The sequence below is a fragment of the Mammaliicoccus sp. H-M34 genome (genome assembly GCF_022386495.1).
Classification (GTDB): domain Bacteria; phylum Bacillota; class Bacilli; order Staphylococcales; family Staphylococcaceae; genus Mammaliicoccus; species Mammaliicoccus fleurettii.
The window spans coordinates 287,586-345,256 of sequence record NZ_JAJNIK010000001.1 but is presented as its reverse complement, the minus strand read 5'-3'; the positions used below and the strand labels follow the sequence as shown (position 1 = coordinate 345,256).

Sequence of the window (57,671 nt, the reverse complement as noted above, 5' to 3'; positions counted from 1 at the left end):
TAATTGATGAAGAAGAGTAATCGCTATAAAAATTATTACAAAATGAGCTTAAACGCCTCTAAATTGGGTATATTGTAGATATAGAGAACGTTGGAGGTTGATTTTATGGCAGAAAAAGAAAATAATGTGAGTGACTTAATCCTTTTAGATGATATACAAAAAAATATTAATATAATATTTTATAAAATTGAAGAAAAGTTTGAAATTGAAAAAGAAGAATTTCTTACACTTATCATGTTATGGAATAATGGTTCTATGAGTCTTAAAGAATTAGATGATTATATTGACATAAAGCCTTATAAGAGAACAAGACTTTATAATAATTTAGTTAAAAAAGGTTGGATTAAAAAAGTTCGTCCTGAAAATGACGAAAGAACTGTAATTGTTGAAGTAAATGAAGATTTTGCTGAGAAAAAAGCAGCGATTGTAGACTTTGCTTGTGAAGAAATAAAGAAAAGAAAAGATCATTTTGAAAAGCAATTTGAATCAATAGTGAATACATGCAACATATAAAAAAGCAAACCTGAAAATTCAGGTTTGCTTTTTTAGTTTCAATACTTATCTTTTTTCAATAGCAACTATATAAGGTGGGTTATTTTTTTGATTAATAAATTGATAATGAAGTACGTGAGCTGTTTTTTGATCTATATTACTTACATATGCTAACACTTCATTTGATTCAATTTGACCTTCTGGGTGACCTGGATATACAACTAATACAATAATGCCATTTTTGTTAGTAATTTCAAAAAGGCTTTCAATTGCTTGTATTGTAGTTGAAGGGTTTGTTGTAATATTTTTGTCTCCTTTAGGTAAATAGCCTAAATTGAAAATTGTTGCGTCTATATTTTTATTGAATTTATTTATAATAGAAGCGGCATTTTCATGTCCTGTTTGGTAATAATTAATATGATTAAAAGATTTTGTTTTTTCTTTTGTACTATTTATTGCATTTTCTTGTATATCGAATGCATAGACTTCACCATTCGTAACTTGATTTGCGAGGAATAACGTGTCGTTACCATTACCACAAGTAGCATCTACTACGATACTATTCTCTGTGATATGAGAAGATATTAATTTTCTAGCAAAAGGAAGGATACCATCAACTATCATGATTTAATATGCTCCGTCTTTACAAATTTAGATCCTTGCATAGTTCCACGATCTTTTAATTCTTTATCGATAGCATTTAATACTTCCCATTTATTAACACTCCACATAGGTCCAACCATTAAGTCAATAGGTCCATCTCCAGTTATACGATGAATAATCATTTCTTCCGGTAAAATTTCTAGTTGATCACAAACAAGTTGAGTATAGTTATCTTGAGTCATAAACTCAAGCATACCTTTTTCGTATTGCTTTACCATTGGTGTTCCTTTTAATAGATGTAGTAAATGGATTTTGATACCTTGAACATCCATCTGAGCAACTTCTTTAGCTGTTTCCATCATCATATTGTAATCTTCACCAGGTAAACCATTAATAATGTGCGTACAAATGTTAATATTGTGCTTTCTAAGTTTAGCTATACCTTCGTAGTAACACTTCATATCGTGAGCTCTATTAATTAAATCAGATGTTTCTTGATGTACGGTTTGTAAGCCTAGCTCAACCCATAAATAGGTTCTTTCATTTAGTTCTGCTAAATATTCAACAACATCGTCTGGTAAGCAATCTGGTCTTGTAGCGATAGAAAGACCAACTACATTTTCTTCTGCTAGGGCAGCTTCATATTTTTCTCTTAAAACTTCAACTGGTGCATGTGTATTGGTAAAAGCTTGAAAATAGGCTATGTATTTTCCTTCAGACCATTTTTCATGCATTTTGTCTTTTATTTCTTTGAATTGTACATGTATTGGTTCTGCTCTATTGCCAGCGAAATCACCACTACCAGCTGCTGAACAGAAAGTACAACCACCGTGCGCTACAGTGCCATCACGGTTTGGGCAATCAAATCCACCATCTATTGCAATTTTAAATATTTTTTCTCCAAATTTATTTCTTAAATGATAATTCCATGTATGATATCTCTTATTATCAAACGCAAAACGGAATTGTTCTGTCATTTTATTTCACATCCTGTTCTACAAACTTATCTAAAGCATTTTAACATATAATATTGAACTTTTGCAGAAAAAGGTTTAGACTATTCAAATTGACAAAATTAGAGAGGGAGGGTGAAATCTTTGAAAATGCCTAAAATTGTAAAAATGTTAATTATTGGTATGGCTATTAATATTACAGGATCCAGCTTTTTATGGCCGCTTAATACAATCTATATGAATGAAGAATTAGGGAAAAGTTTAAGTACTGCCGGCGTCGTATTAATGATTAATGCATTTGGTAGTGTTATCGGGAATTTATTAGGTGGTAGTTTATTTGATAAAATTGGGGGATTTCGCTCTATTATTTTTGCCTCTTTATTAAATATATTAAGTTTAGTAGGTTTGAATTTTTTAAATGATTGGCCATGGTATCCATTTTGGTTAGTAATATTAGGCTTCGGTGGTGGTATTATTGTTCCAGCCATTTATGCTATGGCAGCTGCAAGTTGGCCAAATGGTGGTCGTACAACATTTAATGCTATTTATCTAGCACAAAACTTAGGTGTTTCAATAGGGGCAGCTGCTGGTGGGTTTGTAGCTGATTTTAGCTTTAGTTATATATTTATGGCAAATTTATTATTATATGTTGTATTCATACTTATTGCGTTAAAATATTACAATATTGATTTAGAAGTTCATTTAAAAAATGATGAAGGTATTGGGAGTGTCGCGCAAGTAAAAGACAAAAGTAAATTCACAGCTCTTTTATTATTGTGTACAATGTTCAGCTTATGTTGGATTGGATACGTTCAATGGCAGACAACTATAGCAACATATACACAAACAGTAGGTATTTCTTTAAAACAGTATAGTTTGTTATGGACAATTAATGGCGTGTTAATCTTAGCTGGTCAACCTTTAATTGCACCATTTATAAATAGATTTAAAGAAAAAATAAAATTGCAAATGTTTATTGGGCTGACTATTTTTATTATAAGTTACTTAGTTACGAGTGTTGCAGAGCAATTTACAATGTTTATAGTAGGTATGGTTATACTAACGTTTGGTGAAATGTTTGTATGGCCTGCAGTTCCAGCTATAGCAAATCAATTAGCTCCAAAAGGTAGAATGGGTGCTTATCAAGGCATTGTTAACGCATCTTCAACAGTGGGTAAAGCATTTGGGCCAGTTGTTGGTGGTGTTTTAGTCGATGTATTTGATATGAAAGTGATGTTCTATAGTATGATAATGCTTATACTAATTGGTTATTACTTCTTATACATTTATGATAGAGGAATATCGAAACAAGATTCGACATAATTTTAAATAAAACTTGCAATATATAAAGAAATTGCATAATATTAGGGTGTATATAAGGCGTAGTAGCTTTAATGTGAATCTTTAGAGAGTCAGTGGTGCTGTGAACTGATGATATCCATTAAGTGAACTTATGAACTGTTAATTATTTATTAAAAGCAATCTTAAACCATATAAATGAAGTGCACTTTTTAGTGAATTCTGGGTGGTACCGCGGCATAATTATCCAAGTCGTCCCAACTGTTATTATGGTTGGGATGGCTTTTTTTTATTTTATAGGAGGAGCAAATAAATGAATTATAATCATCAAGAAATTGAAAAGAAATGGCAAAATTTTTGGGAAGAGAATAAAACTTTTAAAGCTGACGATAATGTTGGTCAGAAAAAATTCTATGCATTAGATATGTTTCCTTATCCATCTGGTGCTGGATTACATGTAGGTCATCCAGAAGGTTATACAGCTACTGATATAGTTTCAAGGTATAAAAGAATGCAAGGTTATAACGTGCTTCATCCTATGGGCTGGGATGCATTCGGATTACCAGCAGAACAATATGCTATTGATACAGGTAATGATCCTAAAGAATTTACAGCTAAAAATATTGCAACATTTAAACGTCAAATTCAAGAATTAGGATTCTCATACGATTGGGATAGAGAAGTAAACACGACTGATCCTGAATATTATAAATGGACACAGTGGATTTTCATTCAATTATATAACAAAGGTTTAGCTTATGTGGACGAAGTAGCAGTTAACTGGTGTCCAGCTTTAGGCACTGTACTTTCTAATGAAGAAATAGTTGATGGTGTTTCTGAGCGTGGAGGACACCCTGTAGTACGTAAACCTATGAGACAATGGGTATTAAAAATCACAGAATATGCTGATCGTCTGTTAGAAGATTTAGAAGATGTGGATTGGCCAGAATCAATTAAAGAAATGCAAAGAAATTGGATTGGTAGATCTGAAGGTGCAGAATTAACATTTAACATTGATAATACAGATTTATCATTTGATGTATTCACTACTAGACCTGATACAATTTATGGTGCAACATTTGCGGTACTATCTCCAGAACATCCATTAGTAGATCAAATTACCTCAGAAGACGAAAAAGAAGCAGTAGAAGCCTATAAACTAAGTGCATCTCGTAAATCTGATTTAGAGAGAACAGATTTAGCAAAAGATAAAAGTGGTGTATTTACAGGAGCATTTACTACTAATCCATTCACTGGTAAGAAAATGCCAATTTGGATTGCAGATTATGTATTAATTAGTTACGGTACTGGTGCTGTAATGGCTGTTCCTGCTCATGATGAGAGAGATAATGAGTTCGCTGAAAAATTCAATTTAGACATCATTACTGTTTATAACGAAGATGGTAAAATGATTGATTCTGATGTGTTAAATGGTTTAACACAAGAGGAAGCGGTTCCTAAAGCAATTGAAATGTTAGAAGAAAAAGGCATCGGTCAGAAAAAAGTAAGCTATAAATTGAGAGACTGGTTATTTAGTAGACAACGTTATTGGGGAGAGCCTATTCCTGTAATACATTGGGAAGATGGTACGATGACAACTGTTCCAGAAGAAGAGCTACCATTAATTCTACCTGAAACAAATCAAGTTAAGCCATCAGGTACAGGAGAGTCGCCACTTGCAAACATTGATGAATTTATTAATGTAGTAGATCCTAAAACGGGTATGAAAGGTCGCCGTGAAACAAACACTATGCCACAATGGGCTGGTAGTTGTTGGTATTATTTAAGATATATCGATCCTCATAATGGTTCACAACTTGCTGATCCAGAGAAATTGAAACATTGGCTGCCAGTAGATTTATATATTGGTGGGGTAGAACATGCAGTTCTTCATCTATTATATTCAAGATTCTGGCATAAAGTGCTTTATGATATAGGGGTAGTACCAACGAAAGAACCATTCCAAAAGTTATACAATCAAGGTATGATACTTGGTGAAGGTAATGAAAAAATGAGTAAATCAAAAGGGAACGTTGTAAATCCTGATGATATTGTTCTATCTCATGGTGCAGATACATTGCGTTTATATGAAATGTTTATGGGTCCACTTGATGCAGCAATTGCTTGGAGTGAAAATGGATTAGATGGTTCTCGTCGTTTCCTAGACAGAATTTGGCGTTTACTTGTTACTGAAGAAGGGAACATAACGAGTAAGGTCGTAGAAGAGCCTACATCAGCATTAGATAAGGTTTATAACCAAACTGTTAAGAAAGTCACAGAAGACTTTGACACATTAAACTTTAATACTGCTATTAGCCAAATGATGGTATTCATTAATGAATGTTATAAACAAGATCATATCAACAAATCATATATCGAAGGATTTGTAAAAATGTTATCACCAATCGCACCACATATATCTGAAGAATTATGGCAAAAACTAGGTCATACTGAAACAGTAACATATGAAGAATGGCCAACATTTGATGCTTCTTTATTAGTCGATAATGAAGTGGAAATTGTAGTACAAGTAAATGGTAAGTTAAAAGATAAAATGAAAATATCTAAAGATTTAACTAAGGAAGAAATGGAAACAGTAGCTTTAGAAAATGATAAAATAAAAGAAGCTATAGAAGGTAAAACAATACGTAAAGTGATTGCAGTACCTCAAAAATTAGTTAATATCGTTGCAAATTAAAACATATAGGAGTGTTCTAGTTATGAAAGAAATTACAGTAACAGAATTAGCAGAAAAAATTACATCAAGTAATCCAATAAACATTATTGATGTAAGAGAAGACGACGAAGTAGCATTAGGTATGATTCCAGGAGCTAAACATATTCCAATGGGTGATATATCAAATGAATTAAAACACTTCGATAAAGACCAAACATACTACATTGTATGTGCTGGTGGTGTCAGAAGCGCTAAAGTAGTAGAATACTTGAATGACCACGACATTGATGCAGTTAATATTGAAGGCGGCATGAATGAGTGGGGCGACGACGGTTTAGAAAATAAAAGAGTTTAAATATAATAAATGGAGTGGGACAGATTAATTGTCCCACTCCATTTTTATTATAATTAATTATTCATAAATTGATGCGTTATATCCAGCTACATAACCTGTAACTAATGCACTTGTAATATTATATCCACCTGTATAACCATGAATATCCAAAACTTCTCCTGAGAAAAATAAACCAGGACATAACTTAGATTGCATTGTATTAGGTTCAATTTCTTTAATGTTTATGCCACCACCAGTTACAAAGGCTTTGTCGATAGGCAATGTGCCATTAACTGTAAAAGTAAAGGATTTAAGGTTTTGAACAAAAGTTCTAATGGCTTGCTGTGATAAATGATGATAAGTTACATCAATATCAATACTTGACTGTTCTAAAATAAAGTGTAAATATCTTTCTTGGACGAGTCCTTTTAATGCATTTTTTATCGCTTTGTTTGGCTCATCTTTTAATTTTTTTACAATTTGTTGTTCTAATTCATGTGCTTTTATTTCCGGAAATGCATCGATAGACATTTTAACTTCATTTTTCTTTTGGGATTTTTGTTCTTTATAAACGAACTGGCTACATCTTAAAGCAGCTGGTCCTGAAACACCAAAGTGAGTAAATAACATATCCATTTGATGTGTTATTCTAGGTTTGTCATTTTTCTTTAAAACGGAAAGACCGACATTTTGTAAACTTAATCCTTGCAGTGTTTTATTTTTAATAAAAGGCTCGCTAGATTTAATAGGAACTTCTGTAGGGAAGAGTTCAGTTATTGAATGTCCAAGGTTTTCAGCAAATTTGTAACCATCACCAGTAGAACCAGTGTGTGGGACGCTACACCCTCCTGAGGCTATAATAACAGTACGTGAAGGGATGAAAGTGCCATCTTGTAATGTAACACCAGAAATTTGTTGATTTTCACTTTCTATTGATGATACTGTTGTCTCTTGACGTATTTCGACACCATTTTCTTTTATGGAATTTACAAGAGCTTCAACAACATCTTGGGCGCGATTAGAAACGGGGAACATTCGACCATGGTCTTCTTCTTTGAGATTTACTTCTCGAGATTCAAAGAAGTTAATGATAGATTCGTTATCAAAAGTAGAAAAAGGACTATATAAAAACTTTCCATTACCAGGAATATTTTTTATAATTTCTTCATAAGGTAAACGGTTAGTCACGTTACATCTACCGCCACCTGATATACGAAGTTTACGTCCTAATCCTTTTTTCTTTTCGATTAATAAAACGCTGTTGCCTTTAGCACTTGCACTATATGCAGCCATTAAACCACTAGGTCCAGCGCCAATTATTATTGTATGATACATAAGTAACCTCCATAAGTATATGTAATAATATTTTAACGAATAATGAGTCTTAAAAAAAGTAGTAGAATAGAAATAAACCTGTTATTATTAAATTTAAAAGTAAATTAGATAGGGATGAAATTATGTCAGAAAGTAAAGCGCTAGTAAGGGGAACCTTCCTTCTTACTGCTAGTATTTTAATAACGAAAGTCATAGGTATACTTTATTTAATACCTTTTTATGCTATTATTGGCGATGAAAAAAATCTTGCACCATTTACATATGCTTATCAACCATACACAATCATGATAACAATCGCAACTGCTGGTGTTCCACTTGCAGCAGCAAAATATGTATCCAAATATAATGCACTTGGTGCTTATAAAGTGAGTAGAAAACTATATCAATCTAGTTTTATAGTTATGTCCATTTCAGGAGTTATTGGTTTTCTACTTTTATACTTCTTATCACCGACAATTGCTCAATTAACACTAGCAAATAATGGTGATTTAGAAGGCGGATGGCAAATAGATGACATTACAACTGTTATTAGAACGATCAGTTTTGTAGTATTATTTATACCATTGTTGGCAACTTGGAGAGGTATTTTTCAAGGTTTTAATTCTATGGGACCAACTGCTGTTTCTGAAGTTACAGAACAAGTTGCACGTATCGCTTTTATTTTAGGAGGAAGTTACCTCGTATTAAATGTGATGAACGGATCTGTCTTAATGGCCAACCAAGTTGCTACGTTTGCAGCTGGAATAGGTGCTGTTACTGCATTGTTAACATTGCTTTATTATTGGGTGAAAAGAAGACATTTAATTAAAGCTGAAGTTGAACAAGATATAAGTGATATTGATGTTTCTTATTTCAAAATTTACAAAGAAATCATTAAATATAGTATACCGTTTGTAATTGTAAGTTTATGCTTCCCAATTATTAATTTAATTGATCAGTTCACACATAATACTGGTTTGGCAATGGCTGGTGTAAACAGTGAATTACATGATATTTATTTTACTATGTTAAGTATGACTACAAATAAAATTGTTATGATTCCAACTTCATTAGCTGCAGGATTTGCGGTAAGTTTAGTGCCTTTTATAACAAACACATATAATTCAGGTAGAATTGATGCAATGCATCATCAAATAAGAAAGTCATTAGGCGTATTACTTTATTTAACAGTACCTGCATCATTAGGGATTATGGTGCTTGCTCAACCATTATATAACGTGTTTTATAGCTATAGTCCAATGGGAACTGAAATATTATTCTGGTACGCGCCAGTTAGTATTTTAATCGCATTATTATCAGTTACAGCTTCAATGTTACAAGGAATCGATAAACAAGCTTTAACAGTATGGATAGTTATTGCTTCATTAATTATAAAAGCTATTATCAACTTGCCATTAATTATGGTATTCCATACATTAGGGGCAGTATTAGGTACTGCAATTGCTTTGCTTGTCGCAGTAATATTAAACTGTGTAGTCCTTTGGAAATATGCAGACTTTAAATTTAATATAACGATTTATCACACATTAAGAATTACGTTCTATACAATTGTAATGGTGTTATTAGTGGAATTAAGCTATTTCATTGTTTCACTCTTTATAGATCCAGCATCTAAATTAGGTGCATTAATCGTATTAATTGTAGGTGGCATTGTTGGTGTTATCGTATATGGTTATTTAACAATGCGCTCTCGTTTAGCAGACGAATTTTTAGGGGATATTACTTCTAAAATCAGACGTAAAATTAAGTGGGTGTAAATGATGAGATTAGATAAATTTTTAGCAAATGCAGGTATAGGAACTCGAAAAGAAGTGAAAAAATTTCTTAAGAAAAATTTAGTGAGTGTGAATGAAGAAATTGTTAAAAAGCCTGAAATGCATATCAATCCAGAAGAAGATGTTATAACTTTTGATGATATTCCTATTGAATATGAGCCAGTTGTTTATTTAATGATGAATAAACCAGCAGGGTATATATCAGCAACTGAGGATGATGAGCACGAAACGGTAATTGATATTGTTCCAGAATATATGCATTTAGATTTATTCCCTGTAGGCAGATTAGATAAAGATACTGAAGGATTGTTATTATTAACTAACGATGGCAAATTCTCACATCAATTAATGAGCCCAAAACACAAAGTTCCAAAAAAATATTATGTCGAAGTAGATGGACATATTAGTGAGAATGCAACAGAAATATTTAAAAAAGGTATTGATTTAGGAGACTTTACATCTTCACCAAGTGAATTAGAAATTATTGAGAATGATGAAAGCTCTAAAGCATTTGTTACTATATATGAAGGCAAATTCCATCAAGTTAAAAGAATGTTTCAATCAATAGGTTGTGAAGTTACTTATTTAAAACGAATACAAATTGCTGACTTAGAACTCGATGAATTATTAGAACTTGGTGAGTACAGACATTTGATGGAAGAAGATTTTAAACTTTTGAATTTATAGATTTAAATGTTTATAAACTTTAACTAAGGGTATTATAACTAGTATTAAATTAAATAGAGGTGGATACAAATGGCTAAAAAAGCAGGATTATTTAGAACATTAGTTGTATTAGGAGGAACTGCAGCAGCAGTTGTCTTATCTAAAAAAGAAAATAGAGATAAATTAAAAAACGAATATGGTAAATACAAAGAAGATCCAGATAATTACAAAGAAAATGCAAAACAGAAAGCAAATGACTTAAAAGGTAAAGCTCAAAATGAATATGGTAAATACAAAGAAGATCCAACAACTTACAAAGAATCAGCTAAAGTAAAAGCTAAAAATGAATTCCAAAAAGCAAAAGAAAATCCTAAAGGATATGCTTCTAATGCTAAAAATCGTCTTAAAAAAGATAATCAAGAACCAACAGATTTAAGTGAAGCTAAATTTGATGACGAGGGTGGAACAGCTAACGGTAATTTAAGAGTTGTTACAGAAGAAGACTTAAAAAATAATAAATAAGCATTTATAACTATTAGACCGTCAGTTTGACGGTCTAAAGAGGCTGGGACAAATTAATTGTCTCAGCCTTTTGTTATTCTATAGGCAATAGTTGTCTGGGTAACACCAAGCCCTTTTTATAATAACTGGTATATAAGCAAAGCACAGTAAACTTACTTATAAAGGACTACTGTATATCAGAATTTCACAACCGACACGCCTGAGGGAGCAGTACAAGTCGAAGACTACAGGCTGAGACTGTACCCTAGGCAAGGGAGGTTGTGAAATTATAATTGTATACATATTGATACCGACAGTTTTGTCGGTATCAGCATCTCTATTTATCATGTTAGCCTCGTCTTGCAATATTCAGCATCTCTATTTATCATGTTGGACCTGTCTTGATAAATTCAAGACAGTTTGTCGACAGTCTGAGACCGACAGTTTTGTCGAGATATTTTTAATTATTTATAAATGGCTGTCCTTTTTATATGGGAAATAATTTCTTTAAAAAAATTTAAAATATAAATGACCATAGTGGTACGTATAAGGAAATAACTTTTTAGCTAAAAAAATAGCAATTTATCAGTATTTCTATTTCATATTTACAAAAATATCATGTATTATATAGATAACTATTCAAGTTAAGAAAGAGATGATTTTCGATGTGGAAAAATAAAGTTAAAGAATATGAAGAAGATATTATTAATGATTTAAAGGGGCTCTTAAGCATCGAAAGCGTAAGAGATGATTCTGCCAGTTCATATGATGCACCGGTTGGACCTGGTCCTAAAAAAGCGTTGAATTATATGTATCAAATTGGTGAAAGAGATGGCTTCTCTTATGTAGATATTGAAAATATAGTCGGAAGAATCGAAGCTGGTAAAGGTGAGGACTTATTAGGTATTCTTTGCCATGTTGATGTTGTACCAGCTGGAGCTGGATGGGATTCTAATCCATTTGAACCTGTTGAAACTGAAAATGCTATTATAGCGCGTGGTACTTTAGATGATAAAGGTCCAACTATAGCAGCATATTATGCAGTCAAAATCTTAGAAGATATGAAAGTTGATTGGAAGAAAAGAATACATATTATTGTGGGCACAGACGAAGAGTCTGATTGGAAATGTACAGATAGATATTTTGAAACTGAAGAAATGCCTTCTGTAGGTTTTGCACCAGATGCCGAATTCCCACTCATTCATGGAGAAAAAGGTATTGTTACATTTAACATTCTACAATCAGGGTATGTTGAAGATAATGATGAACCAGAAGTAGAATTAAAAGCCTTCTTCTCAGGCGAAAGATTTAATATGGTTCCAGACACTGCTCAAGCAAAATTATTAATTAAAGAACAAATGACTAATGTTGTACAAATATTTGAATCATTTTTAAGTGAGCATGAAATTGAAGGTGAAGCTTCAATTGACGAAGGATTTTTAAATTTAATCGTTCATGGTAAAGCAGCACATGGTATGGATCCAACTTTAGGAGTAAATGCTGGGTTACTACTTATCCAATTTTTAAATAAATTGAATTTAGATAAGTATGCAAATTCATACGTTAAATTTGCTAATGACTATTTAGTCGACTCTCCAAAAGGTGAGAAAATGGGTATGAAATTTGCTACTGAAGAAATGGGAGAAGTTACAACTAATACGGGTATTATGAGTTATACAGATGTAGATGGTGGTCAATTCGGAATTAATTTAAGATATCCAGAAGGTTTCAATTTTGATCAATCCATTTCTCGTTTTACTGAAGAAGTAACTGAAAAAGGCTTTGAAATTGAAATGGATAAACATCAATTACCACATTATGTAGATAAGAACGATCCATTTATAGAGCAGCTATTATCAGCTTATAGAAATCAAACTGGTGATAAATCTGAGCCATACACAATTGGTGGTGGAACATACGCTAGAAACTTAGATAAAGGTGTAGCATTTGGTGCGATGTTTAAAGACTCAGAAGATTTAATGCATCAAAAAAATGAATACATTACAAAAAAACAATTATTTAATGCAACTGCAATTTATTTAGAAGCAATATACAATGTCTGTGTAAAGGATGATGAGTAATGACATATATTTTTATAAATGATGAATTTGTTGACGAATCTAAAGGGCAAGTAAGTTTTTCTGACAGAGGATACAATTTTGGAGATGGAATATATGAATACATACGTATTTATGACGGCGAAGTATTCACAGCACATGAACACTATGAGAGATTGTTTAGAAGTGCTAAAGAAATTGGTTTAAATTTAGAAGATTATACTGTTGAAGGACTAATTGATGTAACAAAAGAGTTAGCTGCAAAGAATAATGTAGTAAATGGTGGCATATATATTCAAGTTACTCGTGGTGTAGCACCTCGTAATCACCCATTTCCTGATGCCAGTACAAAACCAGTATTTACTGCTTTTTCAAAAAGCTATGACAGACCATATGAAGAATTAGAAAATGGTGTTAAAGCAATCACTGTTGATGATATTAGATGGTTAAGATGTGATATAAAAAGTTTGAATTTATTAGGTAACGTTCTAGCTAAAGAAAAAGCTACTCAAAATGATGCTGCAGAAGCAATCATGCACAGAGACCAAACTGTAACAGAAGGTAGCTCAAGTAACGTGTATGCTATTAAAAACGGTAAAATATATACACATCCAGCAAATAATTTAATATTAAACGGTATTACGAGACGTGTTATTAAAAAAATAGCTCAGGACTTAGAGATTCCATTTATAGAAGAAGCATTTAATTTAGATTTCTTAAACAATGCAGATGAAGTCATAGTTTCAAGTACGTCGGTTGAAGTTATGCCTGTTGTACAAGTGAATGATAGTAAAATTGGGGATGGTAAAGTTGGTCAAATTACGAAGCAACTACAAAAATCATTTGATAATTATATTGAGTCCAATTCTTAAAAATATTTTAGTGTAATTTTAATATCTAGACCAAACCATATGAATACTGAATTTATTAGACTTATTGTATATTAATAGGTTCAAAATACTCGAAAGTTTTCATTTATGAGGTTGAAATCTTAACCAAAAGATAATAAAATTTAAAAGAAGCGCACTAAAACTACAAAAATTAAACGAAATTTTTTAAGATTAAAATATGACTCTTGAAAAGGAACATTCTTGAGTCTTTTTCTTTTTCTGAAAGTGAGGTGGATAGGTTGGAACATTTTTATCAATTAGGATGGACGTTAGACTCAGCAGGTGGAGCATCTGGTGAAGCATATATGGCAGAACAAGATGGCCGCAAGCTCTTCCTAAAACGTAATTCAAGTCCTTTTTTAACAGCATTATCTGCTGAAGGTATTGTACCTAAATTAGTTTGGACTAAGAGAATTGAAACAGGAGAAGTTGTAACTGCACAGCATTGGAAAAATGGTAGAGAGTTAGTCCAAGATGAAATGAATTCTAACCGTGTTGCCAAACTTCTTAAAAAAATACATTCTTCTAAACAATTATTAAATATGCTTAAACGTATGGAAATGAAACCGATGCATCCAGAACTATTATTTAAGAAAATCAATAGTTCTTTATCTAGACATGTATTATCGAATAGGACTGTTAGAAAGGCATTGCTTTACTTAGAAGATAATATGCCTACATTAGATAGCAGATTTTATACTGTAATACATGGAGATGTTAATCATAACAATTGGTTATTATCTGACCAAGACGAACTATTTCTTGTAGATTGGGAAGGTGCGATGATTGCAGATCCTGCTATTGATATTGGCATGATATTATATACTTATGTTGATGAAAATGACTGGGTAGATTGGTTGAGTAAATATGGTATTAACGATACGCATGATTTAAAAAAACGTATGAAATGGTACACGTTAATACAAGCTATCGCTATGGTAGAATGGTATGAAGAGAAAAAGCGATATAATGATATGAATGATTGGTTAAACTTCTTGAATGAAGTAATGACAAGAAATGTATTTATATAAGGAGCTACTTTGAATGAGAATGCGAAATAAACCTTGGGCTGATGACTTTTTGAAAGATCATCCCAATTTAGTAGATGTAGATCTAAACCATCAATATAAAATGGCTGAGTGGTTTGATAAAGACCAACCAATACATATAGAGGTTGGTACTGGAATGGGTAGGTTTATTACTGAAACAGCTAAACAAAATCCTAACATCAATTATGTTGCAATTGAAAAGGACAAAAATGTTATGGTAAGGGTCTTAGAAAAAGTTAAAGAAATGGAATTAGACAATATCAAGTTAATAAATCAAGATGCAAAATTATTAACTGAGTATTTTGTAGAAAATGAAGTTTCTAGAGTATATCTTAATTTTTCTGATCCGTGGCCAAAAACACGTCATGCAAAACGTAGATTAACATTCTCATCCTTTCTAGATATATATCAACACATTTTGAAAAAAGATGGTCAAATCCATTTTAAAACTGATAATCAAGGATTATTTGAGTATAGTTTAGAAAGCATGTCACAATATGGTATGTCATTTGATTATATTAACTTGAATTTACATGAAGACGAACCAGAAGATAATATTCGTACAGAATACGAAGATAAATTCTCAAGCAGAGGATTTAGAATTTATCGAATGGAAGCTAGCTTTAAATAAAATGATTAAGCTGAGACAAATTAATTTGTCTCAGCTTTTTCTTTTATTCTTTTAGTAAGTTGAATATAATAATGGTAATAAATATGGAGGTACAACAATGGACAGTCATAAATATTTATTAGCATTACAGAATAGAATTATTTTAGAAAAAATTGATGATGAAACGAAAAATTATATTAGAGGTTTAGAAGGAGAAATATGCATTAAAGGATTATTAGATAAGTATAAACAGTCTAACTACATATATAATCTCAATTTAAATTATAAGAATCGAGTTCAAATAGACTTTTTAGTAATTTCTGATGATACAATATTTCATTTAGAAGTTAAACATTATTCAGGAGATTACAGTATTCATGAAGGACAATTGCTAAATGAATATGGAACTATGTTTTACACCCCTTTTCAACAAATCAAAAGAGCGAATCATGAATTAAACCACGTTATAACCCACTACAATATAAACAGAGAATTAAAATCTTTTCTAGTATTTTCAAATCCTAAATTCACACTAAAAACTCATATTCCAAATAACATCAATATTTTATTACCAACAGAATTACACAAACTTCAATATATGTTTAAAAATAATAATTCAATAGAAAACTTTCGAATATTAAAGATATTCAAAAGTAATCATAGTGACTTTTCTCATATTTATAATAATGTCAATAAAATTCCAATTGAACATTTACGTAAAGGACTAAAGTGTCCACATTGTAAAAGACTATACAAAATTACACTAGAAATTAATAAGAAATATTTAGTCTGTGAAGCATGTCTTTATAAGATTGCTCGACAAAACTTGTATTTATATAACTTGAAAGAACTTTATATATGTAAAAAAGAACCTTTTACATTGAATGAAGCTCAAAAGTGGTGTCAGTTAGAAAATAGTCTAACGATTAGAAGAGTGGTAGAAAAATATTTTAAGTCTACCGATAAAAAACCCAAAAAGTATTACTTAGATAACGAAGAATTGTAAGTATAGTGATACTTAGGTCACTTGAATTTATCAAGACAGGTCCAACATGATAAATAGAGTGATTGAATTTATCAAGACATGGCAAACATGATAAATAGAGCGGCTGAATATTGCAAGACGAGGCAAACATGATAAATAGAAGGCGTGAATTTATCAAGACATGGCAAACATGATAAATAGAGCGGTTGAATATTGCAAGACGTGTCCAACATGGTAAATAGAGCGGCTGAATATTGCAAGACGAGGCAAACATGATAAATAGAGCCCATGAATTTATCAAGACATGGCAAACATGATAAATAGAGCGGCTGAATATAACAAGACGAGGTCAACATGATAAATAGAATAATTTCCACTTATCAACTGAATTAATAAATACGCTTAATACCATAAACAACCTGCCAATCTTGAAAGATGTTCATTAAATCAATTAATGATAAAATAATGATAAATGATTGGAGGGGATAATCTTGTTAAATATAGGTGATTTTAAATTATGTCCATTACAAGGTGGTATTACTCAAATGGATGGTGGTGCAATGTTTGGTGTTGTGCCGAGAGCATTGTGGACAAAAAAATATCCAGTTAATGAACTCAATCAAATACCTCTTGTTACGCATCCAATATTTGTTCAGACTAAAGAACATAATATTATCATAGATGCAGGGATAGGTAACGGTAAATTAACTGATAAACAAAAGCGGAATTATGGAACGACTTACGAAAGTGATATAGAAAATTCTTTAAATCAATTTGGCATCACTATTAATGATATAGATATTGTTATTATGTCACATATGCATTTTGATCATGCGTGTGGACTAACAACACCAGATGGTCAATCAGTATTTAAAAATGCAACAATCTATACATCACAAATTGAATGGAATGAGCTAAGATCACCTAATATTAGAAGTAAATCAACATATTGGGAAGAAAATTATAAAGGTATTGAACATCAAGTAGTTACTTTCGTTAATAGCATGGAAATAATACCGGGAATTACTATGCATCATACTGGTGGCCATAGTGCTGGCCATAGTGTCATCGAAATAGAAAGTGAAGGTGAGAAAGCTGTACATATGGCAGATATAATGCCAACGATTGCTCATTTAAATCCATTATGGGTTACAGCTTATGATGATTATCCAATGGATTCAATTAATGCAAAAGAACGTTTATTACAAAAATATATTAAAAATGATTATTGGTTTGTGTTTTATCATGATGCAGATCATTTTGCTGTACGAATTGATGAAGAAACAAGGGGAATAAAAGAAAACATTAGAAGGGATGATTTAGTTGAAATATAATTTTGATGAAATTATTGATAGAAGAGGAACTGCCACGGTAGCTTATGAAGGGCAACGTAAAGTATACGATTACGAAAATCTTGAACCTTTCTGGATAGCTGATATGGATATTAAAACACCTGATTTTATAATTGATCATTTAAAAAACAAATTAGACCAAGCCCATTTTGGATATTTAGTTTGGAAACAAGATGAATACTTAAATGCAATTAAACATTGGTACAAAACTAGGTTTTCAGTAAATGTTCAAAAAAATGATATTTATTATGTGCCAAGTATATTATTTACTGTTACAGAAGTAATTCGTGAATTTACAAAAGAAGGTGAAGGCGTCTTAATACACACTCCTTCTTATAATGCGTTTATTAATTTAATTGAAGGAAATAATAGACGTTTAGTAGAATCACCTTTAATCGAGACAGAAAATGGATACGAATTAGATAAGGTGCAATTTGAGAAAATGGCGGCTCAAGATGATGTGAGGGTTCTAGTACTTTGTAACCCTCATAATCCTACTGGTAAAGTATGGACAAAAGAAGAATGTGAATTTATGAAAGAAGTTTGTGAAAAAAATGATGTATTTATCGTTTCTGATGAAATTCATATGGACTTTGTAAGAAGTGAAAAAGGATTTTATTCAATGACGAATCAAATGAAATTAGATTCTCCAATTTTAGTTGTAACTGGATTAGGAAAAACGTTTAATTTAGCGAGTTTAGCGAGTAGTTACATGATTACTAAACATAGATATTTCACATTACAATTTAATAGAAAGCTTGCCACTTATTACGGTTTAGCAGCAGCCAATACACTTGCAGTTGAAGCTGTAAAAGTAGCATATACACAGGCTGGAGATTGGGTTGATCAATTAAACCAACATATTGAAAGAAATATGGATATACTAGATGATTTTATTAAAAGTGAAATGCCAGAACAACTAACATTTATCAAGCCAGATTCTACTTATTTGGCGTGGATTGATTTTTCTAAAAGTGGATTTAATGAAAGTGAAGTACAAAAAGCGTTACAATCTGTAGGCAAAATTGCAACTGGAATTGGTAATTCATTTGAAGTAAGTGAAAGTCATCACTTTAGAATGAACTTAGCATGCAGTGAGGAAAAATTGGTAAGTGGCTTGGAAGCTATTAAAAAGTCATTTGCCGCATTATCAAATAATGAAATTTAACAAATTATAAAATATTTTTTAAATATTTAGTATTTTTTTGCGCTGACTCCTGCGGGAAGAGCATGATTCGAAGACTAAAGGCTGAGAACATGCCCGCGGAAAGCATGCGCAAAAAAATGCCGTCAAAGTCTAGGACATTGACGACAGTCTGACATGATGTACTTTTATGTACATCATGTTTCATTTAATAATATTATATTTCATAAATATCAATGACTTGGCCATTAAAAGCATCAGCAATAAATTCGTAGTGTATAAGTTTGCCATTTTTATTTATAGAAATGCCACCATGAACTACTTTTGTTTCAATGCCGAATTTTTGGTAGGTCTTTGGGATATGTAAGATATAAGATGCTTCCACATTATTAAATTCTTTTTTCACTTGATGAAGTATTTCTTCGCAATTGTAGAGCTTGAATTGCTTAAAGTATATGATAGTTGCAAGTACCCCTAATCCTGTAAAAATAGAAGAAATTAATATGACAAAGCGTAACTTATTATTTTGCATGACCATGCCTCCTTTTTCTTAAATTTAGTTTAACACAAAGAATGTATGATAGATAAATATTTAAATAGGGAGAATCATAATGACACAAATTAGACAAGAAACATTGACTAGAATGAAAGAACTTACTGAATTACATGGCGTTCCAGGATTTGAAAGTGAAGTACGTGAATATTTAAAAGAAAAAATGGAACCATTTGTTGATGAAATAATTGGCGATAATATGGGGAGTATTTATGGCGTCAAAAAATCTAAAAAAGAAAATGCTCCTAAAGTATTAATAGCAGCTCACATGGATGAAATCGGATTTATGGTTACTGAAATGACAAAAGAGGGTATGTTAAAGTTCACACCACTAGGAGGCGTTTCATCAGATGTTTGGTTATCACAAACACTACAATTAAAAACTCGTGATGGTCAATATTATAATGGTGTAGTTGGAAGTATACCTAAACATTTTAGAACGGGTAAAGAATCAGGCGTTGCTATTGAAGACATGTTATTAGATGTTGGAGCAGAAAGTTTAGATCAATTAAAAGAAATGGGTATTCGCATTGGTGATACGATTGTTCCTCGTACTGATTTTGAAAGATTGACAGAAAATAGAGTATTAGCAAAAGCTTGGGACAATAGATATGGATGTCTTGTTGGACTAGAACTATTAGAGTTACTAAAAGACAAAGAATTGGATGTTGATTTATACGTCGGAGCAAACGTTCAAGAAGAAGTTGGATTAAGAGGTGCTTCTGCAAGTGTAAATCTTATTCAACCTGATTTAGCTTTAGTTGTAGATTGTTCTCCAGCGAATGATATGAAAGGTCACATCGGTTTGTCAGGTGCATTAGGCAAGGGTGTATTAATTAGAATTCTTGATCGTACGATGATTCTTTCTGAAAGAATGCGAGATTATTTAATTGAGACTGTTGAAGATAAAGAAATTGATCATCAATATTTCCAATCACCAGGTGGTACAGATGGTGGCGAAATTCACAAATCTTTAACTGGCATACCTACTGCTGTAATTGGCGTTTGTGCAAGATACATCCACACGAGTAAAGCAATTTATGATGTTAGAGATTACTTAAGTGCAAAGACATTGCTTGAAACATTAGTATTAGATTTAAGTTCAGAAAAGATTGAATATTTAAAATTTAAATAAGTCAGATTTTAGTAATTGACAGTTCATGGATTTCAGTCTAAACTATGTTTATTCCGATTAGGATACTAAGAATAGAGGGATGTATAAATGAAAAAAGGTATATTTTTAATTATTGCATTAATAGTAGTGTTAGCTGCATGTGGGAATAGTAACGATTCGAAAGAAAGTAGCAGTAAGAAAGACGACAAAAAAATTGTTGTAGGTACTGAAGGTACTTACGCGCCATTTAGTTTTCATGATAAAAATGATAAATTATCTGGATATGATGTTGAAGTTACTAAAGCTGTAGCAAAAGAAATTGGTTATAAAGTTGAGTTTAAAGAAACTCAGTGGGATTCAATGTTTGCAGGACTTGATGCAGGACGTTTTGATATGATTGCAAACCAAGTAGGTATTAATGATGAAAGAAAAGCTAAATATAAATTCTCAGATCCATACACTTATTCTAAAGGTGTACTAGTAGTAAATGAGAAGAACAAAGATATTAAATCATTTGATGATGTTAAAGGTAAAAAATTAGCTCAAACATTAACATCAAATTATGGTAAACTTGCTCAATCTAAAGGAGCAGATATCACTAAAGTAGATGGTTTTAATCAAGCTATGGACTTATTACAATCTAACCGTGTTGAAGGTACATTTAATGATAATGTTTCATATTTAGATTATAAAAAACAAAAACCAAATGCTAAAATCAAAGCTATTGAAGGCGATGCAGAACAAAGTCAATCAGCATTTACATTTAGTAAAAAAGAAGATGACAAAAAAATCAAAGAATTCAATAAAGGTTTGAAAACATTAAAAGATAATGGTGAATTAGAAAAAATAAGTAAGAAATGGTTTGGCGATAATGTTTCAGAACCTAAATGATGAACAACTTCATGCTTTAAATGCTGCTAAACAAGCTTTTCTACCGATGTTAGAAGGTTTAGTTAAATATTCTATTCCTATAACTTTAGCTACTTTTGTTATAGGATTGATATTGGCTTTATTAACAGCTTTGATGCGTATTTCAAGCAGCAAAGTACTTAAAGGGATTGCCCGTTTTTATGTATCAATCATAAGAGGAACGCCTATGATTGTTCAATTATTCATTATCTTTTACGGTATTCCCGAAATTGGCAGATTAGCAACAGGAGAAGCGGATAATCAGCTTACATTATCACCGGTTATAGCTGCAATAATAGGTCTTTCACTTAATGTTGGTGCATATGCATCTGAAATATTAAGAGGTGGAATTATGTCAATTCCTAAAGGTCAGACAGAAGCAGCTTATTCAATCGGTATGAACTATAAACAAACAGTGCAACGCATTATTTTACCTCAAGCTATTAGAGTATCAGTACCAGCTTTAGGTAATACATTCTTAAGTTTAATAAAAGATACTTCATTACTAGGATTCATATTGGTTGCAGAAATGTTTAGAAAAGCACAAGAAGTAGCTTCTACTACTTATGAATTTTTAACGATTTATTTATTAGTAGCTATTTTATATTGGGTTGTATGTTTCATCATTTCCGTAATCCAATCTTATTATGAATCATATATTGAAAGAGGGTATCGCTCATGATAGAACTTCAAAATATAAAAAAATCTTTTAATGACAAAGAAGTGATCAAAGGGATTAATCTTTCAGTAGATAAAGGTGAGGTTATCACTTTAATTGGTAGATCTGGATCAGGTAAAACAACTTTACTACGAATGATGAATGCATTAGAAATCCCTTCAGAAGGTACAGTTGTTGTAAATGGTGAAACTTATACTGCTGACAATAAAAAATCTCAAATTAAAGTTAGAAAACAATCTGGAATGGTCTTCCAAAGTTATAACTTGTTCCCTCATAAGACTGCTATTGAAAATGTAATGGAAGGTTTAATAACAGTTAAAAAAATGAGTAAACAAAATGCACTTAGTGAAGCGCTACAGCTTTTGAAAAAAGTAGGATTAGAAAGTGTAAAAGATCAAAGACCACACGCATTATCTGGTGGACAACAACAACGTGTTGCAATTGCAAGAGCACTAGCAATGAACCCTAAAGTAATGCTTTTTGATGAGCCTACATCAGCATTAGATCCTGAACTTGTAAATGATGTGTTAAAAGTCATAAAGGATTTAGCTAATGAAGGTATGACGATGGTTATTGTTACTCATGAAATGCGTTTTGCAAGAGAAGTTTCAGATAGAATGGTATTTATTAATGATGGTTTAATTGGTGAAGAAGGTAACCCTGAAACGTTATTTACTCAGCCAAAAACAGAAGCATTAAAAAAATTCCTTAATGTAATAGAAGTATAATAAAAAAAGCACTTGTAATTATTTGATTTTAAATAATTACAAGTGCTTTTTTATAGTATAATCTCTTTAAGGAGTGTGAAAAATGGAGAGAGTTAAATCATTTTTTAATAGAACAATAATCGATGGCCTTAGTTACATGGCTTTAGGTCTCTTTAGTACTTTAATAGTTGGGCTAATTATAGAAACTTTAGGTCAAACCTTAAATACATATTTTGATACATCAATTATGATAGAAATAGGTAAATTGGCACAATCATTAACTGGTGCAGGGGTAGGGGTAGCAGTTAGTTATGGAATTGGTGCATCACCACTTATTATTTTCACAACAGCAGTCACAGGTATGTATGGATACGAACAAGGTGGAGCTGTAGGTAGTTATTTGGCATCTGTAGTAGCAAGTGAATTGGGTAGGTTTTATTCTGGTAAGACAAAAATTGATATTATTTTGTCACCTATATTAACTCTTTTTATTGGCACTTGTATTGCGAAATTTATCGCACCATTTATAGATGCATTTATGAAAGAGTTAGGTAGTTGGATTCAATTGAGCACAGAACAACAGCCGCTATTAATGGGTATGTTCGTAAGCTTTTTAGTCGGTATAACTTTAAGTAGTCCAATTTCTAGTGCTGCTTTAGCTTTGATGCTAGGGTTAAGTGGCACTGCTGCAGCTGCTGCAACAATCGGTGGTTGTTGTCATATGATTGGATTTGCAGTTACAAGTTATAAAGATAACGGTATTTCAGGGGTAATAGCACATGGAATAGGTACTAGTAAGTTACAAATTCCAAATTACTTGAAACAACCTTTTATATTGATACCACCCGTTATAGCAAGTTTAATAGTTGCTCCAATTATGACTGTATTTTGGCCAATGGAAAATAATGCTGCTGGTGCAGGTATGGGTTCAAGTGGGCTTGTAGGTCAAATAATGACAATAAAAACGATGGGTAGTTCAACTGAGGTTTGGCTACAAATTGCATTCTTCCATTTCTTATTACCAGCTGTAATCAGTTTATTTGTTTACCAAATATTAAGAAAGTATCATATAATTAAAGATGGCCAACAAACTTTAATGATAGGAAGTGTAAAAAAATGAAACAATTAACTTCAATTGAAGAATTCAAAACATTAATTAATGAACCAACAATATTTATGTTCACTGCATCTTGGTGTCCAGATTGCCATTTTATTGATCCGGATTTACCAGCCTTAGAAGAAAAGTATAAGCAATATCAATTCGTATCTGTTGATAGAGATGAATTTATTGATTTATGTCAAGAGGTTGATGTAATGGGAATTCCTAGTTTTATAGCTTATGACAAAGAACAAGAGTTGGGAAGATACGTCGGAAAAGAACGTAAAACAATTCCACAAATCAGTTCATTTATAGATGGATTGAGTTTATAGAATAAGAGAAAAAAAGCAGGTCGAAAAAAGTTTCTTTAATTTTCGAATTACCTGCTTTTTTATTTTATTTAAGTTGATTTATATATGTTTATCACTGTTACATAGTGCTAATTTGTTGTAAACTATATAGAGGTATAAAAATAGGAGTGTTTAGAATGAATGTCTTTCAAATGAGAGATTTATTAAAAGATCGCTTGAAATCATTAGATGCAAATTTCAAGTTTGATAGAGAAGATGAAAGTTTAAGAATAGAAAGAACTGATAACAAAAAAGGGCTCTCTGTTAAATTAGCGCCAATTATTGCTAAATATAAAGATAAAGGTGATAAAACAATTGATGAAATTGTTTATTACGTAACAGAGACAATAAATGCAATGCAAGATGAATCTACTAAAGAAATTAATAAAATAGAGATATTACCAGTTATTAGGTCTACAAGTTTCCATAAAGAAACGAAAGAAGGTATACCATTTTTAATTGATGAACATACTGCTGAGACAAATGTTTATTATGCTTTAGATTTAGGTAATACTTATCGTTTAATTGATGAATCTATGTTAGAAGAGCTTAAATTAACTAAAGAACAGATTAAAGAGCAAGCATTATTTAACATCAAAAAGAAAAAAACAACTTATAAATCAGATGAAGTTCAAGGTAATACATTCTATTTTGTAAATACTAACGACGGCTATGATGCTTCTAGAATATTAAATCAAACATTTTTAAAGGATGTTTATAAAAATATTGAAGGGGAAATGTTATTAGCTACGCCTCATCAAGACGTATTAGTTATTTGTGACATTAAGAATGAAATTGGTTATGATGTTGTTGCTCAAATGACAATGCAATTTTTCCAAAATGGCCTTGTTCCAATAACTTCATTATCTTTCTCTTATACACCAGAAAAGCCTTTAGAACCAATCTTTATTTTAGGTAAAAATCATTCACGTAAGAGAAATCAAGAAGTCATAGAAAGACTTGAAAAAAACAGAGAAAAATTTAAAAATATGAAAAATAATCAAAAAAGACTTTAAGGAGTTAAGAAAATGAATTTATTTTATAACAAGAATGGCGTTGGGGATGTTCTAATGGTCACAATAGATCCTGCAACTGAAAATTTAGAATATGAATATCAAAATGATATAACAATTATTAAAAGTGAAAGTAATATTGTAGGATTTAATATATTTAATGCTTCTAAATATGTTCAGTTAGAAGGTAATGGAAACATTAAAATTCAAGAAAAACATATCAGTAGCATACAAGATTTATTAGAAAAAAATAATATTAACTATAAACTAGAAGTTGATTTATCACCTAAATTTGTAGTTGGATATGTAACAGAAAAGACTAAACATCCAGATGCTGACAAACTATCAGTATGCCAAGTTGATGTTGGTAATGGCACATTGCAAATTGTATGTGGCGCACCAAATATTGACCAAGGACAAAAAGTAGTTGTAGCTAAAGTAGGGGCAGTTATGCCTAGTGGAATGCTTATTAAAGATGCAGAATTAAGAGGTGTACCTTCTACTGGTATGATATGTTCAATGAAAGAACTTGATTTGGAAGGTGCTCCAAAAGAAAAAGGTATAATGGTATTGGATGATAGTTATACTGTAGGAACACCATTTTTTGAAGACGAAAGGTAGTGAACCTATGAGTTGGTTTGATGATATATTCGGACAATCTAAAAGTAATCAAAATAACGAAAAAGAAAAAAAAGAACAAATATCTTCCGATTACCATCCAGAAGATGATTCAACTAACGAAGAAATATACAGAAGACCTAAAGGGAAATTTAGATTTCCTATTCAAATGGAATATGAAGAACCGTCTGACGATAACTTGGAGCAATATAATCAATCAGAAAATGAACATGATAATAAACCGAAAGAACATAATCATGACAATAGGTTTTATGATGAAAATGAAGCTTCATTCCCTACAAATAGAAGAAGACGCAGAAGAAATCAAAATAGTACGCAACAATCATTTAATAATGCATCTAGAACGCAGAACAAAGATGTAAATAACTATAAAAATGAAAAAAATAATAAAACATCAAATCAAAATAAAAAAGCTGAAAAGTATAATGAAGATACAAAATTTCAGGAAAGATTGAATTCTTTACACCAACCGAAATTTAAGGCATCTGAAGTTCCTTCAGCTATTTTTGGCATGCGCAAACAAAAAGATGTCCCTAATAGTGGGCTAAAAGATCATAGCACATCAGATTATTTAAATGATCTTAAAAATAATGATACTGACAACACTAAGAATGAAAACATTCAAAAAGACCAAAATGGTGAAATCATTCAAAAAGACCAAAATGGTGAAATCATTCAAGATGTACCTACTTATTCAAAGACAGATAACACAATTAATATTGAGAATATATATGCATCTCAAATTGTTTCTGAAATTAGAAAAGAACGTGAAAAGAAACTTCAAAAGAAAAAACAATTTGAAAAAGCATTAAGAGAAAAAAGAGAACAAGAGTTAAAAAATCTAGAATCTGAAGAAGAAAAATCGCAAGTTAAAAATCAAGATTATTTCTTTAAACAACAAGCTTCATATATTAAGAATAATCCAAACGATAACTCTAATAATGAAGATGTTGATAAAGATAATACGAGCGAACTCAATCAAAGTGAATCTACTGATGATGAAATCAAAATGTCATTACAACCAGATGTAAATGACCTTACTACATATGAATTTAAAGAAATTGATTTAGATTTTGATGAAGAATCGTACAACAGTGATGAACAAGACATTGGACAAGATATGTCAGAACCATATGAAGATGAACATGTTCATGATCAAGTATTTGAAAATGAAGAAAATGCTACTTTTGAGGAAGTAGTAGAAGTAGAAGAAAGTGATGTTTCTGAACAATCTCATCATGAGATGTCTGAACAAAGTTCTGAAGTTGAACAGTTTGAAGAACAAGTAGACCAGGAAAATGAAGTAATTAATCCAGTAGAAGAAAATGATACTGAAGCATTAAATAATCATATAGATGAAGCACATTCAGAAATCATAGAAGAATCAAATCATTTTGTAGAAGATGATATAAGCTTTGAAGACTTCGATGTAGTAGAAGATAGTGAACCTTCATCTGAAGAAGCGTTTGGATTAGTAGATGAGACCTTACTGGAATCACCTCAAGATGAAGAAGCGCAGAATACTCAAGATATTGAGAATCAACATGAAAGTAATGTTCAATTTGAGGAAGTTGAAAAGTCAGAAGAAAAACAAACTTATGAACCAGTACTTAAACCAAATCCAACAAGAAAATCGTCACCGTTTAATGTCTTGATGACGCCTTCAGATAAACGAAAACACCAAACATTCAAAAATGATATAAAGCGTAAAGAAAATAATGAATCAAATTCACAAGTTGTTCAAGAGAATAAAGAAAATAATGAATCTGAACAAGCTACAAAACGTAAAGGTCCTTTATTTGTACTACCACCAGTATCAATCTTAGACGATGTAGTAGAAAAAGAGGACAATAGCGAATGGCTAGAAGACAAGAAAAAAGAATTAGATGAAGCATTTTATCATTTTAATGTTCCAGCTCATGTCGTAAATATGATTCAAGGTCCAACAGTTACAAGATTTGAATTATCAGTTGAAAAAGGTGTGAAAGTTTCAAGAATTACAGCACTACAAGACGATATAAAAATGGCATTAGCAGCTAAAGATATTAGAATCGAAGCACCAATACCTGGTACAAGTTTAGTTGGAATAGAAGTGCCAAATCAAAGTCCGAAAAAAATACCTTTAGGACAGATGATTACCTCTAAAGCATTCCAACAAGCGGAAAGCAAGTTGACAGTTGCTATGGGATTTAAGATTAATAATGAACCGTTATTAATGGATATTTCTAAGACTCCACATGCACTTATTGCTGGTGCAACAGGTTCTGGTAAATCTGTATGTATTAATGCAATATTGACGAGTCTATTGTATAAGAATCATCCGGATGAATTAAAATTATTACTTATTGATCCTAAGATGGTTGAACTTGCACCTTATAACAATTTACCTCATCTCGTAGCACCAGTCATAACTGACGTGAAAGCTGCAACAGCTAGCTTAAAATGGGCTGTTGAAGAGATGGAAAGAAGATATAAACGTTTTGCAGAGTTACATGTGAGAAATATTACTGCTTTTAATAAAAAAGCAAATTACGAGCAAAGAATGGCGAAAATCATTATAGTTATAGATGAATTAGCTGATTTAATGATGATGTCTCCACAAGAAGTGGAGCAATCTATTGCCAGAATTGCACAGAAGGCTAGAGCTTGTGGCATACATATGATACTTGCTACTCAAAGACCTTCAGTTAACGTAATTACAGGTTTAATTAAAGCAAATGTTCCAACTAGAATCTCATTTATGGTATCTTCTTCGATTGACTCTAGAACTATTCTTGATGTTGGTGGAGCAGAAAAATTACTTGGTAATGGTGATATGTTGTATCTTGGTAATGGTATGAATAAACCAATAAGAGTTCAAGGTGCATTTGTATCAGATGATGAAATTGATGAAACAGTTTCAAATGTAAGTAATCAAATGAAACCTAACTATCTATTCAAAGAAGAAACATTGTTGAAAAAAGTTAATGAACAACCTAAAGATGCTTTGTTTAATGATGTTTGTGATTTTATGGTGAAAGAAGGTCATATTTCAACTTCACTGATACAAAGACATTTCCAAATTGGTTACAATAGAGCTGCTCGAATGATTGATAATTTAGAGGAAAGAGGATTTATATCTGGTCCTAATGGCTCCAAACCAAGAGATGTTTTAATTACTAAAGATATGCTAGAAGAAAAAGAAACTAACAATTAAGTACTAGAAGGAGTGACATGAAATGACATTATTTCATTTTGTTGGAATAAAAGGGGCGGGTATGAGTTCACTTGCACAAATTATGCATGATATGGGACATAACGTTCAAGGTTCTGATATAGAAAATACAGTGTTTACAGAAATAGCTTTGAAAAATAAAGGGATAAAAATACTACCTTTTGATGTTGAAAATATTAAAGAAGGTATGACAATAATTGCAGGTAATGCATTTCCGGATTCGCACCCTGAAATTGCAAGAGCATATGAATTAGGATTAGAAGTTAAACGTTATCATATCTTCCTTGGTGATTTTATGTCTCAATATACTTCTGTAGCTGTTACGGGTGCACATGGTAAGACATCAACGACAGGGTTATTATCACATGTTATGAATGGCGATCAAAAGACTTCATTTCTAATTGGTGATGGTACTGGAATGGGTATGCCTGATAGTTCTTACTTTGCATTTGAAGCATGTGAGTATAGAAGACATTTCTTAAGTTACTATCCTGACTATGCAATCATGACAAATATTGATTTCGATCACCCTGATTATTTTAAAGACTTACAAGATGTTACAAATGCTTTCCAAGAGATGGCTAAAAATGTAAAAAAAGGTATTGTAGCATGGGGTCATGATAGTGAGCTGAGAAAAATTGAAGCAGACGTTCCTATCTATTACTATGGATTTGAAGAAGATAATGATGTTTTTGCTAAAAATATTCATACATCATTTAAGGGCACAACATTTGATGTCTATTTCAAAACTAAAAATGAACTAATCGGTACTTTTACTACACCTATGTATGGAGACCATCATGTTCTTAATGCATTAGCAGTAATAGCAGTTTGTCATTTAGAAAAATTAGATATTGCAAATATTAAAGAAGCTCTGTTAACATTTGGTGGCGTAAAAAGAAGATTTAGTGAAAGCTTTTATGATAACCAAATTTTAATAGATGACTATGCACATCATCCTAGAGAAATTAATGCTACAATTGAATCAGCTAGAAAAAAATATCCAGAAAACGAAGTTGTAGCAGTATTTCAACCTCATACTTTTTCACGAACTGAAACATTTTTAAATGAATTTGCTGAAAGTTTAAACCAAGCAGATAAAGTATATTTATGTGATATTTTTGGATCAATTAGAGAACAACAAGGTGAGTTAACAATTCATGATTTAAAAGCTTTAATTCCAAACTCAGATTTAATTAATGAAGATACAGTTTCACAACTACAAAAACATACTAATGGTGTTATACTATTTATGGGCGCTGGAGACATTCAAAAAATTCAAAAAGCTTATGTTTCTACGTTAGAAGTTTAAAATTGATATGTTTATAATTTATTGAGTCAGGGTATTAAATATTAGTATATCAATTAAAGATTTAGTTTTATAATTATTAGGAGGCGTTCAGTATGGATTGGATATTACCAATAGCAGGAATTATTGCTGCTGTTGCATTTTTAGTAATATGTGTTGTTTTAGCACTATTCCTAATGCAACTATTAAAAACAGTTAAAGGTATTAACGAAACACTAGATGGCATTCAAGGCCAAATACAAGGTATTACACGTGAATCTACAGATTTACTTCATAAAGCAAATCGCTTAACAGAAGATATTCAAGATAAATCATTACGTTTGAATTCTGTTGTAGATGCTGTAAAAGGTGTTGGAGATTCAGTTCAAACACTTAACACTTCAGTTGATAGAGTGACTAATTCAATTACTCACAATATCTCACAAAATGAAGATAAAATTTCTCAAGTAATTCAATGGTCAAATGTTGCAATGGAAGTTGCAGATAAATGGCAATTAAGAAGAGATCGTAGAAGTAATGTATCATCATATAAAAGCGATATAAATTCTTCTAATGATTTTGAAACGCAAGTACCAAAAAACTACAATGAAAAAACAACACAAGGCGATAACTTGGATGAAGATAAAATTGGTGCAGGTTTAAAAAAATAAACTAAATGCACTTATAATCTAGATTATAAGTGCATTTCTTTAATTTAATTAGGAGGAAATAGAAATGGAAAATAAATATAATAGAGATTTATATACACATGGTTTAGAAACATATGAAGCAGAATATGAAAAAAATACAAACGGTAGAGACTTTGTATTTGGAGTAGTATTGGGTACAGTTGTAGGTGGAATTGTAGGTTTACTACTTGCACCTAAACCAGGTAAAGAGTTACAAGGTGACTTAAGTGAAAAGTCTAATAAAATTTTAGATGACGTAAAAACAAAAACTGATGGCTTGAAAGAACAAGCACAATCTAAAGCTGAAGAGATTCGTACACAAGCTGAAGATAAAAAAGTCGAAGTAAAAGAAAAAGTTGAAGAAAAGAAAGTACAAGCAAACCAAAAAGCTGAAGAAGTTAAAACTCAAGCTGAAGAAAAGAAAACTGAAGCTAAGAAAAAAGCTGACGAAGTTAAATCTAAACAAGCTGAGAAAAAAGCTAATAAAGGCGTTGTAACAGCTGATGATGTTGCTAACGAAGAATTAAAAGCACAAAAAGGTGCTATTAAATCAGAAGTAGAAGACGAAGATTTAAAAGGACCAAAAACAGTTGTAGAGAAAAAATCTTTCGATAAAAAATAATAGTTAGTAAATACTAACAGTTAGAAGGCTAGGACAAATTAATTGTCCTAGCCTTTAATCATTATTTTGGACTGTTCTGCTCCTTTTTATATAACTTAAAGTATAGTATAATAGTTTGAATAATAAGAAATTTATAAAAAATGAAATGTTAGGGTTGAATCGGCGCTTTTAAATTGTTATACTAACATCTAATTACTTATATATTTTATCGCTTTAAAGTATGTGAGTTAAATTGTTTACACGAGGTGAATAGGATGTCAAATGAATTAGAAAGTTTAAGAGAAAGAATTGAAGGTATTAATGATGAAATATTAGCTTTACTACAAGAGCGTGGTACGATAGCTAAAAAAATAGGTGAAGAAAAACGTAAACAAGGTACTCAAGTATATGATCCACAACGTGAAAAAGAAATGTTGAATCATTTAATTGATAACAATGAAGGACCATATAACGACAATACTATTAAGCAATTATTTAAAGAAATCTTTAAAGCATCAACAGACTTACAAAAATCAGAAAATGAAAAACATTTATATGTTTCTCGTAAGCTGAAACCAGAAGATACAATTGTACAATTCGATAATGGAGCTATTATCGGTAATAATAAAAAATCATTCGTATTTGGTCCTTGTTCAGTAGAATCACAAGAACAAGTTGACACAGTTGCTAAAGATTTAGCAGATAGAGGAGAGAAATTCATCAGAGGTGGCGCATTTAAACCTCGTACTTCTCCATATGATTTCCAAGGTTTAGGTGAAGAAGGATTAAAAATTCTTAAAAATACTAAAGATAAATACGGTTTAAATGTAGTAAGCGAAATCGTTAATCCATCTCACTTTGAAATGGCTGATGAATACTTAGACGTATTCCAAATCGGTGCAAGAAACATGCAAAACTTTGAATTATTAAAAGAAGCTGGTAAAACGAATAAGCCAATTTTATTAAAACGTGGACTATCAGCTACAATTGAAGAATTCATCTATGCAGCAGAGTACATTCATTCTCAAGGTAATAGTAATATTATTCTTTGTGAAAGAGGTATTAGAACATATGAAAAAGCTACAAGAAATACATTAGATATTTCAGCAGTTCCAATTTTAAAACAAGGCACACACTTACCTGTAATGGTAGATGTAACGCACAGTACAGGTCGTAAAGATATTATGTTACCTTGTGCTAAAGCAGCTTTAGCAGTTGGAGCAGATGGTGTTATGGCAGAAGTTCATCCTGATCCATCAGTAGCATTAAGTGATGCAGGTCAACAAATGGACTTAAATGAATTTGATTCATTCCATAAAGAAATCGTTCAAGCAGCAAAACTATACGAAAAATAAATGTGAGATAGTATTACTATTCTCAATAAACTCTTCCAATCCGAAAGATAACATTTTGGGTTGGGAGAGTTTTTGTATTTATGTCATATGTTCATTCGTTTTCTGAAAAAGAATGAACAATTTACACTTTGAAAGATTTTATTGGAGCAATTATATCGACAACACTCTTATAATCTTTTATAATTGGTAATTGTGAGTTCGCTTTCATATATTTTGAAAACATTATGAAAACGTGCTAGAATGTACTAGAAAACGTTTTCAAAGATAGGAGGATATTATGACTGTAACAATATATGATGTTGCGAGAGAAGCTAAAGTATCTATGGCAACAGTTTCACGAGTTGTAAATGGTAACCAAAATGTTAAACCATCAACACGTGACAAAGTAAATGAAGTAATTAAAAGATTAAATTATCGACCTAATGCAGTTGCTCGAGGATTAGCAAGTAAGAAAACGACAACGGTTGGCGTAATTATTCCAGACATTTCGAATGTATATTATTCTGAGCTAGCTCGAGGTTTAGAAGATATTGCTACTATGTATAAATATCATACAATTATTTCTAATTCTGATAATGATAGTGAAAAAGAACAAGAAATATTTAACAACTTATTGAGTAAACAAGTTGATGGTATTATTTTCCTTGGTGGTACGTTAACTGATGAAACTGTTGAACTTATTGATAAATCATCTGTTCCTGTAGTAGTATCAGGTACAAATGATAAAGATTCAAAGCTTGCTTCAGTTAATATCAACTATACAGAAGCTAGTAAACAAATTGCTGAAACACTTATCACTAAAGGTGCTAAGAAGTTCGCATTTGTAGGTGGAGGGTATTCTGAAAAAGCACAAGATGATGCTTTTAAAGGATTAGAATTAGCACTTCAAGATGCTAATCTTCAAATTGAAGATAATGCTAAATTTGTAGGCAATGAAACATATAAAGATGGAAGTCGTGCTTATGAAGCTATTTCAAAAGAAAATCCAGATGTAATTTTATGTATAAGTGATGAGCAAGCTATTGGTATTGTCCATGCCGCTCAAGATGCTGGCGTTAAAATTCCTGAGGATTTACAGGTTGTAAGCTTTAACAATACGAGATTAGTTCATATGGTAAGACCACAATTATCTAGCGTAACTCAACCGTTATATGATATTGGTGCAGTTGGTATGAGATTATTGACTAAATATATGAATGACGAACAAATTGATGAACCTAATGTTATTTTACCTTATAGAGTAGAATATAGAGGAACTACTAAATAAATTTATATAAGAGGCTGAGACAAATTACATTGTCTCAGCCTCTTATTCATAGGGTATCTATATTTACACAAGTCGGTAGAAGTGTAAGCAAGAGTATCTATATTCACACAAGTCGGTAGAAGTGTAAGCAAGAGTATCTATATTCACACAAGTCAGTAGAAGTGTAAGCAAGAGTACCTATATTCACACAAGTCGATAGAAGTGTAAGCAAGGTCATCCATATTCACACAAGTCAGTAGAAGTGTAACTAACCTTTATAAAAATAAGAGCAGAAATTCAATGTTACAATGAATTTCTGCTCTTTTTACATTTTAAACCAATCTAATATTCTCATTTTAGTATTGTTATTTTTTTCGGATATTTCTTTTTTTCTTGGTATTTCCATATAGCCTTCTTTTTCATCTCTCCAAGATGTTGCTAGTGGAAATGGAGCGTGTTCTTGATATTTTTCAATCCAAGTTTGAGGTATTGGTGTGTTTGGTGTTTGTAAATCATTCAATGCAAACCAAACATGTGACCAAGCTCTTGGTACGACTCGCCAAATATTATAGCCACCTCCACCAATCATGATTACTTTTCCTTCGCAATATTTATCAGCTAAATTCTTAACGATATAAGGTATTTTATATAAAGTATCTAAAGTACAACTCAAATGTGTGAGTGGATCTAAGTAATGAATATCTACGCCATTTACACTTAAAATAACATCTGGTTTATAAGATTCACAAACTGCTTCAATTGTATCCTTAAAAACATCTATATAAGAATCGTCTTCAGTATATGCATCCAGAGGTACGTTGACAGTAGTACCGAATCCTTTACCATCCCCACGCTCAGTTAATGCGCCTGTACCTGGAAATAAATATCTTCCTGTTTCATGTATGGAATAGTTCATAACATCTTCATTCGTATAGAAAGACCATTGTACGCCATCTCCATGATGTGCATCAGTATCAATATACAAAACACGTTGCTTATACTTAGATTGCATATACTGAATAGCTACTGCACTGTCATTGTATATACAAAAGCCACTTGCTTTTCCTTTAAATCCATGATGTAAGCCACCACCTAAATGACAAGCTCTTGTAGCTTCTCCATTCATGACAGCATCTACAGCAGTAAGTGTTCCGCCAACAACTCTTGCGCTATTTTCATGCATATTTACAAATTGAGGTGTATCTTCGCTATTTAAACCATATTTGTCATATTCATCTATCGGTAATTCACCTTTGCCTGCCTTTTTAATTGCTTCTATATAATTCACTTCATGTACGAGTTCAAGTTCTTCATCTGTCGCCACTCTTGGAGCTATAATGTTTTCAGAAGTTAACACGCCTAAATCAATGAGAAGGTCGGTTGTTAACTTTAAACGCATTTGATTAAATGGATGACTATCAGAGAACCGATATTTCAATAAATCTTCCGAATAAACATATTTAACTTTAGTCATTTTTTATACCAAAAGGATAGATGACATGATAACCTTGTTCTTCTAATAGTTTATATATTTTTTCGGGATTCATTGATTTTACTCGTAACATAAGATATCTCTTATTAACATTTTGTTGATCAGCATAAGCAAGGACATTTAAAATATCGATATTTTGTTGTTTGAATATATGTGTTATATCATGAAGCGCACCAACTTTATCGTCAATATATACTTCAATGATTGAACCTGGCATTGTGACACCAGTTAGTTCTAAAAATGTGTTGAGCATATCTTTTTGAGTTACAATGCCTATTACTTTATTGTCTCTTATAACAGGAATTGAACCTATAGACATTTCATAGAAATCAAGTGCAATATCTTCTACGAAATCTAATGGGTGACAGCGTATGACATTGCGTCTCATTATTTTTGAAACAGATAAAGATAAGCTTTTGTTCGGCTCATCATCTGATAATATGCTGGGTAATGCCATTTTTATATCTCTATCAGAAATGATACCGAGCAGCTGATTATCTTCATCAACAATAGGTAAGTGTCTAATTTCTTTTTGTGTCATTAAAACTAATGCATCTTCAATGGATTTATCGCTTTGAATAGTCGTACAAGGTGATGTCATAATTTTTTCAACTAACATAATTTTACCTCCTAAAAGAAAAATCTATTCATAAATCTTAATTGATCAAATGCTTCCATTTGTTCTTGTTTAATATTTTTACCAATTCTAGCCATTAAACTATTTGCAGGATGACTTATAATTTCTGGGTCATCTGTAGCAAATACTTCTAAACCACCTTCAGCCATCATTTTATGCATAATTTTTTGATATTGGTACACATCTAAACCACTATTTTTCAAATCCCAATGCCAATAATATTCAGTTGTTATAACAATGAAATCTTCCATCTCCGGAGCTTTCATCGCTAACTTCAACATTTTTTTACCTAAGCCATACTTTCGATATTTTAAAGAAAGTTCTATTGCACCAAGCTCTAAAATATAGGGGAGATTGCCATCAGACCATCGCTCAAGTGGGTCTGGATAAAGATAAGTAGTATAGCCAATAATATGTTGATCTATGCGCGCAATGATGATTCTTCCTTCAGGTAGTTCGGCAATTTCAATAATAGCTTCAAATTGTTCTTTAGGAACTCTGAAACTATTTAAACCTTCGTCGAAAGTCATTTTCTTTAATTCATCTGAATTTACTGGACCTTCAATTATGATATTAATATCTTTATTATATGTAACAGTATCAGATAAAAAAGTTTTTAAGTGTTCCAATTTTGTACCTCCTTTCTATAAATATGATATTCTATATTTGTAAAGTTTATTTTGAATAATCAAATTTTTTTGAAAAGTATCATCTATTTATATTATAATAGAAATAGGCTTTATTGAAAACGATTACATTTATAAAAGGGGAGATTTAAATGAAAGTCGAAGTTTACGAAGCATTAAATGATAATTATAATCTTGCTAATTATGATGATGCAGTAAAAAATCATAATTGGGAAGAAATTGAAAAAAATTTCAGTTGGAGTGAAACTGGAAAGATAAATATGGCATATGAGTGTATTGATCGTCATGTTGATAATGGTAAAGGGGACAAGATTGCACTTCATTATAAAGATCAGAATAGACAAGATAGTTATTCGTTTAAAGATATGCAAATCGCGAGTAATAAAGCTGCAAATGTTTTGAAAAATAAAGCAAACGTTAAAAAAGGCGATAGAGTATTTGTTTTCATGCCTAGAACGCCTGAATTATACTTTTCACTTTTAGGTACTTTGAAAATTGGTGCAATTGTTGGGCCATTATTTGAAGCATTTATGGAAAAAGCTGTTAAAGATAGACTTGAAAACAGTGAAGCTAAAGTTATTATTACAACAAACGATTTAGTTGGAAGAATTCCTAAAGATGAATTACCTAACCTTGAACATATCGTTGTAGTAGACGATGAGGTAAGTGATGAATATATTGATTTTAATAAAGAATTTGAAAAAGCTGATGAAAAATTTGATATCGAATGGTTAGATAAAGAAGATGGATTGATACTACACTATACATCAGGTTCAACAGGACAACCAAAAGGTGTTCTTCATGTACAAGAAGCAATGGTTGTACATTATATATCTGGTAAATATGTCTTAGATTTTAAAGAAGATGATGTTTATTGGTGTACCGCAGATCCAGGTTGGGTAACAGGAACATCATATGGTATTTTTAGTCCATGGTTAAATGGTGTTACAAATTGTATCGTGGGTGGAAGATTCTCTCCAGAAGGTTGGTATGAATTTATCCAAACTTATGGTGTAACAATTTGGTATACTGCACCGACAGCTCTAAGAATGTTAATGGGTGCGGGTGACGATGTTGTTAGTAAATATGACTTATCATCTTTAAGACATGTATTATCAGTAGGTGAACCGTTAAATCCAGAAGTCATTAAATGGGCTCATAAAGTATTTAACCATAGAGTACATGATACTTGGTGGATGACTGAAACGGGTGGACATATGATTGTTAACTATCCATCTATGGATATTAGAGCAGGTTCAATGGGTAAACCTCTACCTGGTATTGAAGCTGCAATAGTTGATGATCAAGGTAAGGAATTACCACCTAACAGAATGGGTAATTTAGCATTGAAAAAAGGCTGGCCTTCAATGATGAGAACAGTTTGGAATAACCAACCTAAATATGAATCATATTTTATAAATGATGAATGGTATGTATCAGGTGACTCAGCTTATAAAGATGAAGATGGTTATTACTGGTTCCAAGGTAGAGTTGATGACGTTATTATGACTGCGGGTGAGAGAGTAGGACCATTTGAAGTTGAATCTAAACTAGTTGAGCATCCTGCAGTAGCTGAAGCTGGGGTAATCGGTAAACCAGATCCAGTACGTGGTGAAATTATAAAAGCCTTTATCGCTTTAAGAGAAGGATATGAAGAATCTGATGAACTAAAAGAAGAGATAAGAAAATTTGTTAAAGAAGGATTAGCTGGACATGCAGCACCTCGTGAAATTGATTTTAAAGATAAATTACCTAAAACACGTTCAGGTAAAATTATGAGACGTGTATTAAAAGCATGGGAATTAGATTTACCTGCAGGTGACTTATCTACATTGGAAGATTAATTTTTATGAAAGTTGAGGCTGAGACAAATTATTGTCTCAGCCTTTATCATGATATTAGTAGTGGTAAGTTAAATTGATTTTTTACAATTATTTGTTTATTCTAAAGTTGAGATACTTATAATTTGTAATATAAATTTAAGGAGTGAACAATATTGAGTCATTTATCAGATTTAGAAATTGCAAAACAAAGTACATTAAGACCGATTAATGAAATTGCTGAAAAGGTAGGAATTCCTCATGATTCTTTGGAACCTTATGGGCATTATAAAGGAAAAGTTGATATTACAAAGTTAAAAGATATTAAAGAAAAAGGGCAAGTTGTATTAGTAACAGCATTGAGTCCAACACCAGCTGGAGAAGGTAAATCAACTGTTACTGTAGGTTTAGCTGATGCATTCAATCAATTAAATAAAAATGTAATGGTAGCATTAAGAGAACCTTCTCTTGGACCAGTCTTTGGAATGAAAGGTGGCGCTACTGGTGGAGGTTATGCGCAAGTACTACCAATGGAAGAAATAAATTTACATTTCAATGGAGATTTACATGCAATAACTACTGCAAATAATGCACTTTCAGCCTTTATAGATAACCATATTTATCAAGGTAATGAGTTAAATATAGATTCAAGACGAATAGAATGGAAACGTGTACTTGATATGAATGATAGAGAATTACGTCAAGTAGTTGTTGGGCTTGGTGGGCCAACTCGAGGCGTTCCAAGAGAAGATGGATTTGATATTACAGTTGCATCTGAAATAATGGCAGTATTTTGTTTATCGAATGGTATTAAAGATTTAAAAGAAAACTTAGCAAACATAACAATCGGTTATACAGTAGATAGAAAGCCTGTAACGGTTCGTGATTTGAAAGTTGAGGGTGCATTAACACTCATTTTAAAAGATGCAATTAAACCTAATATTGTTCAAACTATCGAAGGTACACCTGCATTTGTACATGGTGGCCCATTTGCAAATATAGCACATGGTTGTAACTCGATAATCGCAACAAATACTGCTAGAAAATTAGCAGATATAGTTGTAACAGAAAGTGGATTTGGCTCTGATTTAGGCGCAGAAAAATTCATGGATATTAAGACTCGTAAAGCGGGATTTGATCCAAGTGCTGTCGTAGTAGTAGCTACGATAAGAGCCTTGAAAATGCATGGTGGTGTTGAGAAAAATGAACTTAAAAGTGAAAATGTTGAAGCGGTTAAAAAAGGCATAATAAACCTAGAAAGACATATTCAAAATATTAAACAATTTGGTGTTGAACCTGTAGTTGCAATTAATGCATTTATACATGATACAAAAGAAGAAGTTCAATATGTATTAGATTGGTGTAAAAAACATGACATAAAAGTTGCACTGACTGAAGTATGGGAAAAAGGTGGAAAAGGTGGAATAGACCTTGCAAAAGAAGTATTACGTGTCTTAGAAGAACCACAACAATTTTCACCAATTTATGATTTAGATATGTCTATAGAAGATAAACTAGAAACAATTGTTCAGAAAGTATATGGTGGAAGATCAGTTAAATTTAGTGATAAAGCTATAAAACAACTTAAAACGATAAAGGAAAATGGATGGGACAAATATCCAGTATGTATGGCTAAAACACAATATTCATTTACAGATGATCCAAAACAAATCGGTGCCCCTTCAGACTTTGATATTACAATTAGAGAATTATCACCAAGAACCGGTGCAGGATTTATCGTTGCGTTGACTGGAGATATCATGACGATGCCAGGTTTACCTAAAAAACCAGCAGCATTGAATATGGACGTTAATGAAGATGGATCTGCAGTAGGGCTATTCTAACTTAAGATGCAAAAAGAGCTGAGACAAATTAATTGTCTCAGCTCTTTTGTGTTTAGTCGCTACTTGGTGGTGCTGTACTTGTACCACTGGATGGCTTGCTGTCAGAACTACTAGATTTACTGCTAGATTTGTATGACCAAGCTTCTTTAGAGTTTTTAGCAACTTTTTCTTTAGGTTTAACTTTAGATGATGTATTAGGATCAATTGCTTTACCTAAACGTTTCATTACATAATCTGATTGTATATCTTTGTTAGATGTATCTACCTTATCTGAAATTAATGTAGAAGGTGCTTTAGATTCACCGCTACTACAACTACCTGTAGAATTAGTATATTGGCAAATTGTATCTTCTTTTACAGTACTTGGTTTTGTGAATTCACTATCATATCCAAGCTTTTCTCTATCAGTAGTAGATAATGCGTTAACCATATCTCTCCACATAAATAGTTGATAATGACTATCTTCATCGAATGAAATTGGTTGATCATAACCCATCCAAATACCTAGTGTTACTTTTGGTGTATATCCAACGAATAAACTATCTTTAGCATCTTGTGATGTACCTGTTTTACCAGCCCAATTACCATCAAATGAATCTTTAATTTGGTAACCCGAACCATCATCAAGAACGCCTTTCAAGATATCTGTTGTTAAATATGTTGTTGATTCACTAAATATACGTTTTGGATCTTTCTTATGCTGATAAATAACTTCGCCATTACGTGATTTAATAGATTCAATCATGTAACTGTCATTATATTCACCTTTGTTTGCTAATGAACTATAACCATTTACATCTTGTTCTAATGTAAAGTCAGCTGTACCAAGCGTAAGGGCTAATCCATCTTGAACTTCTTCAGGTACAGTCATACCCATTTTATTTAAGTTTTCCCATGGTTTATAGTCTTGTACATTACTATATAACCTTAAAGTACTTAAGTTTAATGAGTTTCGTAATGCATAATCAACTGTTACTGGACCAAATTCTCTTCTATCATAGTTATCTGGAGAATAGCCAAGATAATCGAATTTTTTGTCGAGTAAAGCAGTATTTGGAGTAATTAAACCATTTTCAAATGCCGGTGCATAAGTTAATAATGGTTTCATAGTTGAACCTGGTGAACGTTTAGCACTAGTAGCATGATTAATTTGTGATTTTTCGTAATCTCTACCACCAACAAATGCTAGGATTTTTCCAGATTGATTTTCTTTTAGAAGGGCACCGACTTCATGTTGGAATTCTTTAGAAGCTTTTTTACCTTCACTATTTGTATAATCTGCTTCTCTATCCCATGAGTAACTACCTGAATTATTTTTTACGTCTTGAATCTTATCATACATGTCTTTTTCAATTGTTGTATCAACACGATAACCTTCAGTACGCATTGCTTGATTAGCTTTTTCTGTATATTTCGTCATAAGTACTGGCGTTTGGTCCAATTCTTTTTTAGAAATATTATCATTTTTAGCTAAATGATACTTAAGAATATCAACTGTACGATTTTCAACTTCTTCAGTTAAGAACGGATATTTTTGGTTTGGTTCTTCGACTTTATCAACAAATGCTTTTTTTATGTCGAAATTTAAAGCTTCATCGTATTCTTTTTTAGTGATTTTATCTTCTTGATACATTCTTTTAAGTACATAGTGCTGACGATTTATACCGAATTTTAATGATTCATCATCTTTCAAATCACCATTAGGTAAAAAAGGTGTGTAAGTATATGGGTTTTGTGGTAATCCGGCAAGATATGCTGACTCTGCCACGTTTAATTTTTTAGCTGATTTACCAAATACACCTTGTGCAGCAGCTTCAATACCTGCAATATTCGAACCATTTGAATTACGACCGAATGAAACGACATTTAAATAACTATCGATAATTTCATCTTTTGATAAGTTCTTTTCAACATTCATCGACAGTAACATTTCTTTAGCTTTACGTTCAAAAGATGTTTCATTTGTTAAAAGTTGGTTCTTAACAAGTTGTTGCGTTAATGTACTACCACCAGAAGAATTAGCACTGCCCAAAACTTCTTGAACAGAAGCTCTAAGAAAAGCTTTTGGAACAATACCATTATGGTTATAGAAATCTTCATCTTCTGTTGAAATAAGAGCATTCTTAACATTGTCACTTATTTCATTTCCTTTAATAACATCCCTTTGGACATCACTTTTTAATCGACCAAGTGACTCTCCAGAACCAAAATAAACAGACGTACTTTCCGTCATTGAATAAAGTTGTTGCTTCATATCTTTTTTTGACATCACTTTTTCATCTTTGACAAGTCCTGCGAAGTAACCGCCACCAATACCCAAGCCAAGTGCTAATAATAAGCAACTTATGAATATAATAATAAAGAATAAATTGCTTATTACATTATATGTAGTGTGGAATATTAATTTTGGAGACCATTTTGTTTCTTTAAAAGTATCTTTATACTTCTTACTTGAACGATTAAATTGATCTTTGAATTTGTTTTTAGACTGATTTGAACTCAAATTTTTACCTCCAATCTAATCATCATTATTATAACATATATGCATTGTATTGACTTTTAAAAAAGATAGCTTTATACTTTGTAATTAATTGCATAAGGTAACGAACTAAAGGAGAAGTAGTTGTTATATTCTTTCTAAGAGAATCAGTGGTGCTGAGAACTGATAAAGCGATAATGATGAATACACCTTTAATAAATGTTCGACGTTTTAATGTGCGTAACATTAAATGAGCGATGATGTGTTTAACATCATAAGTATGGTGGTACCGTGTATTCAAGCACCCTTACATTTTTATGTAAGGGTGCTTTTTTATATTATATTTTAAGAGGAGGAATTAGTAATGGCAAATGCACTTATAGAAGATTTAAAATGGAGAGGTTTAATATATCAACAAACTGATGAACAAGAAATTGAAGAATTATTGAATAAAGAATCTGTCAAAATATATTGTGGAGCAGATCCAACTGCTGATAGTTTACACATTGGACATTTACTGCCTTTCTTAACTTTACGAAGATTTCAAAATCATGGACATACTCCTATTGTATTAGTAGGTGGTGGTACTGGTATGATTGGTGATCCTTCTGGACGCTCAGAAGAAAGAAATCTACAATCAGACGAACAAATAGAAGCAAATGTACGCGGAATTATGAATCAAATGCATAAAATATTTGATTTTGAAGGTGATGATTCTGCAATTTTAGTTAATAATAAGGATTGGTTAAAAGAAATTGATTTAATTTCATTCTTAAGAGATTATGCTAAATATGTCGGTGTGAATTACATGCTAGCTAAAGATTCTGTGAAGTCGAGATTAGAAACAGGTATATCATATACTGAGTTCACTTACATGATTCTGCAAGCAATAGATTTCGGTTACTTAAATCAAAATTATGATTGTAAAATGCAAATTGGTGGTTCTGATCAATGGGGCAATATAACAACTGGATTAGATTTAATGAGAAAAATGTATGGTGATACTGAAGCTTACGGATTTACAATTCCATTAGTTACAAAAGCAGATGGAAAAAAATTCGGTAAATCTGAATCAGGTACTGTATGGTTAGATAGAAGTAAAACATCAGCTTATGAACTATACCAATTTTGGATTAACGCTCAAGATGCAGATGTTGTGAAATATTTAAAATACTTTACTTTCTTAGATAGAGAAGAAATAGAACGACTAGAAAAAACAGTTGAAGAAGCACCTCACTTAAGAGAAGCACAAAAAGTGTTAGCTGAAGAAATGGTAGGATTCATCCACGGTAGTGATGCAGTTGAAGAAGCAAAAAGAATTACTGATGCACTATTTAAAGGTGATATCAAAGCATTGACTAAATCAGAAATTGAAGAAGGTTTCAAGGATGTACCTACAGCACAAGTAAGTTCTGAAACTGTACAACTAGTTGATTTTATTATTGAAGCTGGTGTTTCACCTTCTAAGAGACAAGCACGTGAAGATATTAATAATGGTGCCATTTACATTAATGGTGAACGAATTCAAGACGTTAATCATGAAATAACAAGTGCAGACAAAATTGATGATGAATTTACAATTGTAAGAAGAGGTAAGAAAAAATATACAATGGTTAAATTCTCATAATATTAACAATAAGAGCGCAATAGATAAATTTATTTATTGCGCTTTTTTCTATATTCAATGAACTGTACTAACATGGAATTTATTGTATAATAAAATTGACATATGAAATTAATGAAAAGGAGAAAATTAAATGAAAAAATATTTAGGACCCATTATTGCTGTAGTAGCAGTAATCGTGATTTTAGGGGTCATTATGATTGGACCATATAATAGATTAGTTGGTTTAGAAGAAGAAGCGGATAAATCTTTATCTAATATTGATAATCAATTACAAAGACGTGTCGATTTGATACCGAATCTGGTTGATACTGTTAAAGGGTATACTAAGCATGAAGAGAAAGTTTTCAAAGATGTTTCTGATGCACGTAGTAAATTAGCTGGTGCAAATTCACCTGAAGAAAAAGCAGCCGCAAATGGTGAAGTAAATAGTGCATTAAGCCGTTTAATCGCTATTAGTGAAAATTATCCTGATTTAAAAGCTGATAAACAATTTACTGGATTAAGAGATGAACTAGCTGGAACTGAAAATAGAATTGCAGTAGCTAGAAAAGATTATAATGAATCAATTAACGAATACAATCAAGCTACGCGTAGATTCCCATCTAGTATAGTAGCAGGTTTGTTTAATTTCGATAAGAAAGAATATTTCCAAGCAAAAGGTGAAGCAAAAGATGCACCTAAAGTTGACTTCGGTGGAGATGAATCTTAATGACATCAATGTTTAAACGTTTCTGTGTTTTGTTTATTATAAGCTTTTTTTCACTAAATTCTACAGTACAAGCGGCAGATGAAAAGTTTCCTAAGCTTGAACAACCTGTATTTGTTCAAGATCATGCAAACTTAATCAGTGATGAAAGTAAAGATAAAATTAGTAAAAAAGGTCAAAAATTACAAGATGGTACTGATGCAGATATCTTACTCATGACGATGAAGTCAATTGGACAAACACCTCGTCAAGATTATGCATTAGAAGCTGGTAGACATTATAAAGTTGGAGATCAAAAGCACAATAGAGGTATTGTTATATTACTTAATATGGATAACGGTAATGAATATAATAATAGAGGTATTGATATTGCAGTTGGTGATGGCTTAGAAGGTGTACTGAATGATTCTAAAGTTGGTGAACTTATTGATTCCAACTTTATGCCATACCAAAAAAAGGCTGCTAAAACGGGCGATGCTAAAAAAGCAAAAGCATATTATGATCAAGGTTTGACGAAATTATATGATGCCGTCTGGGACGAAATTGCTAAAAGTTATGGATACGACGGTAAGAAATTCACTGAAAAAGAACCTCAAAGTAGTGGATTAGGTAAAATTCCATTTGTATTTTTCATATTATTTATCATAGTGTTCTTCATTATCTACTTTAAAAATGGAGGAGGAAAACCTCCTAGAGGTGGTAATGGAAGAGGTACAAGAAGAGGAATGGCAGGTCCATTTATATTTGGAGGATCATCAGGTAGTTCTGGTGGTGGATTCTCCGGAGGCGGAAGCTTCGGTGGTGGAGGCGGATTCTCTGGTGGTGGAGCTGGCAGAGGATTCTAAATACTATAAAAAAATCCTTCTAAGTTGAAAGTAAACTTAGAAGGATTTTTTTAATTTAATTTTGTTCTTTTAAAGTGATTTTAGTACTATGTTCTTTACCATCTCTTATATATTTCATAGTAATTTTATCACCAGGTTTTTTCTCATTATAGATATAATTTTTTATATCTGAAACTTCAGTTACATCTTTATTATCAACTTTAGTGATAACATCATCTTTTTTAAGGCCGTTGTTTGCTTTTTCATCTACCTCTGAAATGTATACACCTTTATCAGTTGTTAATTTTAATTCTTTTCTATATTGACTTGGTATATCTTCAATAGATATCATACTAATTCCTATATATGGTCTAGTAACTTTACCATCATCCATTATGTCTTTAATAATGTTGTTTACTTCATTACTTGGTATTGCAAAGCCAATACCTTCAACATCAGGACGTGATATTTTCATGGAATTAATACCGATTAAGTTTCCGTTTAAATCAATTAAAGCACCACCAGAGTTACCTGGATTTATTGCTGCGTCAGTTTGTATAACTGTAGCTTCTGTCACACCGTCAGAAGTTTGTACATCCATTGTACGTTCTTCAGATGAAATAATACCTTGTGTAACACTGTTTGCAAATTCTACTCCTAATGGATTACCAAGTGCAAATACTGTTTCACCAGCTTTAACTTTAGAAGAGTCTGCGAATTTAATTGGTTCGATATTATAATCGCCATCAATTTTTAAGACAGCTAAATCAGTCATAACATCTGTTCCTACAAGTTCAGCTTTAACTGATTTATCGTTATGAAGACGTACTTCAATTTCATTGGCACCCTCTATAACATGATTATTTGTAACAATATAAGAACTGTTATCACTAGATTGATAAATCACACCAGTACCAGTACCTGACTCTTGTGGATCACTTGATTCACCCGAACTTTTTCCACCAAAGAATGATTCAATTCCGCTAGCTTTTTGTTTGTTAATAACACCAACAATAGATGGAGATACATCTTCAATCATTTTAGATACGGATTTATTACTTGATTTATTATCTTTTATATTACCGCCTTTTTCATTAGCCGGTGCTTTCGTTATATTCGCTTCGTCATTGTAGTTATTAATGACATCAATAATTTTAGTACCACCTAAATATAAAGCGAGTATTAAGACTGCACCAATAATCCCCGATAAAAAAGGTATCAGGCAACTTTGATACCATGGTATCTTATTTTTCTTCTTATAATAATAATCATTCGAAGATGTTTGATTTAAATTTGAATTGTCGCCATTTTGATTCTGATCCATTCTAATCCCTCCTAAAAAACTCCATAAAATAATTATTATAGATATTGCATTAAATTGCCAATAATATGATGTATTTAATTGTTACAATATTTTGTATGAAAACTTGTGACGAAAGTATTAGAGTGATAAAATATGAATATCATTAAGAAGAGAGTGATCATTAAATGTATAAATTTGCTAGTACTGTTTTACATGTTGTTTTCCAAAAGTTCGGTAAACAACTTGTAACAATAAATAAAGAGAAGGTTCCTGAAGAACCATATGTCGTTACTTGTACGCATACAGGTTATGTTGAAGTTATAATGTTAGCTTTAAGTTTATATCCTACTGAAATCAATTATATGGCAAAAAAAGAATTATTCTCTAAAAATTGGTCGGATAAGTTTTTCCATTCATTAAATGCTTTTCCAGTAGATAGAGAAAAGCCAGGACCAAGTACACTGAAAATTCCTGTTAAATTATTAAATCAAGGTAAAAGTGTCGGGATTTTCCCTTCAGGACATAGAGCAGAAACAGGAGAAGCACCATTAAAAAGAGGTGCCGCAACAATAGCTGTATTAAGCAATAAACCAATTGTACCTGCAGCTTTCGAAGGTCCTAAAAAAGTAAAATCTATCTTTGGATTTAGACAGAAATCATTTGTTAAATTTGGAGATCCTATTGATCCTAGTACATTTCCAAGTGAGTTAAAGAAAAGTGAAAAAATAGCAAAAGTTATGGAATTATTAGAAGAAAGAACAAATACATTACAAAAAGAAGTTACTTATATAGCACATAAAGCTATGGACAAGTAATGTTATACAATAAAAGACTTCGGGACATATTGCCTCGCTTAAAATAAATAAGCATATCACTTAACTGATTTTTTAAAGTTTACAGTGATGTGCTTATTTTTTATGGAGTTTAAGATTTTGTACGTGCATGCTTGCCTAGGGGTATGGCTCGAGCCTGTAGTCTCTCACACATACTATTCCCTCAGGCGTCAGCACTCTACAAAATCGTTATAAATGTTCTTTTTTATATAATCTTACGATTTTGTAAAGTGCATGCTTGCCTAGGGGTATGGTTCGAGCCTGTAGTCTCTCACGCATACTATTCGCTCAGGCGTCAGCACTCTACAAAATCGTTGCAATTATATCTATTTTATAAGTATTCTTTCGGCGGTTATATTTATAAGTGGTTCATTAAAAGCAGTTCTAGGCAAAATTGCAGATAAGGGGTACGTTAAAAGCAGATCTAGGCAAAATTGCAGATAAGATGCGCATTAAAAGTAGAACTAATTTATATAAAGCGTTTACATACTCAAGATGCTTTAATTGTACTGTTTTCAATTTGAAACTATGCTAAAATTATAATCAGAATGTTCAAAAAAATGGAGGCATATTATGAAACAAGTATTATTTGATGTAGATGGTGTGTTTTTGAGTGAAGAAAGATGTTTTGATGTATCAGCGCTTACTGTTTATGAATTATTACATAGTCAATCATTTCTTAATTTAAAAAGCTCAATAAAATTAGAGAATTTAACGGAAAATGATATACAGCAAATTAGAAAAGATATGTTTATAGATGACAAAATTTTGAATCAATTAAAGTCTTTAGGATTAAATTCAAATTGGGATATGCTTTTTATTGTAATAAGTACTCATTTAATTGAATTGTTAAAAAAAGTAGAAGGTTCAAAATTAGATCTCAGTAACGATAATTTCAGTGAAGCAACATTAAAAGATTATGCAAGCAAACTTAATGGGGCACAAATTAATATTGAAACGCCGCTTCAATTTTTATCTAAAGCAACATCAGGTAAAGAAAATATATATCATGATTTAATTGCTTTTGCAAAAGAGGAACTTAACGTTGAAGATGCTTCAATTTTTGAACTCAAAAGTAAATTCTGGGATATTGCTCAAGAAGTATATCAAGAGTGGTATTTAGGGACAGAATTATATGAAGAAGTAGAACATAAAACAGCTAGAACAACATATAAGAATGGATATATTAAAGAAGAAGTTGTTTTAGCAGATATTGATAAGGTTACACAACTACTCAAAGATTTAAAACAAGCCGGATATCAAATAGGTATTGCTACAGGAAGACCGAGAACTGAAACATTAGTACCATTTGAAACAATAGGGTGGTTAAAACAATTTGATGAATTTCACATTGGAACTGCATCAGAAGTGCTGAATGCTGAAACAACATACCCGGAACACAAGCCGCTTGGTAAACCGAATCCATTTAGTTATTTAATTGCCAATAGTGGTAATGATTCAGAGAAATATTTAACATATATACAGAATCAAAAAATGATTTTTGAAAATGAAAACATATATATTGTGGGTGACTCATTAGCAGATTTATTAAGTGCTAAGAAGACAGGGGCCACTTTTATAGGTACATTAACAGGATTAAAAGGTCAAGCAGCTAAAGCTGAATTAGAGTCTTATGACGCAGATTATATTGTAAATAATGTATTAGATATTAGAAATATTTTATTATAAAAAAGTATAAATTAAAGGATTGGACATAAATGTCCTAGAAATTTATAAAGAGCAGAAATTCATTATTAAATTGAATTTCTGCTTTTTATTTTTTATGAAAATCATTCACACTACTTCCGACTAGTGTTAATATAGATACCTATGCTTACACTTCTTTAGACTAGTGTAAATATAGCTACTCATGCTTACACTTATCCCAACTAGTGCAAATTTAGCTTTGTATTAAAATAGATATTGAGAACGATTTTGTGAAGTGCTGACGCCTGAGGGAATAGTATGCGTGAGAGACTACAGGCTCGAACCATACTCCTAGGCAAGCATGCACGAACGAAATCGTAAGATAAAAAATAAGCATATCACTATAAAACTGAAGAATTCAGTTAAGTGATATGCTTATTTGTTTTGACTTATGTCTTAGCTTTATTGTTTATAATGATTGATTAAGTTCTACTTTATTTATGCTTTGGAAGCCTTCTATAGCAAATAAATCAGCTATAGTTTCTTCTGAAGCTTCATCATCAAGTGACAATACCATTAATGCTTCGCCGCCTATAGAATGTCTTCCTAAATGCATTGATGCGATATTAATCCCATGTTCACCAAGGATTAGTCCCATTTTACCTACAATTCCGGGCTGATCATTATGATGAATTAATAGCATATGTTTTTCTGGTTTAAAGTCTACAGGATAATCGTTGATACGAACGATTCTTGGACCATAGCCATTTAATACAGTAGATCCGATTTTTATAGAATGCTCTTTATTTACTAATTCCAATTCTATATAGTTACTGAATCCGTACTTTTTACTATTTTTTTCAATTTGGTACGTAACGCCTTGCTCATTTAGAAGTACTAATGCATTGATTAAATTAACATGATCACCTAAATCTTGTTGCAATACACCCATTACAAGTTGTCTTGTAATTAAGCTAGTGTCATCAAGTGCTATTTCACCATGATATTTAATTTTTAATTCTCTTGGACCTTTTTCAAATAGTTGTATACCAACTTCACCAGTTGTTCTACTTAATTCAACAAATGGTCTTAATTCTTCTTCAACTTCTCCTGACATTTGAGGTGCGTTAACTGCATGTAGAACATTATTGTTTTCGAAAATGTCGATGATTTCATTAGCAACTGAGACAGCAACTTTTTCTTGAGCTTCAATAGTAGAAGCTCCAAGATGTGGCGTTACAATGATTTTTTCATGTTGTGTTAATGGTGTATTGTTTGCAGGTTCTTCTGTGAACACATCAAGTGCTGCTTTCTCTATTTTTCCTTCATCTAGAGCTTTAATAAGTGCATCTTCATCGATGATTCCACCTCTAGCAACATTGATGATTTGTAAGTTTGGTTTAGCTTTATTGAAAAAGTCTTCATTTACAAGACCTTTCGTTTTTGGTGTTAGTGGAGTATGGACAGTTATAAAATCAGCTTGTTCAGCAATTTCATCAACTGTTGCTCTTGTGATTTCTAATCTCTTTGCATCGTCACTTGATAAATAAGGGTCAAATGCAAGAATATTCATACCGAAACTTTGAGCACGTTTAGCAACGCCAAGTCCAATTCTACCAGCACCGATTACACCAAGTGTTTTTTTGTATAATTCTGTACCACGGTATTTTTTTCTATCCCAGTTACCATCTTGTAAAGAACGATGTGCTTCAGGAATGTTACGAGCCATAGATAATATCATAGCCATTGAATGTTCAGTAGCTGAAATTGTGTTTCCATCAGGAGCATTAATAACTAAAATACCTTGTTTAGTTGCATAGTTTATATCAATATTATCAACACCTACACCAGCTCTAGCGACAACACGCAAGTTTTTTGCTGCATCTAAAATAGGTGGTGTAATTTGGGTTTGACTTCTAACGATTAAAGCATCATAGCTATCTATAATGTTAATAAGTTCTGATTCACTTAGACCAGTATTTATGTCTACTTCAAATTGTTCATGGTCAGTTAAACTCTTTAAACCTTCTTCTGAAATTGGATCTACTACGATTACTTTAAACATATTGATTAACGACCTCCTGGAATTTAGAAACACCTTTACCAATTACTGATTCATCACGAATTTCTGAAAGTATAATTTCTAATGCACTTATAAATTGCAACATATCATTAGGAGAAACTTTACCCATATGACCAACTCTTAAAATAGTACCTTTGAGATGTTGTTGACCACCTGCGATAGTAATATTGAATCTGCTAAGTAATTCATCTTTAATTTGTTTTACTTCATCTTTGTTTGGTACGAAAGCAGTTACAGTAGGGGAAGCAAATTGATCTTCAACTAACAATGTCATACCTAACGCTTTTAAACTTTCTCTAACTGCAGTTTTACATACTTCGTGTCTTTTAATTGTATTTTCAAATTTTTCTTCACGAATTAAATCACAATATGCTTGAACACCTCTAATAAGTGATACAGCAGGTGTAAATGGAGTTGAATCATCATTTAAAGAAGTTATGTATTTATTTAAATCTAAATAAAATCTTGAAGTCGTCACTTCTTTAAATCGTTCAATTGCTCTGTCATTATATGCTACAAAAGCAGCTCCAGGTGGTAACATAATTGCCTTTTGACTACCTGAAACGAGAACATCGATATTATCTTCTTCCATATCAACTTCAACTGCACCGATGATACTTACGCCATCAACAATAAAATAAATATCAGGATTAAATTCTTTTACTAATTTTCCTAATTCGTTGATAGGGTGTTTTACAGAAGTTGAAGTTTCACAGAATTGTGTAAATACAGCTTTAATATCTACATTAAGTGAGTTTAAATATGTTTCGAATTCTTTTAAATCAACACCTTTTCCCCATTCAACTTCAAAAATATGTGCATTGAAAGGGTATGAAGAAGCTATCTTTCTAAACCTATCGCCAAATGCTCCTGAAACAATTATCACAATGTTATCTTCTGGATTGGTTATATTAACCATAGCTGCTTCAAGGGCACTTGTACCTGAGGAAGTTAAAATAGCTACAGGATGCTTTGCTCCAAAAATTGTTTGTAAATCTCTTGATGCTTGATGAATGATTTGACTAAATTCCTTAGTTCTATGTCCTGTCATAGGAAGATTCATTCTTTCTAATATTTCCCTTGGAACAGTAGTAGGACCTGGTGCGAGTAATAAAGAATCATGCTGATACATATATAAACACTCCTTACTGAATTTATGTTCTATATTGTAGCAGAGAAAATAATAAAATAATAGTGAATTTATTGAAAATTCTGATTAAAACGCTTTCATTTTAAAATCTTATTTCTCCAGTTGCTATAACTTGAACATTTCCAGCTAATGCACGCGTAACCATGCATGATTCTTCAGCTTTTTGAACGAGTCTATTTAATTTTTTTTGTAACGTTTCATCAGGTTCTTCACTTAAATAAATTACAGGGAAATGTTCTATTTTTTTATAAGTGATCACGTCATTTTCAACATCAACATGTCCTTTTGAATCGACTTCAATTCTTTCAATTTCAATTTCAGAACGTTCAATCATCGCAGCTAAAGTAATCATGTAGCAAGTTGATGCAGCTCCGAGTAACATTTCATCTGGATTTGTACCAATCTCAGGTCCATCCATAACCTCTGGAATAGATACTCGAGTAGATAAATTAGTTGTAGTTATATGACCAGAAGCATTTCTACCTTTAGTCCAAGTTCCTTTTAAGTCAAAAATATGTGTTGTCATAATAATGTTCCTTTCTTTAAATAAATATATTTGGGTATAATCTATAGTATGACTGATTATTAAGGAGTAGACAATGAATGTGTATAATCCACAATCTATAATTAAAGTAGCACATAGAGGGGTACCTTCGCTAGTACCAGAAAATACAATAGCATCTTATAAATTTGCACTTACATTAAATATTGACATGCTCGAAATCGATATACATAGAACGCGAGATAATAAACTTGTTATAATGCATGATCCTACAACAGAACGCACTTCACTAGAAAAAGGCATAATAAAAAACTTAACTTATAAGGAATTACAAAAATATGATATAGGCAAATGGAAAGGTGAAGCATTTATAGGAGAACGTATACCTTTATTTGACGATGTATTACATTTAATTAGAAATACAGATATTAAACTTTTAATCGAAGTTAAGCAACCAGAAAAATATCCAGGTATAGAAGAACAAATTCTTGAATCCTTAATTGCTAATGACATCAATGAACAACAAATCATCATACAATCTTTTAACAAAAAATCCATTCAAAAATTTAAAAGTTTAAACTCTAGAATTGAGTTAGGTGTTCTCATTAAAAAGAAAGATCGATTCATAAGTAGAGATTCTATAAGAAAAATAGGGGAATATGCCACATTCATAAATCCAAATTATAAAATAGTTACAAAAAAATTTGTCGACGAAGCACACAAAGTAAATATGAAAGTAATGCCTTATACTATTAATGACGATGAGACTGTTGGAAAAATGATAAATTTAAATGTAGATGGCATCATAACGGATTTTCCTCAAAAGATAGAACAATGGTTGGAAACATAAGGGGAATTAAATAATCAAAAACAAAAAAACCACTTTCAATTTGAAAGTGGTTTTTACAATAACTATTAACGAGAGTAGTACTCAACGATTAATTGTTCATTGATTTCAGCTGATAATTCGCTACGTTCAGGAACGCGTACGAAAGTACCTTCTAATTTGTCAGCATCGAAAGTTAAGTAATCAGGAACGTGGTGACTTAATTCTACTGATTCTAATACGATGTTTAATTTTTGTGATTTTTCACGAATGCTAATAGTTTGACCTGGTTTTAAAGTGTAAGATGGGATGTCTACACGAGCGCCATCTACAGTTACGTGACCGTGGTTAACTAATTGACGTGCTTGACGACGAGTACGAGCTAAACCTAATTGGTAAACTACTGCGTCTAAACGAGAAGCTAATAGTGCCATGAAGTTATCACCATGAACACCTTTCATGTTACCAGCTTTTTCGAAAATACTGCGGAATTGACGTTCGTTAATTCCGTACATGAAACGTAATTTTTGTTTCTCTTGTAATTGTTGACCATACTCAGATAATTTTTTACGTTGAGTTGGACCATGTTGACCTGGTACGTAAGGACGTTTTTCTAATTCTTTACCTGTACCGCTTAATGAAATTCCTAAACGACGTGATTTTTTCCAGTTTGAACCTCTAAATCTTGCCATAATGAAGTTCCTCCTTTTTCTTGTTTGAATGTTATGAAGAAACAAGAAAGAATGTTAAATGCTCATAAGGATATGTTATGTTTTTGTGTCTTCACCTTGCAGCCGCGGTTACACAACACACCTTCTTTGGGAATAACATAGAGCCCTATAATATTTAACTGCTACTTTCGTTAATTCACACAAAGAATAGTATACCTTTTTGGAAAGGGGATGTCAATTTATATTTTATATATGAATATGCTGTTCAAGAGTTTGAACAAGTAATTCTAAACCTTGTAAATCCTCTTTACTAAATCGTGATTTAACTGGGGCATCGATATCTAACACACCAATTATTTCTTTGTTATAGTATAGAGGTATAACGATTTCAGATTGGCTATTTGCATCGCAAGCTATATGTCCTGGAAATGCATTAACATCTTCTACAAGTTGAGATTTTTTTTGAGAAACAGCTGTACCACATACACCTTTTCCTATTTCGATATCAACACAGGCAGGTAAACCTTGAAATGGCCCTAGTTTTAATGCATTATTTTTTAAAAGGTAGAAACCTATCCAATTTATATTTGGTAAGAATTGATTGATAAATGCTGAAGTATTACTTAAATTAGCAATTAAATCTTTCTCACCTGATAATAAACCATCAAGTTGTCTACTAAGTAATGTATAGTCTAATTGATTTTCTGGCATTTTTTGTTCCTCATTTCATTATTTTTTTGAATTATATCTCTATTTTAAGATTTTGAATATGTTTTGCATAGAAAAAGGTTTGTTGGATAAATATTTTACGTTATAATAAAGAGAACGATTTAGGAGGAGAATACATAATGGCAATTTATATAACACTTGCAATTATAATCATTATATTAATTGGTATTGGTATAATGTTATGGTTGCGTACATCAAAGCGAAATTTGATTACTGAGACCGAGCAGCGTAAGCAAAAAATTAAACAATTACCTTTTCAAGATGAATTAGCTAAACTTAAAAAATTAAATATACATGGTGAAGCTAAGGACAAGTATGATCAATTCAAAAGGGAATGGCAAACTGTTTTACAAGAAGATTTAAAAGTTGTAGATGCAAAAATTCATGACGCAGATGCAGAATTAGATAAATTTAAGTTTTCTCAATCAGAAGAAAGTATTGCTGATGCTAATAAAATCATGGATGGTATAGAGAAGAAATATACGCGTTTAACTCAGAGTGTTACAGAATTAATGACAACAGTAGAAACAAGCGACCGATTATACGATGAATCTAAACAAATTTATAGAGAAACAAAAAGGGAAGTATTAGCTAACAGACATCAATTTGGTGATGCTGCAGAACTTATTGAAAAAAATATTGAAGCATTTTTACCTAGAATTGAGCAATATGAAGAACTTGTTGAAGATGGGCATTATATTAAAGCAAGTGGTCATATAGATCAACTCAATACAGATATGAAACGCATGCAAGAAGATATGAATGAAATTCCATTGTTGATTAAAGATGTTCAAAAAGAATTACCAGGTCAGTTCCAAGACTTGAAATTTGGTTGTAGAGATTTAAAAGTCGAAGGTTATAATCTTGAACACGTTAAAGTTGAAGGTACTTTACAAACACTACGTGGCAAACTTAATTTAGTTGAACCATTAATAGGTAGACTAGAATTGACTAAAGCTGAGAACATTATAATTGAAATAAATGATACTTTAGATGATATGTATGATTTGATTGAACATGAAGTGAAATCTAAAAATACTGTAGAACAATCTAAAGAAATTATTACAGACGAATTATTCCACGCTAAAGATATGAACTATACACTTCAAACTGAAATTGAATATGTTAGAGAAAATTACTATATTTCAGAAGAAGATGTTCATAAAGTTAGACAGTATGAGAATGAAATACAAAATCTTATCAGTGTTTATGATGAAATATTAGGTGAAATGGCTAAGACAAATGTTCGATATAGTGAAGTGGAAGATAACTTATTATATATTGAAGAACATGTTAAAGTGATAAATGATAATCAACAAAAAATACAAAATCACTTAGTTTCACTTAGAGAAGATGAAGCAACTGCTCAACAAAACACATTACGTGTTCAATCTAAAAAAGAAGAAATATATAGAAATTTATTGGCGTCGAATTTACCTAGTGTACCTGAAAGATTCATCATTATGAAAAATGAAATTGATCATGAAATTCGTGAAGTTAATAAGATCTTCAGTCAAAGACCAATCAATGTACAATATGTTAAAGATAAAGTAAGCAATATTGTACTACAAATGAATAAGTTCGAAGATGAAACGACAGATGTTCTAATTAATGCAGTTCATGCAGAAACATTAATTCAGTATGGTAATAGATACAGAAAAGAAAACAATGAA

The 57,671-nt window shown here is 31.6% G+C and carries 52 protein-coding genes and 1 other annotated feature (2 of these 53 cut by a window edge); of the genes, 38 read left to right on the top strand and 14 right to left on the bottom strand.

Annotated features, from left to right (window positions below; genetic code table 11):
• Both LQ608_RS01700 and LQ608_RS01695 read left to right on the top strand, forming a co-directional pair.
• On the top strand, positions 1-20 hold the final stretch of the coding sequence (locus LQ608_RS01700) for an alpha/beta fold hydrolase (protein WP_239749299.1). It extends 796 nt beyond the left edge of the window; 20 of the gene's 816 nt are visible here — the last part of the coding sequence; its start codon lies beyond the left edge, outside the window; it ends in the stop codon at positions 18-20.
• A gap of 85 nt (positions 21-105) precedes the next feature.
• Complete coding sequence (locus tag LQ608_RS01695) at positions 106-513, top strand: transcriptional regulator, SarA/Rot family (RefSeq protein WP_078357569.1); 408 nt, start codon at positions 106-108, stop codon at positions 511-513.
• A 45-nt stretch (positions 514-558) separates the two neighbouring features.
• Here LQ608_RS01695 and mnmM read toward each other — a convergent pair whose 3' ends face one another.
• The gene (gene mnmM, locus LQ608_RS01690; protein ID WP_239749298.1) at positions 559-1,116 is read right to left on the bottom strand and encodes a tRNA 5-(aminomethyl)-2-thiouridylate-methyltransferase MnmM; all 558 of its coding nucleotides are present in this window, start codon (positions 1,114-1,116) and stop codon (positions 559-561) included.
• Positions 1,113-2,072 carry a tRNA modification radical SAM protein MnmL/YtqA gene (gene mnmL / locus LQ608_RS01685; protein WP_239749297.1) on the bottom strand — a complete coding sequence of 320 codons (960 nt, stop codon included), beginning with the start codon at positions 2,070-2,072 and terminating at the stop codon, positions 1,113-1,115. The genes mnmM and mnmL overlap by 4 nt, the downstream gene beginning before the upstream one ends.
• A 120-nt stretch (positions 2,073-2,192) precedes the next feature.
• On the opposite strand from mnmL, the gene LQ608_RS01680 reads away from it, so the two are divergent.
• From LQ608_RS01680 to LQ608_RS01670, 3 genes are all read left to right on the top strand, one after another.
• Positions 2,193-3,371, top strand: a complete 1,179-nt coding sequence (locus LQ608_RS01680) for an MDR family MFS transporter (RefSeq protein ID WP_239749296.1) — start codon at positions 2,193-2,195, stop codon at positions 3,369-3,371.
• A gap of 289 nt (positions 3,372-3,660) precedes the next feature.
• Positions 3,661-6,045, top strand: coding sequence for a leucine--tRNA ligase (leuS, locus tag LQ608_RS01675; protein ID WP_239749295.1), 2,385 nt, complete (start codon positions 3,661-3,663; stop codon positions 6,043-6,045).
• A 22-nt stretch (positions 6,046-6,067) separates the two neighbouring features.
• A complete protein-coding gene (locus LQ608_RS01670; protein ID WP_239749294.1) occupies positions 6,068-6,379 on the top strand; it encodes a rhodanese-like domain-containing protein in 312 nt (103 codons plus the stop codon).
• A 57-nt stretch (positions 6,380-6,436) separates the two neighbouring features.
• On the opposite strand, the gene LQ608_RS01665 is transcribed toward LQ608_RS01670, so the two are convergent.
• Positions 6,437-7,693 (bottom strand): BaiN/RdsA family NAD(P)/FAD-dependent oxidoreductase, encoded by a 1,257-nt coding sequence (locus tag LQ608_RS01665; protein ID WP_115337314.1) that lies wholly within the window; start codon positions 7,691-7,693, stop codon positions 6,437-6,439.
• A 122-nt stretch (positions 7,694-7,815) separates the two neighbouring features.
• Between LQ608_RS01665 and LQ608_RS01660 the strand changes: the two genes are divergently transcribed.
• The 10 genes from LQ608_RS01660 (at position 7,816) to LQ608_RS01615 (ending at position 18,746) form a co-directional block, all read left to right on the top strand.
• Positions 7,816-9,450 (top strand): putative polysaccharide biosynthesis protein, encoded by a 1,635-nt coding sequence (locus LQ608_RS01660; RefSeq protein ID WP_239749293.1) that lies wholly within the window; start codon positions 7,816-7,818, stop codon positions 9,448-9,450.
• A 3-nt stretch (positions 9,451-9,453) separates the two neighbouring features.
• Positions 9,454-10,155 carry a pseudouridine synthase gene (locus tag LQ608_RS01655; RefSeq protein ID WP_107509652.1) on the top strand — a complete coding sequence of 234 codons (702 nt, stop codon included), beginning with the start codon at positions 9,454-9,456 and terminating at the stop codon, positions 10,153-10,155.
• Positions 10,156-10,224: 69 nt separating this feature from the next.
• Positions 10,225-10,656 (top strand): YtxH domain-containing protein, encoded by a 432-nt coding sequence (locus tag LQ608_RS01650; protein ID WP_078357561.1) that lies wholly within the window; start codon positions 10,225-10,227, stop codon positions 10,654-10,656.
• Positions 10,657-11,300: 644 nt separating this feature from the next.
• The gene (gene pepV, locus LQ608_RS01645; protein ID WP_107509639.1) at positions 11,301-12,716 is read left to right on the top strand and encodes a dipeptidase PepV; all 1,416 of its coding nucleotides are present in this window, start codon (positions 11,301-11,303) and stop codon (positions 12,714-12,716) included.
• Positions 12,716-13,564 (top strand): D-amino-acid transaminase, encoded by an 849-nt coding sequence (dat, locus tag LQ608_RS01640; protein ID WP_239749292.1) that lies wholly within the window; start codon positions 12,716-12,718, stop codon positions 13,562-13,564. Before pepV ends, dat begins: the two co-directional genes overlap by 1 nt.
• Positions 13,565-13,821: 257 nt before the next feature.
• On the top strand, positions 13,822-14,613 hold the full coding sequence (locus LQ608_RS01635; RefSeq protein ID WP_078357558.1) for a phosphotransferase family protein: 792 nt from the start codon (positions 13,822-13,824) through the stop codon (positions 14,611-14,613).
• Between the two features lie 13 nt (positions 14,614-14,626).
• Positions 14,627-15,262 (top strand): tRNA (guanosine(46)-N7)-methyltransferase TrmB, encoded by a 636-nt coding sequence (gene trmB / locus LQ608_RS01630; protein WP_078357557.1) that lies wholly within the window; start codon positions 14,627-14,629, stop codon positions 15,260-15,262.
• 97 nt (positions 15,263-15,359) lie between these two features.
• Positions 15,360-16,247 (top strand): nuclease-related domain-containing protein, encoded by an 888-nt coding sequence (locus LQ608_RS01625; protein WP_239749291.1) that lies wholly within the window; start codon positions 15,360-15,362, stop codon positions 16,245-16,247.
• A gap of 470 nt (positions 16,248-16,717) precedes the next feature.
• On the top strand, positions 16,718-17,560 hold the full coding sequence (locus tag LQ608_RS01620; protein ID WP_239749290.1) for a YtnP family quorum-quenching lactonase: 843 nt from the start codon (positions 16,718-16,720) through the stop codon (positions 17,558-17,560).
• A complete protein-coding gene (locus LQ608_RS01615; RefSeq protein ID WP_239749289.1) occupies positions 17,550-18,746 on the top strand; it encodes a MalY/PatB family protein in 1,197 nt (398 codons plus the stop codon). The genes LQ608_RS01620 and LQ608_RS01615 overlap by 11 nt, the downstream gene beginning before the upstream one ends.
• A 193-nt stretch (positions 18,747-18,939) precedes the next feature.
• On the opposite strand, the gene LQ608_RS01610 is transcribed toward LQ608_RS01615, so the two are convergent.
• A complete protein-coding gene (locus tag LQ608_RS01610; protein WP_239749288.1) occupies positions 18,940-19,254 on the bottom strand; it encodes a hypothetical protein in 315 nt (104 codons plus the stop codon).
• 79 nt (positions 19,255-19,333) lie between these two features.
• Here LQ608_RS01610 and LQ608_RS01605 point away from each other — a divergent pair, with 79 nt between their 5' ends.
• The 14 genes from LQ608_RS01605 (at position 19,334) to ccpA (ending at position 34,199) form a co-directional block, all read left to right on the top strand.
• On the top strand, positions 19,334-20,410 hold the full coding sequence (locus LQ608_RS01605; RefSeq protein ID WP_239749287.1) for a M42 family metallopeptidase: 1,077 nt from the start codon (positions 19,334-19,336) through the stop codon (positions 20,408-20,410).
• 87 nt (positions 20,411-20,497) lie between these two features.
• Positions 20,498-21,280: a transporter substrate-binding domain-containing protein gene (locus LQ608_RS01600; protein WP_239749286.1), complete on the top strand. Its 783-nt coding sequence runs from the start codon at positions 20,498-20,500 to the stop codon at positions 21,278-21,280.
• On the top strand, positions 21,261-21,980 hold the full coding sequence (locus LQ608_RS01595; RefSeq protein ID WP_078357551.1) for an amino acid ABC transporter permease: 720 nt from the start codon (positions 21,261-21,263) through the stop codon (positions 21,978-21,980). The genes LQ608_RS01600 and LQ608_RS01595 overlap by 20 nt, the downstream gene beginning before the upstream one ends.
• Positions 21,977-22,705: an amino acid ABC transporter ATP-binding protein gene (locus LQ608_RS01590; protein WP_239749285.1), complete on the top strand. Its 729-nt coding sequence runs from the start codon at positions 21,977-21,979 to the stop codon at positions 22,703-22,705. The genes LQ608_RS01595 and LQ608_RS01590 overlap by 4 nt, the downstream gene beginning before the upstream one ends.
• An 82-nt stretch (positions 22,706-22,787) precedes the next feature.
• Complete coding sequence (locus LQ608_RS01585; RefSeq protein ID WP_239749284.1) at positions 22,788-23,804, top strand: PTS sugar transporter subunit IIC; 1,017 nt, start codon at positions 22,788-22,790, stop codon at positions 23,802-23,804.
• Positions 23,801-24,115 (top strand): thioredoxin family protein, encoded by a 315-nt coding sequence (locus LQ608_RS01580; protein WP_078357548.1) that lies wholly within the window; start codon positions 23,801-23,803, stop codon positions 24,113-24,115. The genes LQ608_RS01585 and LQ608_RS01580 overlap by 4 nt, the downstream gene beginning before the upstream one ends.
• 155 nt (positions 24,116-24,270) lie before the next feature.
• The gene (locus LQ608_RS01575; RefSeq protein WP_078357547.1) at positions 24,271-25,149 is read left to right on the top strand and encodes a DUF1444 domain-containing protein; all 879 of its coding nucleotides are present in this window, start codon (positions 24,271-24,273) and stop codon (positions 25,147-25,149) included.
• A gap of 12 nt (positions 25,150-25,161) precedes the next feature.
• A complete protein-coding gene (gene ytpR, locus LQ608_RS01570) occupies positions 25,162-25,767 on the top strand; it encodes a YtpR family tRNA-binding protein (RefSeq protein ID WP_239749283.1) in 606 nt (201 codons plus the stop codon).
• Positions 25,751-28,981, top strand: coding sequence for a DNA translocase FtsK (locus tag LQ608_RS01565; protein ID WP_345773093.1), 3,231 nt, complete (start codon positions 25,751-25,753; stop codon positions 28,979-28,981). Before ytpR ends, LQ608_RS01565 begins: the two co-directional genes overlap by 17 nt.
• A gap of 22 nt (positions 28,982-29,003) precedes the next feature.
• A complete protein-coding gene (gene murC, locus LQ608_RS01560; RefSeq protein WP_239749282.1) occupies positions 29,004-30,311 on the top strand; it encodes a UDP-N-acetylmuramate--L-alanine ligase in 1,308 nt (435 codons plus the stop codon).
• Between the two features lie 92 nt (positions 30,312-30,403).
• Entirely contained in the window at positions 30,404-30,958 is a 555-nt protein-coding gene (locus LQ608_RS01555) for a DUF948 domain-containing protein (RefSeq protein ID WP_078357544.1), read from the top strand.
• Between the two features lie 64 nt (positions 30,959-31,022).
• The gene (locus LQ608_RS01550) at positions 31,023-31,598 is read left to right on the top strand and encodes a YtxH domain-containing protein (RefSeq protein WP_107510002.1); all 576 of its coding nucleotides are present in this window, start codon (positions 31,023-31,025) and stop codon (positions 31,596-31,598) included.
• Positions 31,599-31,852: 254 nt separating this feature from the next.
• Complete coding sequence (locus LQ608_RS01545) at positions 31,853-32,932, top strand: bifunctional 3-deoxy-7-phosphoheptulonate synthase/chorismate mutase (protein WP_078357542.1); 1,080 nt, start codon at positions 31,853-31,855, stop codon at positions 32,930-32,932.
• Between the two features lie 277 nt (positions 32,933-33,209).
• Positions 33,210-34,199, top strand: coding sequence for a catabolite control protein A (gene ccpA / locus LQ608_RS01540; RefSeq protein ID WP_078357541.1), 990 nt, complete (start codon positions 33,210-33,212; stop codon positions 34,197-34,199).
• Between the two features lie 304 nt (positions 34,200-34,503).
• Here ccpA and LQ608_RS01535 read toward each other — a convergent pair whose 3' ends face one another.
• The 3 genes from LQ608_RS01535 to LQ608_RS01525 are packed head-to-tail and all read right to left on the bottom strand — an operon-like array spanning position 34,504 to position 36,936.
• On the bottom strand, positions 34,504-35,652 hold the full coding sequence (locus tag LQ608_RS01535; RefSeq protein WP_239749281.1) for an acetoin utilization protein AcuC: 1,149 nt from the start codon (positions 35,650-35,652) through the stop codon (positions 34,504-34,506).
• Positions 35,645-36,289: a CBS and ACT domain-containing protein gene (locus LQ608_RS01530; RefSeq protein WP_078357539.1), complete on the bottom strand. Its 645-nt coding sequence runs from the start codon at positions 36,287-36,289 to the stop codon at positions 35,645-35,647. Before LQ608_RS01530 ends, LQ608_RS01535 begins: the two co-directional genes overlap by 8 nt.
• 11 nt (positions 36,290-36,300) lie before the next feature.
• Positions 36,301-36,936 (bottom strand): GNAT family N-acetyltransferase, encoded by a 636-nt coding sequence (locus LQ608_RS01525; protein ID WP_078357538.1) that lies wholly within the window; start codon positions 36,934-36,936, stop codon positions 36,301-36,303.
• 149 nt (positions 36,937-37,085) lie between these two features.
• On the opposite strand from LQ608_RS01525, the gene acsA reads away from it, so the two are divergent.
• Positions 37,086-38,798 (top strand): acetate--CoA ligase, encoded by a 1,713-nt coding sequence (acsA, locus tag LQ608_RS01520; protein WP_239749279.1) that lies wholly within the window; start codon positions 37,086-37,088, stop codon positions 38,796-38,798.
• A gap of 152 nt (positions 38,799-38,950) precedes the next feature.
• A complete protein-coding gene (locus LQ608_RS01515) occupies positions 38,951-40,618 on the top strand; it encodes a formate--tetrahydrofolate ligase (RefSeq protein WP_239749278.1) in 1,668 nt (555 codons plus the stop codon).
• 52 nt (positions 40,619-40,670) lie between these two features.
• Here LQ608_RS01515 and LQ608_RS01510 read toward each other — a convergent pair whose 3' ends face one another.
• Positions 40,671-43,121, bottom strand: a complete 2,451-nt coding sequence (locus tag LQ608_RS01510) for a transglycosylase domain-containing protein (RefSeq protein WP_239749277.1) — start codon at positions 43,119-43,121, stop codon at positions 40,671-40,673.
• A 100-nt stretch (positions 43,122-43,221) separates the two neighbouring features.
• Positions 43,222-43,409: a binding site (T-box leader), on the top strand.
• Between the two features lie 52 nt (positions 43,410-43,461).
• Here LQ608_RS01510 and tyrS point away from each other — a divergent pair.
• From tyrS to LQ608_RS01495, 3 genes are all read left to right on the top strand, one after another.
• The gene (tyrS, locus tag LQ608_RS01505; protein ID WP_107509795.1) at positions 43,462-44,724 is read left to right on the top strand and encodes a tyrosine--tRNA ligase; all 1,263 of its coding nucleotides are present in this window, start codon (positions 43,462-43,464) and stop codon (positions 44,722-44,724) included.
• Positions 44,725-44,854: 130 nt separating this feature from the next.
• Positions 44,855-45,433 (top strand): LemA family protein, encoded by a 579-nt coding sequence (locus LQ608_RS01500; protein WP_078357533.1) that lies wholly within the window; start codon positions 44,855-44,857, stop codon positions 45,431-45,433.
• Positions 45,433-46,275 carry a TPM domain-containing protein gene (locus tag LQ608_RS01495; protein ID WP_239749276.1) on the top strand — a complete coding sequence of 281 codons (843 nt, stop codon included), beginning with the start codon at positions 45,433-45,435 and terminating at the stop codon, positions 46,273-46,275. The genes LQ608_RS01500 and LQ608_RS01495 overlap by 1 nt, the downstream gene beginning before the upstream one ends.
• 55 nt (positions 46,276-46,330) lie before the next feature.
• Here LQ608_RS01495 and LQ608_RS01490 read toward each other — a convergent pair whose 3' ends face one another.
• Positions 46,331-47,578, bottom strand: coding sequence for a S1C family serine protease (locus LQ608_RS01490; RefSeq protein WP_239749275.1), 1,248 nt, complete (start codon positions 47,576-47,578; stop codon positions 46,331-46,333).
• Positions 47,579-47,742: 164 nt separating this feature from the next.
• On the opposite strand from LQ608_RS01490, the gene LQ608_RS01485 reads away from it, so the two are divergent.
• Together LQ608_RS01485 and LQ608_RS01480 are read left to right on the top strand one after the other, a co-directional pair.
• On the top strand, positions 47,743-48,372 hold the full coding sequence (locus LQ608_RS01485) for a lysophospholipid acyltransferase family protein (RefSeq protein WP_239749274.1): 630 nt from the start codon (positions 47,743-47,745) through the stop codon (positions 48,370-48,372).
• A gap of 591 nt (positions 48,373-48,963) precedes the next feature.
• Positions 48,964-50,079 (top strand): HAD family hydrolase, encoded by a 1,116-nt coding sequence (locus LQ608_RS01480; RefSeq protein WP_239749273.1) that lies wholly within the window; start codon positions 48,964-48,966, stop codon positions 50,077-50,079.
• A 427-nt stretch (positions 50,080-50,506) separates the two neighbouring features.
• On the opposite strand, the gene serA is transcribed toward LQ608_RS01480, so the two are convergent.
• The 3 genes from serA to LQ608_RS01465 form a co-directional block, all read right to left on the bottom strand.
• Complete coding sequence (serA, locus tag LQ608_RS01475; protein WP_239749272.1) at positions 50,507-52,102, bottom strand: phosphoglycerate dehydrogenase; 1,596 nt, start codon at positions 52,100-52,102, stop codon at positions 50,507-50,509.
• Positions 52,095-53,252 (bottom strand): pyridoxal-phosphate-dependent aminotransferase family protein, encoded by a 1,158-nt coding sequence (locus LQ608_RS01470; RefSeq protein ID WP_239749271.1) that lies wholly within the window; start codon positions 53,250-53,252, stop codon positions 52,095-52,097. The genes serA and LQ608_RS01470 overlap by 8 nt, the downstream gene beginning before the upstream one ends.
• Before the next feature lie 100 nt (positions 53,253-53,352).
• On the bottom strand, positions 53,353-53,796 hold the full coding sequence (locus tag LQ608_RS01465) for an SACOL1771 family peroxiredoxin (RefSeq protein WP_239749269.1): 444 nt from the start codon (positions 53,794-53,796) through the stop codon (positions 53,353-53,355).
• A gap of 73 nt (positions 53,797-53,869) precedes the next feature.
• Here LQ608_RS01465 and LQ608_RS01460 point away from each other — a divergent pair, with 73 nt between their 5' ends.
• Complete coding sequence (locus LQ608_RS01460) at positions 53,870-54,622, top strand: glycerophosphodiester phosphodiesterase (protein WP_239749267.1); 753 nt, start codon at positions 53,870-53,872, stop codon at positions 54,620-54,622.
• Positions 54,623-54,687: 65 nt separating this feature from the next.
• Here the strand turns inward: LQ608_RS01460 and rpsD are convergent, their stop codons facing one another.
• Together rpsD and LQ608_RS01450 are read right to left on the bottom strand one after the other, a co-directional pair.
• Positions 54,688-55,290, bottom strand: coding sequence for a 30S ribosomal protein S4 (rpsD, locus tag LQ608_RS01455; RefSeq protein WP_078356384.1), 603 nt, complete (start codon positions 55,288-55,290; stop codon positions 54,688-54,690).
• 225 nt (positions 55,291-55,515) lie between these two features.
• The gene (locus tag LQ608_RS01450) at positions 55,516-55,980 is read right to left on the bottom strand and encodes a GAF domain-containing protein (RefSeq protein WP_239749266.1); all 465 of its coding nucleotides are present in this window, start codon (positions 55,978-55,980) and stop codon (positions 55,516-55,518) included.
• Positions 55,981-56,117: 137 nt separating this feature from the next.
• Between LQ608_RS01450 and ezrA the strand changes: the two genes are divergently transcribed.
• Positions 56,118-57,671, top strand: partial view of a septation ring formation regulator EzrA gene (gene ezrA, locus LQ608_RS01445; protein ID WP_239749264.1) — the 5' portion only. It continues 141 nt past the right edge of the window; 1,554 of the gene's 1,695 nt are visible here — the first part of the coding sequence; it begins with the start codon at positions 56,118-56,120; its stop codon lies beyond the right edge, outside the window.

Excerpts from the sequence above, each read along its gene's own strand:
- LQ608_RS01550 (WP_107510002.1), top strand. The coding sequence starts at position 31,023 with ATGGAAAATAAATATAATAGAGATTTATATACACATGGTTTAGAAACA.
- dat (WP_239749292.1), top strand. The coding sequence starts at position 12,716 with ATGACATATATTTTTATAAATGATGAATTTGTTGACGAATCTAAAGGG.
- LQ608_RS01595 (WP_078357551.1), top strand. The coding sequence starts at position 21,261 with ATGTTTCAGAACCTAAATGATGAACAACTTCATGCTTTAAATGCTGCT.
- LQ608_RS01530 (WP_078357539.1), bottom strand. The coding sequence starts at position 36,289 with ATGTTAGTTGAAAAAATTATGACATCACCTTGTACGACTATTCAAAGC.
- trmB (WP_078357557.1), top strand. The coding sequence starts at position 14,627 with ATGAGAATGCGAAATAAACCTTGGGCTGATGACTTTTTGAAAGATCAT.
- LQ608_RS01605 (WP_239749287.1), top strand. The coding sequence starts at position 19,334 with ATGACACAAATTAGACAAGAAACATTGACTAGAATGAAAGAACTTACT.
- ccpA (WP_078357541.1), top strand. The coding sequence starts at position 33,210 with ATGACTGTAACAATATATGATGTTGCGAGAGAAGCTAAAGTATCTATG.
- LQ608_RS01580 (WP_078357548.1), top strand. The coding sequence starts at position 23,801 with ATGAAACAATTAACTTCAATTGAAGAATTCAAAACATTAATTAATGAA.
- serA (WP_239749272.1), bottom strand. The coding sequence starts at position 52,102 with ATGTTTAAAGTAATCGTAGTAGATCCAATTTCAGAAGAAGGTTTAAAG.
- LQ608_RS01460 (WP_239749267.1), top strand. The coding sequence starts at position 53,870 with ATGAATGTGTATAATCCACAATCTATAATTAAAGTAGCACATAGAGGG.
- LQ608_RS01470 (WP_239749271.1), bottom strand. The coding sequence starts at position 53,252 with ATGTATCAGCATGATTCTTTATTACTCGCACCAGGTCCTACTACTGTT.
- LQ608_RS01665 (WP_115337314.1), bottom strand. The coding sequence starts at position 7,693 with ATGTATCATACAATAATAATTGGCGCTGGACCTAGTGGTTTAATGGCT.
- LQ608_RS01600 (WP_239749286.1), top strand. The coding sequence starts at position 20,498 with ATGAAAAAAGGTATATTTTTAATTATTGCATTAATAGTAGTGTTAGCT.
- LQ608_RS01465 (WP_239749269.1), bottom strand. The coding sequence starts at position 53,796 with ATGACAACACATATTTTTGACTTAAAAGGAACTTGGACTAAAGGTAGA.
- LQ608_RS01655 (WP_107509652.1), top strand. The coding sequence starts at position 9,454 with ATGAGATTAGATAAATTTTTAGCAAATGCAGGTATAGGAACTCGAAAA.
- LQ608_RS01450 (WP_239749266.1), bottom strand. The coding sequence starts at position 55,980 with ATGCCAGAAAATCAATTAGACTATACATTACTTAGTAGACAACTTGAT.
- LQ608_RS01590 (WP_239749285.1), top strand. The coding sequence starts at position 21,977 with ATGATAGAACTTCAAAATATAAAAAAATCTTTTAATGACAAAGAAGTG.
- LQ608_RS01500 (WP_078357533.1), top strand. The coding sequence starts at position 44,855 with ATGAAAAAATATTTAGGACCCATTATTGCTGTAGTAGCAGTAATCGTG.
- acsA (WP_239749279.1), top strand. The coding sequence starts at position 37,086 with ATGAAAGTCGAAGTTTACGAAGCATTAAATGATAATTATAATCTTGCT.
- leuS (WP_239749295.1), top strand. The coding sequence starts at position 3,661 with ATGAATTATAATCATCAAGAAATTGAAAAGAAATGGCAAAATTTTTGG.
- LQ608_RS01625 (WP_239749291.1), top strand. The coding sequence starts at position 15,360 with ATGGACAGTCATAAATATTTATTAGCATTACAGAATAGAATTATTTTA.
- mnmL (WP_239749297.1), bottom strand. The coding sequence starts at position 2,072 with ATGACAGAACAATTCCGTTTTGCGTTTGATAATAAGAGATATCATACA.
- LQ608_RS01610 (WP_239749288.1), bottom strand. The coding sequence starts at position 19,254 with ATGCAAAATAATAAGTTACGCTTTGTCATATTAATTTCTTCTATTTTT.
- LQ608_RS01535 (WP_239749281.1), bottom strand. The coding sequence starts at position 35,652 with ATGACTAAAGTTAAATATGTTTATTCGGAAGATTTATTGAAATATCGG.
- LQ608_RS01480 (WP_239749273.1), top strand. The coding sequence starts at position 48,964 with ATGAAACAAGTATTATTTGATGTAGATGGTGTGTTTTTGAGTGAAGAA.
- tyrS (WP_107509795.1), top strand. The coding sequence starts at position 43,462 with ATGGCAAATGCACTTATAGAAGATTTAAAATGGAGAGGTTTAATATAT.
- LQ608_RS01485 (WP_239749274.1), top strand. The coding sequence starts at position 47,743 with ATGTATAAATTTGCTAGTACTGTTTTACATGTTGTTTTCCAAAAGTTC.
- LQ608_RS01555 (WP_078357544.1), top strand. The coding sequence starts at position 30,404 with ATGGATTGGATATTACCAATAGCAGGAATTATTGCTGCTGTTGCATTT.
- LQ608_RS01575 (WP_078357547.1), top strand. The coding sequence starts at position 24,271 with ATGAATGTCTTTCAAATGAGAGATTTATTAAAAGATCGCTTGAAATCA.
- pepV (WP_107509639.1), top strand. The coding sequence starts at position 11,301 with ATGTGGAAAAATAAAGTTAAAGAATATGAAGAAGATATTATTAATGAT.
- rpsD (WP_078356384.1), bottom strand. The coding sequence starts at position 55,290 with ATGGCAAGATTTAGAGGTTCAAACTGGAAAAAATCACGTCGTTTAGGA.
- LQ608_RS01650 (WP_078357561.1), top strand. The coding sequence starts at position 10,225 with ATGGCTAAAAAAGCAGGATTATTTAGAACATTAGTTGTATTAGGAGGA.
- LQ608_RS01545 (WP_078357542.1), top strand. The coding sequence starts at position 31,853 with ATGTCAAATGAATTAGAAAGTTTAAGAGAAAGAATTGAAGGTATTAAT.
- murC (WP_239749282.1), top strand. The coding sequence starts at position 29,004 with ATGACATTATTTCATTTTGTTGGAATAAAAGGGGCGGGTATGAGTTCA.
- LQ608_RS01495 (WP_239749276.1), top strand. The coding sequence starts at position 45,433 with ATGACATCAATGTTTAAACGTTTCTGTGTTTTGTTTATTATAAGCTTT.
- LQ608_RS01670 (WP_239749294.1), top strand. The coding sequence starts at position 6,068 with ATGAAAGAAATTACAGTAACAGAATTAGCAGAAAAAATTACATCAAGT.
- LQ608_RS01585 (WP_239749284.1), top strand. The coding sequence starts at position 22,788 with ATGGAGAGAGTTAAATCATTTTTTAATAGAACAATAATCGATGGCCTT.
- mnmM (WP_239749298.1), bottom strand. The coding sequence starts at position 1,116 with ATGATAGTTGATGGTATCCTTCCTTTTGCTAGAAAATTAATATCTTCT.
- LQ608_RS01660 (WP_239749293.1), top strand. The coding sequence starts at position 7,816 with ATGTCAGAAAGTAAAGCGCTAGTAAGGGGAACCTTCCTTCTTACTGCT.
- LQ608_RS01695 (WP_078357569.1), top strand. The coding sequence starts at position 106 with ATGGCAGAAAAAGAAAATAATGTGAGTGACTTAATCCTTTTAGATGAT.
- LQ608_RS01490 (WP_239749275.1), bottom strand. The coding sequence starts at position 47,578 with ATGGATCAGAATCAAAATGGCGACAATTCAAATTTAAATCAAACATCT.
- ytpR (WP_239749283.1), top strand. The coding sequence starts at position 25,162 with ATGAATTTATTTTATAACAAGAATGGCGTTGGGGATGTTCTAATGGTC.